This is a genomic window from Kribbella sindirgiensis (assembly GCF_004331435.1).
Lineage (GTDB): Bacteria > Actinomycetota > Actinomycetes > Propionibacteriales > Kribbellaceae > Kribbella > Kribbella sindirgiensis.
Genome location: NZ_SJKA01000011.1, coordinates 168007 through 223954, shown reverse-complemented (window position 1 = coordinate 223954; position 55948 = coordinate 168007). Strand labels below are relative to the sequence as shown.

Below are 55948 nucleotides of genomic sequence, written 5' to 3'. Positions count from 1 at the left end.
AAGTGATCAATTTGCCCTTGCCGTGAGGCCTCTGCAGGCGGTGAGATAGTCGTGTGACGGAAACGCGACCCGCCGACGCGGCGGAGGGGCGGGGCTCCTCGAGCTTCTCGTACCGCCCGTTCATCTGGCTTGCGGTCGCGACGTTCTCGATGGGCATCGACGGCTACGTGCTGGCCGGGCTGCTGCCGCAGATCGCCGGCGACCTGAAGGTCACCCCGGCGGCCGCCGGTCAGCTGATGTCCGTGTTCGCGTTCACCGCCGCGCTCGCCGGTCCCGTGCTCGGCACGTTGACGTCACGGTGGGAACGCCGTACGACGATCGTGCTGTCACTGGGTGTGTTCGTCCTCGGCAACGTGGTCGTCGCGGTCGCGACCAACTACCCGGTCGCGCTCAGCGGCCGGGTGCTCGCGGCGCTCGGCGGCAGTCTGCTGAACGCCGCCGTCACCGGGTACGTACTCGCCCTGACCCCGTCCGAGCACCACGGCAAGGCGTTGTCGTTCGTGCTCGGCGGCTGGATGACCGCGACCGCGCTCGGCGTACCCGTCGGCCTGCTGCTCGGGCAGTCCTCGTGGCGATTCCCGATGATCCTGGTCGCGGTGGTCGGCACGATCGCCCTGATCGGCATCCTGCTCCGGCTTCCGCAGTTGCATCTACCCGGCGGCACCCTCGTCGAACGCCTCCGCCCGCTCGGCCGGCCGCGGCTGGTCGCCGGGCTGCTCGTGACCACGGGAATCCTGTGCAGCAGCTATGCCTGCTTCACGTACGCGACCCTGATCCTCGGACCGCACTTCCACGCCGAGTGGGCCATGATCCTGATCATGTTCGGGTACGGCGTCTCGAGCATGGCCGGCAATGCGGTGACAGGACGCCTGGTCGACAAGTTCACCGCACTCAAGGTGCTGACCGTTGTGCTGGTCGGGCTGCTGCTGAACGCCGTCCTCGGCATGATCGCGCTGATGTTCGCCCCGGCTGTGGTGGCGGCGGTGTGGGGTCTGGTCTGGTTCTTCTCGGCCGGCGTCGGCAACGGCGGCGGCGCCGTTCCACAGCAGGCGCGGCTGGCGTCGATGGCACCCGAGTCGGCCGCGATCGTGATGGCGCTGAACGGCAGCGCGATCTCGCTCGGCTCGGCTCTCGGCAGCGGCCTGGGCGGTGTCGCCCTGACCGCGGGCTCCTCACCGAACGGCCTGCTCGGCGTCTCGGCCGTCGTCCTCACGATCACCGTCGGTCTGCACCTGCTGGTCGCCCGTGCTTCAAAAGCCGCCGTCGGGTGACGGATACCTGCGCCGCTGACAGGGTTGAGGAGCAGCAGTTCTCGTACCGGCCGCTGGTCTGGCTCGCCGTGGCGACGTTCTCCATGGGCATCGACGGGTACGTCCTGACCGGGTTGCTGCCCACCATCGCCGCGGACCTGCACGTCAGCGTGGCGGCCGCGGGCCAGTTGATGTCCGCGTTCGCGCTGACCGCGGTGTTCGCCGGGCCGGTCCTCGGCACAGTGACGTCGCGCTGGGAGCGCCGTACGACGATCGCCGCGGCGCTGGCCGTCTTCGTGCTCGGCAACCTGGTCGTCGGGCTCGCGACGACATACCCGATCGCGTTCGCCGGGCGGGTAGTGGCGGCGCTCGGCGCCTGCCTGCTGAACGCGGCCGTCAGCGGCTACGTGATCGCCGTGACGCCGGTCCGGCACCGCGGGAAGGCGTTGTCGTTCGTGCTCGGCGGGTTGCTGACCGCGACGGCCCTCGGCGTACCGGTCGGCCTGGTGGTCGGGCAGTCTTCGTGGCGCTACCCGATGATCCTGGTCGCCGTGATGGGAACGATCGCCCTGGCCGGCATCCTGCGCGGCCTCCCCCGCCGGCAGCTTCCCCACGGCCGGCTCACCGACCAGCTTCGCCCACTCGGTCGGCAGCGGCTGCTCGGTTCCCTGCTTGTCACGACCGGCATCCTGGCCGGCAGCTTCACCTGCTTCACGTACGCCGTCCTGATCCTCGGTCCGTCCTTTCCGGCCGGCTGGATGATCATCGCGATCATGTTCGGGTACGGCGTCACCAGTGCGCTGGGCAACGCGATCACGGGCCGGCTGGCCGACCGGTTCCCGGCACCGCGCGTACTGACCGTCGTCCTGATCGTCCTGCTGCTGAACTCGATCCTCGGCATGGGCGGCCTGCTGCTCACCTCGGCCACCGCGCTCGCGGTCGTCGGCGTGAGCTGGTTCTTCCTCCAGGGCGCCGGCAACGGCGGCGCGGCTGTACCGCAGCAGGTCCGGCTCGGCGGCCTCGCCCCGGAGTCCGCCGCGATCGTGATGGCCCTCAACGGCAGCGCGATCTCGCTCGGTTCCGCGCTCGGCAGCGCCGTCGGCGGGATCGCCCTGACCGCCGGGACCGCGCCGTCCGGCCTCCTCGGCCTCGCCGCGGGCATCCTCGCGGCGACGCTCGTGCTGCATCTGATCGTTTCCAGACCCTAGAATTCGGTCATGGCCGAAAAGCTGCGGATGGTGCTGGCGGCGACGCCGGCGTACCGGGAGATGGTGTTCGCGCCGGAGAGTACGGCGCGGCTGGAGGCGCTCGGGGACGTCGTCGTACTGGACGATCCGGGCGATGCCGGGGCCTTGACGGCGGCGTTGCCCGGGACCGACGTACTGATCACGTCGTGGGGTGCGACGCCGTTGACCGCGGCCGTCCTGGACCACGCGGACCGGTTGCGGTTGATCGCGCACAGTGCGTCGTCGGTGAAGCACTTCGTCACCGAGGAGGTGTTCCGGCGCGGGCTGCGGATCACGCAGGCGGGGCAGGCGATGGCGGAGCCGGTGGCCGAGGTGTCGCTCGCGTTCACGTTGAGCCTGCTGCATCGCATTCAGCGGTTCGATCATGCGATGCGCGACGGCGCGTGGCGGGACGCCGTACCTCCGCAGCACGGGCTGACGGCGTCGCGGATCGGTGTCGTGGGCGCTTCGCGGACCGGCGTCGAGTACATCCGGATGCTCGTCGCGCTCCGAGCCGCGGAGGTCGTCGTCTACGACCCGTACCTCACGGATGAACGCGCGGTCGAGCTCGGCGTACGTCGTACCTCGCTCGACGAACTGCTCCGCACCAGCCGGGTCGTCGCCCTGCATGCGCCGACGCTCCCCGAGACCCACCACCTGATCGGCGCCCGCGAACTCGCGCTGATGCCCGACGGCGCCTCCCTCGTCAACACGGCCCGCTCGTGGCTTGTGGACACCGCCGCGTTGCTCGATGAAGTCCGCAGCGGGCGGATCGACGCCGCGCTGGACGTGTTCGACGAGGAGCCGCTCCCGCCCGACGACCCGTTCCGCGCCCTCCCGAACGTCCTCCTGACACCCCACCAGGCCGCCGCCACCGTCGAGTGCTACCTCGACATGGGCAAGATCACCGTCAACGAGATCGAACGCCACGCGACGGGCCGCCCCCTCCAGTACGAACTGACCGAGGCAGCTCTGCACCAGATGGCCTAGCGATGTGCATTTGGTCGACGCCTGGTCACGTTCGAACATCTCGAACCATCCGCGGGCGTGTCGGCGCCGAATGCCTGGCATGCACAAGACAGTCGGGGCATTGGGCGGTGTGGTTGCAGCCGGTACGGCGCTCGCGGTCGGATATCTCGTCGCGGATCTGACCGGAGGACCGTGGCCGGTCGACGCCGTCGGCGTTCAGGTCATCGATTGGTCCCCCGGGCCGGTGAAGGACTGGGCGGTCCGGACTCTCGGCACCGCCGACCGTCCGCTGCTCCGGGTCGGCATCTGCGCGACGCTCGCGATCGTCGCCGCCGTTGCCGGATGGATCGGCGCGCGCGGGCGCCGACGGACGGCGGCCGCGATCGCGGGTGGGCTCGGGCTGGTGGGCTTGGTGTTCGCGATCGTGAGCCGTTCGGCCGCCGGCAGCACGGTCGACCGGTTGCTACCGGCAACAGTCACGCTGGTGGTCGCCGTACTGGCGATGGCCCTGGTCACGCGAAGTCCGGTTCAGGAGACAGATGAGGCTGAGCAGCCGGTGGGGTTTGATCGGCGGAGGTTCTTGGTTGCCGTGTCGGCGGTGGCTGTGGTGGGGGCCGGTGCTGCTGGTGCTGCTCGGTTTGCGGGTGGGTCGGGGCAGGAGCTGCGGGCGCGCGTTCGGGTACCTCGGCCGACCGACGCCGCAGGCCCTTTGCAGGCGAGCCTCGACGTCCCCGGGATCAGCCCGTTCACGACGCCGAACGCCAAGTTCTACCGCGTGGACACGCTGCTCCAGGTCCCGCGGATCGACCCGCGGGACTGGGAGCTACGAATCCACGGACTTGTCGACAAAGAGCTCCGGCTCTCGTTCGACCAGTTGCTCGAACGGCGGCTGATCGAACGCGACATCACCCTCACGTGCGTGTCCAACGAGGTCGGCGGCCCGTACGCCGGCAACGCCCGCTGGATCGGCGTACCGATCGCGGACCTGCTCCGCGAGGCCGGCGTCCGGCAAGGCGCCGACGCGGTGAAGTCGACCAGCGTCGACGGGCTCACCATCGGTACGCCGCTCGCCGCGCTCACCGACGGCCGGGACGCGATCCTCGCGCTCGCGATGAACGGCGAACCGCTGCCGTTCGAGCACGGCTTCCCGGTGCGGATGGTCGTTCCCGGCCTGTACGGGTACGTGTCCGCGACCAAGTGGATCGTTGACTTCGAGGTCACCAGGTTCCGGGACTTCAGCGCGTACTGGACCGACCGCGGCTGGTCCGTCGAGGCGCCGATCAAGACGTCGTCGCGGATCGACGTACCGAAGGGCTTCGCGACCGTCAAGGCCGGACCCGCGGTCGCCGCCGGAGTCGCCTGGGCGCAGCGCCGCGGCATCAGCAAGGTCGAGGTCAAGGTCGACAACGGCCCGTGGCAACCCGCCCGGCTGGCGCCCGTCGACGGGCCGGACACCTGGCGGCAGTGGACCTTCCGCTGGAACGCCACGCCCGGCACCCACAAACTCACCGTCCGCGCGACCGACGCGACCGGCGAACTGCAGACCGACCGCCAGGCGCCGCCGCGGCCGAACGGCTCGAGCGGTCTGCACAACACAGTCGTGATGGTCGAGTGACCCATCCGGCCCGCGACCGGCTCCGAAGTACTCCCGTCAGCAACCTCCCCAGGAAAGAGATTGAGTCATGTACAAGCACCTCACCCGCGCCGGAATCGCTCTCAGCGCGCTGGCCCTCGCAATGACCGCATCCGCTTGTGGTGGTGACGACAACAGCAGCGCCTCCAGCGGTTCGACCACCAGCACGAGCAGCAGCGCACCGGCCACCAGCGCCACGCCGTCGATGAGCGACGCAGCCGGCGGTCTGGTCGGACCAGGCTGCGCCGACTACGCGAAGGCCAACCCGTCGGGCGCCGGCTCGATCGACGGTATGGCGGCCGCACCGCTGGCCACCGCCGCCTCGGGCAACCCGCTGCTGAAGACCCTGGTCGCAGCCGTGTCCGGCAAGCTGAACCCGAAGGTCGACCTGGTCTCGACGCTGAACGGCGGCGAGTTCACCGTCTTCGCACCGGTCGACACCGCGTTCGCGAAGATCCCCGCCGCGACCGTGAACACGCTGAAGACGAACGACGCGCTGCTCACCAAGATCCTCACCTACCACGTCGTACCGGGCCAGCTCGACCCGTCGTCGGTCGTCGGCAAGCAAACGACCGTTGAGAAGCAGGCCGTCACCGTCACCGGCTCCGGCGACAGCCTGAAGGTGAACAACGCCAACGTGATCTGCGGCGGCGTGAAGACCGCGAACGCTACGGTGTACCTCATCGACTCCGTTCTGATGCCCCCGGCAAGCTGACCGTGAACGAACCAACCGCGCTGCCCTGGCCCACCGGATCGCACTCGCGATCCGGTGCGGTCGCGGACGGGGATCTCCTGATGCTGACCGCGACCGGTGACACGGCCGCGTTCAGCGCGCTCTACGACCGGGTCGCGCCGTGGGTCTTCGGGCTCGTCCGCCGGATCCTCCGCAACCCGGCCCAGTCCGAAGAGGTAACCCAGGAAGTCATGCTCGACGTCTGGCGCACCGCGACCCGGTACGACGCCGACCGCGGCTCCGCGCACTCCTGGATCCTGACGATCGCGCACCGCCGCGCGGTCGACCGGGTGCGCTCCGAACAGGCCGCCGCCGACCGCACCGAGCAGGTCGGCGCGCGGTCCGCCGACGTCGCCTTCGACCAGGTGGCCGATACCGTCACCACGCGGCTCGAGGCAGAGCAGGTACGGCGGTGCCTCGGCTCGCTGACGGACCTGCAACGAGAATCGATCGAGCTCGCGTACTACAACGGCTACACGTACCCGGAGGTCGCCCAGCAACTCGGGGCCAAGCTTCCGACCATCAAGGCGCGCATGCGCGACGGCCTGATCCGCCTCCGCGACTGCCTGGGAACCACGAGGGGGCAGCGGCCATGACGGAACCCGACGTGCACACTCTCACCGGCCCGTACGTTCTGGACGCCCTTCCGGACGACGAACGGATTCGCTTCGAGGCCCACCTCGCCGAATGCACCTTCTGCTCGACCGAGGTCGACGAACTGCGCGCCGCCGCGGTGAAGCTGGCGACCCAGGTCTCCACCCCGCCGCCGCCCGCGCTCAAGGCGAACGTGATGTCCGCGATCGAGCACGTACGCCAACTCCCCCCGGTCGTCCACGGCCAACCCGCCGTACGCCGGCGCTTCATCCGCCGATCCGTCCTGGCACTCGCCGCCGCGGCCGCCGCGGTCGCCGTCAGCGGCGGGATCGCGATCGACCAGTACCGCGACCGGACCGCCGCGGAGCAGGCCAATCGGCAGATGGCCGCCGTTCTCTCCCAGCCCGACGCACGGACCGTTCACGGGGCGGTCCAGGGCGGCGGGCAGGCCACGATCGTCGTGTCCGCGAAGGCCGACAAGTCGGTCGTCGTACTGCGGGATCTGCCCGAGCTCCCCACGGACCGGACATGGCAGCTGTGGATGATCGACTCCGGAAAGACCGCCCACTCGGTCGGCCTCGCCGCCGGCGACCTCACCCGGGTCATCGACGGTTCGACCACCGGCATGACGGCGTTCGGCCTGACCCTCGAGCCCAGCGGAGGATCCGCCAAGCCGACGCTCCCACCAGCGGCACTGATTCCGCTCACCTAGTAGCCTCCCGGGAATGAAGGAGGCTACTGCCGACGTACGCGAGCGGGTTCTGGCGAGTTTCGAGCGTCAGGGGTTGATGGCGCATCTCGGGGCGCGGATCGCGCACGTCGGGGCGGGCGAGGTGCATGTTGTGCTGCCTCGGCGGCCTGAGGTTACGCAGCAGCATGGGTACTTTCATGCGGGCGCGACCAGTTCGATCGCGGACAGCGCGGGCGGGTACGCCGCGTTCACGCTGTTCCCGGAAGGTTCGTCGGTGCTCACGGTGGAGTTCAAGATCAACCTCCTGGCACCTGGTGAGGGCGAGCACCTCGAGGCGGTCGGCACCGTGCTCAAACCCGGCCGAACCCTGACGATCTGCCGCCTCGAGGTCTATGGCGTCACCGCCACCCAGCGCACCCTGGTAGCCGCAGGCCAACAAACCCTCATCCAAATCCAGTCCCGCCCCGAACCCTGACCCCAGCGACCAACGAACTGCGGGGCCGAGCGCGACGAGTGCCCCCGCAACGAGAGGATCTCCCCTCCTGTTGCGCCTTCTCCGTTGGTATACGAGGGGAGAACCCACAACACCAGGGGAGATCCCCTCGTGTTGTGGACGTGTGGGGGCTGCCGCGCGGGGCGGGCGGTTGGGCGATCCGGGGTTGGTGGCGGCGCGGCCGCTCGTGGTGGGTGGTGCAGGCTCGACAGGTAGTGCACCGGTGGGACGGTGTACGCGCGGGCACGTTCACGCTCAGGTGCACTACCCGGCCACCCGACACCTCCTGTCGAGCTTGCCGATCACACCCAGAACTCGTGCTCACCGGACCGATGAGTTCGGGATGTCTCGCTGGTCTGTACAGATGTGACCAGTGAACAACGATGGGTTTTGGGGTTGGCCTCGCTCGGGTCGGTGATGGTGGCGTTGGACACCCTTGTGGTGGCCGCCGCGCTGACCACGATCCGCAGCGACCTCGGCGCGACCGCCGAGGAGCTGGAGTGGACGGTCAACGCCTATGGACTGAGTTTTGCGATGCTTCTGATGACGGCCGCCGCGATCGGCGACCGTCTGGGCCGGCGCCGTACGTATGCGGCCGGTCTGGCACTCTTCACCGCCGCCTCGGTCGCGTGCGCCGTGGCGACCACACTGCCGTTCCTGATCGCGGCCCGGGCCGTGCAGGGTGTCGGGGCGGCGATGGTGATGCCGCTGGCGATGAGTCTGCTCGGGGCGGCGTTCCCGCCGGAGCGACGCGGGCGGGCGATCGGCGTGTTCAGCGGGGTGACCGGGATCGCCGTACTCGGTGGGCCGCTGATCGGCGGCGCGGTCACCGAGGGACTGTCGTGGCAGTGGATCTTCTGGATCAACGTGCCGATCGGCGCGGTCGCGATCGCCTTGGTGCTGACGAAGATCAGTGAGAGCACCGGCCCGGCGCGACGGCTCGACCTGGTCGGCGCGGTGCTGATCAGCCTCGCCGTACTGGGCCTGGTCTGGGGCACGGTGCGCGGCGAGTCGGCCGGCTGGACCAGTGCCGAAGTACTGGGCGCCTTCGGCATCGGGATCGTGATGCTGGTGGCGTTCGCGGCGTGGGAGCGGCGGACCGACCACGCGATGGTGCCGCTGGAGTTCTTCCGGAACCGGACGTTCACCGCGGCGAACTCGGCCGGCTTCTTCCTCAGCGCGGCGTTGTTCGCCGCAGTCTTCTTCCTCTCGCAGTACATGCAGGCCGTGCTTGGGTCGGCGCCGTTCAAGGCCGGTCTGCAACTGCTGCCGTGGACCGCGACGCTGTTCGTCGTCGGCCCGATCGCCGGCCGGCTGGTCGACCGTGTCGGCGAACGTCCACTGGTCGTGATCGGTATGGCGCTGCAGACCGCGGGCATGTTCTGGGTCAGCGGCGGCGCGGACCACTACTGGGAACTGATCGTGCCGCTGGTCGTCACCGGGTGCGGGATCTCGCTCGCGATGCCCGCGGCGCAGACCGCGGCGATGGCGGCACTGCCTCGCGAAGCCGTCGGGATCGCGTCCGGGATCTACAGCATGAACCGACAGATCGGCGGCGCGGCCGGGGTCGCGGTCCTCGGCTCGGTCTTCACGGCAGCCGGCGGCTACACCGGCCACGGCTTCGCCCGGGCGCTCGCGGGATGCGGCGTACTGTCGTTGATCGGCGCGCTCTCGGGGCTGGCGATCGCGGGACGTCGTGCGCAGAAGCTGGTGCCGGTGATGGAGGGAGCCCAATGAACCTCGAGGAGGAGTTCGCGCAGCATCGGGGTGAGCTGGTGGCGCATTGCTACCGGATGCTCGGCTCGCTGCACGACGCCGAGGACGCGGTTCAGGAGACGTACCTGCGCGCCTGGCGTGGTCACGCGGATTTCGAGCACCGTTCGTCGGTCCGGACCTGGTTGTACCGGATCGCCACGAACGTGTGCCTGAACCTCCTGCAGCACAGCAGCCGGCGGGTCGTCCCGTCGGCGCTGGGTGCCCCGGGCAACGATCCGGACGAGCTGCACGCCCAGGCCCTGGAGGTGCCGTGGCTGGAGCCGTTCCCGGATCAGTTGCTCGGTGCCGATCCGGCCACCGTGGTCGGCGATCGCGCGAGTTTGCGGCTGGCGATGGTCGCCGCGATGCAGCACCTTCCGCCCCGGCAACGCGCCGTACTGATCCTGCGCGAGGTGCTCACGTGGCCCGCCGCGGACGTCGCCTCGTTGCTCGACACAACAACCGCCGCGGTGAACAGTTCGCTGCAGCGTGCGCGGGCCGAGCTGGCGCGGCTGCGGCCGCGGGAGGACGAGTTGAGCGAGCCGCACGAACCGCTGCGGCGGGCGTTGCTCGACCAGTTCCAGGCCGCGATGGAGAGCAAGGATCTCGTCGTACTGGAAGGGCTGTTCAGCGCAGATGCTCGGTGGGAGATGCCGCCGATCCCGACCTGGTTCAGCGGGCGTTCCGACGTACTGCGGTTGCTCGACGCGAAGCTCCGCCCGGGCCCGGGCCGGCGGGTCCTGGTCGAGACGTCGGCGAACGGCCAACCGGCGTTCGCGCTCTACATCCGGGGCACGGACGAGCTGTTCCACGCGCACTCGATCAAGGTGCTGACGTACACCGAAGACGCGATCTCGGCTGTTCTCGCGTTCCACCAACCTGCTTTGTTCCCAGCCTTCGGGCTGCCCCTGATCCACGGGAGATCTTGATGTCATTGGCAACCACTCTGCGGGAACTGCACGTCCCCGGCACACCACTCGTCGTACCGAACGCATGGGACGCCGCCTCGGCGCGCATGGTCGAGGCGGCCGGCTTCGCCGCGGTCGCCACCAGCAGCAACGCCACGGCCGCCGTCCTCGGGTACGACGACGGCGAGCACGCGCCCGTCGACGACGTACTGACTGCCGCGGCGCGGATCGCGCAGTCGGTGTCCGTTCCGGTGACGGTCGACTTCGAACGCGGGTACCGGCTGGCTCCGGCCGAACTGGTCGAGCGCTTCGTCGCGACCGGCGCGGTCGGGCTCAACCTGGAGGACTCCGACCCGGCGATCGGGTCGATGATCGACCCCGGCGAGCAGGCGGACTTCCTGGCCGCGGTCCGCGCCGCGGCCGGTGACGCGCTGGTGATCAACGCCCGCATCGACGCGTTCATCCGCCAGGCCGGTACGGCGGACGAACAGCTGGCGACCGCCCTCGACCGCGGAAACCGCTACCTGGCCGCCGGCGCCGACTGCGTGTACCCGATCGGCGTCGGCGACCTCGACCTGCTGGCCACGCTCAGCACGCAGATCGACGGCCCGGTGAACGCGGGTTACGGGCAGGGCGCGAACACGATCGCGGACTATGCGGCACGCGGAGTCGCCCGGGTCACCTTCGGCCCGATGTTCCAGCGCCACCTGTACGCGAAGTTCGCCGACACGCTCCTGCCCGCTGTCGCCGCGGACCGCAATCCGTTCACTGCATGAGGTCGGGGACTTCCTCGGCGTGGATTCGGCCGCGGTCCTGCGTCTCAGCCTTCCGCAGAGCCGCCGGGGCTGCGGCCGGATCCGCGGGTCGGCGGTGATGCCAGTCGGTGACGGCCTGATAGGCAGCCGCGACGGAGAGCAGGCGGTCCTCGCCGAACGGTTTGCCGCCGAGGATTGTCCCGATCGGTACGCCGTTCGCGGTGAACCCGATCGGGAGTGCCAGCTCCGGAAGACCGAGCGCGTCGAACGGTGTCGGGGACGTCTGCACTACGACGTCGCACTGCTCGAACAGATCCTCGAGCACCCGCTCCAGCAGGACCACCTTGGCGCGCTGACCGATCAAGAACTCGTTGGCTCCGAGCAGCGCGCCCTGCAGCCACCCGACCACCGACACCCCGAATCCGCGGAGGTCCGACCGCAGCATCGGGAGGAACGGCTCGCTCCGCTCCGGCAGCCGGACGTTGTTGAAGGCCGCGTTCGTGAGCAGGTCCCACTCGTCCGGCATGGTCACGTCGACGACTGACAGGCCCTCGATCCCCGCGAGGACGTCGAGAGCCGTCGCACGGGCCGTCGCGGTCTCCGACGTACCGCTGGTGAATCCGGGGATCACGCCGATCCGGGTCCGCCAGCGGGCCCGTCCCGGCCGCAGCGGCGTCGCCGCCTTCATGAGGTCCGGTACCGGCGGAAGTCCTTGTGTTCTTGGGTCTTCCGGGTCCTCGCCCGCCATCGCGGTCAGCATGATCGCGGCGTCCATCGCGTCGCGCGCCAGCGGGCCCGGGTGGTCGCGGGTGTAGCTCAGCGGCACGATGCCGTACAGGGACACGCGACCCATGGTGGGCTTCAGGCCGGTCAGGTTCTGGGCGTTCGACGGCGCGGTGATCGATCCGCCGGTCTGGGTCCCGACCGCCGAGGTCGCGAGCCGGGCCGCGACCGCGGTCGCCGATCCGGACGACGATCCGCCGGGGTCCGTGCGGGGATCGTTCGGCGTCCACGCGTTCACGGTGGTGATCCGGCCGTCCGGCGTGGTCGCGCGGGTAGTTGCCAACGGCCCCATCTGGGTCTTGCCGATCACGATTCCGCCGGCCGCGGTCAGCCGGCGTACGGCGGTGGCGTCGAAGGGCGGCACGAAGTCGGCGAACAGGTACGAGTTCGCGGTCGTGGTCACACCGCGCGTGTAGTAGTTGTCCTTGATCGCCAGCGGGATGCCGTGCAGCGCACCGCCGCGGGTCCGGCCGAGCGCCCGCGCCCGGGCCAGCGCCTCGTCGGCGAGTACCAGATTGAACGCCTGGTACACCGAGTCGAACTCGCTGATCCGCGCGAGATGAGCCTCCAACAGCTGTTCCGGCTTCAGCTTGCCCTTGCGGATCAACGTGGCCGCCTCGGCGATGGTCAGCTCGCTGACGTCCACCGATCTCGCCGGTACGTCGACCAATGCCGCCGTACCGCTGGACCCAGCGGACGCGGGGGCGGCGTGCGCTACGGCCGGCAGCGCGACCGAGCCGACCGCGGTGGCGGCGGCCAGTGCGCTCGCGCGGTGAAGGAACGATCGCCGATCGACCTGGCTGTCCTGCGGGGCGCTCATCAGGCCTCCCGGGCGACGTCGATGGACGGGTACAGCTTCGGCGGCGCGGCCTGCTGGGCGAGCCGGGCGTCCGCGGCGAACGAGTACGAGCTCAACGGCAACACCGTCGTACGCATGAAGCCGCGCAGACTGGCGAGCACCGAGTCGCGACCCGGGCTCCCGGTGTCCGGATCCGGTGCGCTGCCGGCCGGCAACTGGTCGAGATCGATTCCGATGGAAGCCAGACGCGCCCTGATCATCACGTCCAGCTCGGCGTCGGTGGGCTGACTGAGACTCACGAGTCCCCTCCCGGTCGTGGCGGCAACCTGTCAGCCTTTTATGTCATCTTCAACTACTCCGCAGGTTTCGGCGGGATCACCACCAGGTTGCGGCGCCCGGGTGTGTGGGATCGAACCGATCGGGTACTGACGGCTCGTAGCGGAAGGCAACCATCGAGAGAACGGGGAAACCACGATGGGTATGTTCGACAGCATGAAGGACAAGGCCGGCGACCTGGTCGACGAGCACGGTGACAAGGTCAGCGAGGGCCTGGACAAGGCCGGCGAGTTCGCCGACGAGAAGACCGGCGGCAAGTACGGCGACAAGATCGACCAGGGCACGGACATGGCCAAGGACCAACTGGACAACCTGGACGGCCAGAACGACGACATCCCGGACAACCAGTCCTGACCCAGTCCTGACCCAGTCCTGACCCAGTCGCCCGCCCCACATTTGGTGGGTCAGCCAGCGAACTGCGGGGTTCCACACCCTGAGAACGGGTCAGGAACCCCCGATGCGACTGGCTGACCCATCAAATCCCCAGCCCACCTCTGAGGTGCCCCACCCGCAGAGCGAACGCTTGACCAACTGGTTGATGCTGCGGGCAACAAGGTTCCGGTGAGTCCGCTGAGTGCCTGCTCACAGCTCGTCTGCGTGCTGGCGGCGACCGCGTGGTTGCTGATGGTCAGAAACGCCCACGGGGGTTCGCCTTATGGGCTCCACGACGTAGTCTCAGCTCCTAGGGGTGGGTTGGGTCTGCAGGGGGGAACTGCATGATGCTGGATTTTTGCCTGCGCTCGGGGACGGGCAGGCGATGACGCCGCTGCGGCGGATTCTGGTCTGGATCTCTGGTGCGTCGGCGGGGCTGGGGGCTGCGCTGGCGGCGACGATCCCGTTCGAGAGGGCGGAACTGATCGACATCTCGCGTCGCGGCGGTACGCCGGGCGCGCACCACGTCGCGGTGGATCTCGCAGACCCTGAGTCGTGGCCGGTGGTGGAGAAGGACTTCCGGCAACGGATCGAGGCCGGCGACCCGGAGCTCGTGGTGTTCATCCACAACGCCGGAACGCTGACGCCGCTCGGTTCGGCGGATCACGTCGACACCGAGCAGTACACGCGCAACGTGCTGCTGAACTCGGCGGCAGCACAGGTGCTCGGGCAGTCGTTCCTCAGCGCGGTGTCCGGACGGGACTGCGAGCAACACCTGATCATGCTGTCGTCCGGCGCGGCGAGACGCCCGCACGAAGGCGAATCCAGTTACGGCGCAGGCAAGGCAGCGATCGACCAGTGGGTGCGCACGGTGGGCCTGGAGCAGCAGCGCCGAAGTCCCGGCTGCCGGGTGATCTCCGTGTCGCCGGGCTCGGTCGACACCGACATGCAGGCCGAACTACGAGCGGCCAGCCTCGAAGAGGTGCCGGTCTCGGGCCGCTTCCGTGACATGCAGGCCCTCGGCCACCTCGCGAAGCCGGAGACCGTGGCGCGGACCATCTGGTCGCTGCTCGACCGCGATCTTCCCAGCGGAACCGTGCTGCACGTCCGCGACGTGACCTAGAGAGCGGTCTGCGCCAGGCGGTGGATCTGATCCCGAGTCGCCGGGTACAGCTCCGTGAACGTCTGCAGCAAGCTCGCGTACGTCGACCGGGTTGCCGGATCGGGGACGACGACGTGGTCCGGTGTGGTCCAATCGGTGTCCGGCGGGACCGCCCCGATCCCGATCGCGGCCAGCAGCGCGTCGCCGTACGACGCTCCGATCGTCTGCTGGGGAACCGTTTGCCGCACGCCCGCGACGTCGCTGACGATCTGGGTCCACAACCCACCCTGCGTGCCACCACCGACGGCAACGATCCGTCCCGCGGCGCCCGCGGTACCGACGCTGTCGAAGAGGTCGAGGATCTGGCGGACGCCGCAGGCGATCCCTTCGTACGCCGCGCGCAGCAGGTGACCGCGGCCGTGCCGGAGGGTGAGGCCGGCGATCACGCCACGGGCCAGCGGGTCGTAGATCGGGGTTCGTTCACCGCTGAAGTACGGAAGCAGGACGAGTCCCTCGCTGCCCGCGGGAACGACAGCGGCCTCCGCGAGCAAGGTTTCGAACGGTGCACCGCCGGTGAGCTCCTGTAGCCAGGTGGTGACGGTTCCCGAGGTCGCCATACCGGCAGCGAGCGTGTGCGATCCGTGCTCGACACCGGACGTCGTCCACAGGCCGCGCACGCTCGTCGGCGCGGACAGGACCTGGACGAAGAACATCGTCGAGCCGTACATCAGCATCAGATCGCCAGGACGCCGTACGCCGACGCTGAAGGCCTCGGCCCACGCGTCGACGGTCCCCGCGACGACCGGCGTACCTTCGGCCAGACCGGTCAGTGCTGCGGCGTCCCGGCGTACGACGCCCACCTGTTCGGACGGCCAGACCAGGCGCGGCAGGGCGAGACCCGGCAGAACCGCCTCCACCCAGTCGGTCGCCCAGTCCTGCCGATGGATGTCGTAGAACGGGTCGCACTGGCTGGCGGTGTGGTGATCGAGAACCCATTCGCCGGTGAGCTGCGCGACGACGTACGTGTGCGCGCTGAACCAGCGGTCCTGCGGCCGCCACGCGTCGCCGGCCGCCCGCCGCAGCCAGGACAGCTTCGGCCCGATCGCCTGGCTGGACAGGTCCTTGCCGCAGCGTTCGAGGATCGCGTCCGCGCCGAGCTGGGCGGTGATCTCGGCGATCTCGCGGGTCGATCGGGTGTCGACTCCGTACAGGATCGCCGGGCGGCGGGGGCGCAGGTCGTCGTCGGTCTGGACGACGCACGGGCCGAGGCCGGAGACGCAGACGGCGACGACATCCGTGGAGTCCAGTTCGGCGAGGACCTCGACGACGTCGCCCCACCAGTCGCGTTCGGGATCCATCTCGGCCCACCCCGGCTGCGGCAGGCTCGGGGCGTGGTCGCGGCGCGCCACCGCCACGACCTCCCCGTCGAGCGTGCACAGGACAGCCTTCGTACTGCCGGTACCGATGTCGACGCCGATGACGAAGCTCATCCCTTGAGTGTGACGGTGTGTGGAACGCCCGCGGTGAGAGACACGTCCTCGCGCTGCTGCTGGTGCCGGAGTACGACGGTGGTGTCGCGGTCGGCCGTGAGTACGGCGTTCGCGGTGTCCGGGGACCAGGTGAGGTCGACGCGGACACCGCCGCGGGCCCGGAGACCGGTGATCGAGCCCTCCGGCCATGCGTCCGGGAGCGCGGGGAAGATCTCGAGTTCGCCGGTGTGGCTCTGCAGCAGCATCTCCGCGATTCCGGCGGTCGCACCGAAGTTGCCGTCGATCTGGAACGGCGGGTGCGCGCAGAACAGGTTCGGGTACAGACCGGAGCCGTCGCCCACGTAGTCGGTGCCGGAGTCTGCGGCCGGGGTGAGCAGTTCACGGACCAGGCGGTGGGCGGCGGCACCGTCGCGAAGCCTTGCCCACAACGAGATCCGCCAGGCCAGTGACCAGCCGGTGCTCTTGTCGCCGCGCAGCTCCAGAGTGCGCGCGGCGGCCGCGGCGAGTTCCGGCGTACCGTCCGGGGTGATCTGGTCTCCGGGGTGCAGGCCGATCAGGTGAGACGTGTGACGGTGCTGCGGCTCGGCCTCGGGCAGGTCGGCCAGCCACTCCTGTAGTTGCCCTTGGCTACCGATCTTCGGGTCGGGGATCCGCTTGCGGGCCGCGGTCAGGTCGTCGATCAGGGGGTCGGCGAGGTCGAGGTCCGCGGCGGCCTGTGTGCAGCGGTCGAAGAGGTCCGCGATGAGGGACAGGTCCATGGTCGACGAGGTCGTGACCGAGGCGGGCTGGCCGTCTGCGGCGACGTACTCGTTCTCCGGTGAGGTGGAAGGGGCGGTGCCGAGGGTGCCGTCCGGGAGTTCGATCAGCCAGTCGCGGGCGAACTCGGCGGCGCCTCGGAGCGTCGGCCAGACATCCTTCAGGTACTCGCGGTCGCCGGTGAACGCGTAGTGGTCCCAGAGATGACGGCACAGCCAGACGCCGGCCATCGGCCAGTTCGACCACTTCGGATTGCCGTCGACGGGCGCGGTCCAGCACCAGGCGTCGGCGTTGTGATGCGCGGTCCAACCCTTCGCGCCGTACAGGTGTTCCGCCGTACGACGACCTGCTACGGCTAGGTGTTTGACGTAGTCGAGGAGGGGTTGGTGGCACTCGGAGAGGGATGTCGTCTCGGCGGGCCAGTAGTTCATTTCGGTGTTGATGTTGACCGTGTAGTTACTGCTCCATGGGGGCTGCAGCTTGTCGTTCCAGATGCCTTGGAGGTTGGTCGGCAGTCCGCCTGGGCGTGAGCTGGAGATCATCAGGTACCGGCCGAAGTTGTAGATCAGCGCGGCCAGGCCTGGGTCGTCGCCCGCCTCTACCAGCCGACGGTCGGTCGTCAGGTCGCTCGCCGAAGGAAGCACGAGCACCGACCGCCGGAACAGGCCCTGGTAGTCGCGGACATGCTCCTGCAGAAGCGCCTCGGCACCGCGGGCGAGTGCCGTGCGGGCCGTGGTGTCTGCTGCTTGCTGGCAGTCGTTTTGTGTGCGGGTTGGGGCGGTGTGGGGGTCCTCGTAGCCGGTGGCGGTGGTGAGGACTACCAGGAGTTCCGTGGAGTTGCTGATGGTCAGTTGGTCGTCTGTGGGCGTGAGCGTGCCGTCGGTGTGCGCGCGTAGTGCGACGGCTGCGTTCATGCCGCGGTCGTCGCCGTCGGAGTACTGGATCGGCGCGGCGGCGTTCCCGTGGGGCGGGGCTACGGACGACGGGCAGGTGGCTAGCAGTGCTAGGCCGTTGTCGCCGAGGGATTGCGTCGTTGCGCGGAGCTGCGAGGTGAGGCTGAGCGTCACTGTGAGCGGCTGCGAGGCGCCTAGACGTAGGACCAATGCCTGTGCCGGCGCGCTGACGAAGACCTCCTGCCAGACCTCGACGTCGCCCACCTCGTACTCGACGCGGGCTACCGCGGTGTCCAGGTCGAGCCGACGGCGGTAGTTCGTACCTGTGGACGCGAAGTCCAGGAGCAGATCGCCCAGCGGGAGATACGCCTGCGAGTGACCGCTGTGAAACCCAGCCGCAAGGTCCTCGGCCGCACGCACGTCGCCCGCCGCCAGCGCGGCCCGTACCCGCTCAACGGCGGCCGCTCCAACCCCGCCGTCGCGCTCACCGGCTGGAGTTGCGAGGCGGCGGGTTGTTTCGGGGCTGCCCGACCAGCAGGTTTCGTCGTTCAGAGCGATGCGGTCCTGCGGGGTGCCGCCGAACCACATCGCGCCGATCCGGCCGTTGCCGAGCGGGAGCGCCGCGAGCCAGTCCGCCGCGGGGGCGTCGTACGTCAGCTCGGTGGGGGCCGCAGTCATCCGATCTCTCATAGCGCGATCCTCCCCCGACCGCCCACCACCGCGCGACCAGGGGTCCGGCTGGTGATCAGGCGGCTTCGGCGAACTGGGTGGCGTAGAGGTCGGCGTACAGGCCGCCCTGGGCCAGCAGTTCGTCGTGGGTGCCGCGTTGCTGGATGCGGCCTTCGTCGAGGACGAGGATGACGTCGGCGTTGCGGATCGTGGAGAGGCGGTGGGCGATGACGAGCGACGTACGGCCGACCAGCGCGTTCGCGAGCGCGGTCTGGACGGCGGCCTCGGACTCGGAGTCCAGGTGCGCGGTCGCCTCGTCGAGGATCACGATCGACGGGGACTTGAGCAGCAGCCGCGCGATCGCGAGCCGCTGACGTTCACCACCCGACAACCGGTAGCCGCGATCCCCGACCACGGTGTCGAGACCGTCCGGCAGGCTGTCGACCAGCGCCGCGATCTGCGCCGCCTCGAGGGCCTGGTGGAGTTCGGCGTCGGTCGCGTCCGGGCGGGCCAGCTGCAGGTTGGCGCGGATCGTGTCGTGGTACATGTGCGAGTCCTGCGTGACCACGCCGATCACCGCACGGAGCGAGGCCTGCGTGACTTCGCGTACGTCGTGACCGCCGACCCGGACCGCGCCGCCCGTGGCGTCGTACATCCGGGAGACGAGAGAGGAGAGCGTGGACTTGCCGGCGCCGGACGGGCCGACGACGGCGACCATCTGGCCGGGTTCGACGGTGAACGTGACGTCCTCGAGGACCTCTTCCCCGGTCTCGGCCGACAGCGTCGCGACCGACTCGAGCGAGGCGAGCGACACCTCCTTGGCCGACGGGTAGTGGAACGACACGTGGTCGAACTCGATCGACGGCTCCGCGTCCGGCGGCAGCGTCTTCGCGTCCTTGCGGTCGGCAACCATCGGCGGAAGGTCGAGCACCTCGAGCACCCGCTCGAAGCTGACCAGCGTGGTCATGATGTCGACCTGCATGTTCGAGAGCGCGGTCAACGGCCCGTAGAGACGGTTCAGGTACGCCGTCAGCGCCACGACGGTACCGATCCCGAGCATCCCTTCGACGGCGAAGACCCCGCCGACGCCGTACACGAGCGCGACCGCCAGTGCTGCAACGAGTGTGAGCGAGACGCGGAAGACACCGGCGTACATCGAGGTGGTGACGCCGATGTCGCGGACCCGGGCGGCCTTGCCGGCGAAGTCGCGGGACGCATCCTCGGTGCGGCCGAACACCTTCGCGAGCACCGCGCCGGCGACGTTGAAGCGCTCGGTCATGGTCTGCGCCATGGTGGCGTTCAGCTTGTACGTCTCCGCTGTTGCCGTACGCAACTTTCCGGCGAGCAGCCGCGCCGGAATCACGAACAGCGGGAGGACGACGAGCGCGAGCAGGGTGATCTGCCACGACATCACGAACATCGCGGCGAGGACGAGTGTGACGCTGAGCAGGTTGCTGACCACGTTCGAGAGCGTGGACGTGAACGCCTGCTGGGCGCCGAGTACGTCGCCGTTCAGGCGCTGGATGAGCGCGCCGGTCTGCGTCCGGCTGAAGAACGCGACCGGGAGCTGCTGCACATGGTCGAACACGGCGGTGCGGAGGTCGTAGACGAGACCTTCGCCGATCCGCGAGGAGAACCAGCGCTCGACGAGGGTGATCGCGCTGTTCGCGACCGCGAGCAGCGCCACGACGAAGGCGAGCCAGACGACCACTTGGGCGTGGCCCGGCACGATGCCGCGGTCGATGATCGCCTTGAACAGCAGCGGGGTGACCGCGCCGGTGCCGGCGTCGAGCGCGACGAAGACGAGGAAGGCGGCCAGGTGGCCGCGGTACGGACGGGCGAACCCGAGGATCCGGCGGAGCGTGCCCGCCGACAACTTGTGATGCCGGACGGAGGAGTCCTTCAACAGCGACCGCATCGCACGCCCGCCGCCCCCTCCCCCACCCGGAAGCCCAGAAATCTGCGACATGCAGCTCCTTCCAGCTCAGGGACCAGCTCAGGGGACCAGCTCATATTGAGGTTAGCTCACTATGAGCTAACCTCACAATGTGCCGGTTTGTTCCCCGCGAGCGCGAGAACTCCCATTAGGCTCTGGGCATGCCTGATCCCGAGGATGCTGCAGAGCAGATTGCCGGCCTGCTGGACGGGATCGTTCGGCGCCAGCGGCGGGCGTCGCGGGAGGGGTTCGGCGAGAGCGTCACGCACGGGCAGTTCCGGGTACTGCGGACGCTCCATCGCGCGGACCGGCTGCTTCGACTGAGCGAACTGGCGGCGCTACTGGACATCGTGCCGCGGTCGGCGACGTCGGTTGTGGACGATCTGGAGACGGCCGGACTGGTCGCGCGGCAGCCGGACCCATATGACCGCCGCGCCACCCTCGTCTATCTCACGCCCGACGGCCTGAAGATCCTCAGCACCCTCCGCGAGAAGCGCCGCGACGTGATGGCCGGCCAACTCGCCCGCCTGACAGCGGACGAGCAGCAGACGCTCGCCGCACTCCTCCAGCGCCTCGCCGAGGAGTGACTCAGGCGCCGCCCTCTCATGGGTTGACGTCCGAGATGCAGGGTTTGCGCACGGGATCTCGGACGCAAACCCTGCATCCGATGGGTCAACCCACCAACGGCGGGGATCCGGGTGGGGCTTGGTCAGGCTTTCTTCAGGTGGGCGATGATGCCGTTCAGGTCTTCGATCATGCGGTTGGGGCGGACCATGTGGCCGCCTTCGTCCTCGTAGGCGGTGAAGGGGATGTTGGCCCGGTGGAGGGCGGCCTTGAACTCGCGGTGGCCGGCCAGGACCTGGGTCTCGTTGGCGTAGTCGAACGGGTCGGGGCTCGGGCTGGTGCCGGCGACCAGGAAGATGCGCTTGCCGCGGTAGCGCTCGAGGTTCTCCATCGGGTTGTCGGCGGTGACGCGGGCCTCGTCCCACGCCGGGGCGCCGTAGATCGTGCCGCCGGCCAGGTCGACGGCCGCGGAGGACACGTTCGCCCAGTGCACGACCAGGCCCGCATCCCGGCGTACGCTCGCGGGGCCGGAGTGCGAACTGACGGAGGCGAAGTGGCCGTAGTACTTCGCCGTGTACTTGAGCGCGCCGAAGCCGCCCATCGAGAAGCCCGCGACGGCCCGGCCGGCGAACTCGGCGTGCGTCCGGAAGTTGGCGTCGACCCACGGAATCAGCTGGTTGATGTGGAAGCTCTCCCAGTTGCGCGGGCCGGAGTTGGAGCTGACCGGGTTGGAGTACCAGCCGGCCTTGCCGCCGTCGGGCATCACCACGATCATCGGCTTGTCCGCGGTCCAGTCGCGGATGCCGAGGCGGTCGAACGCGATGAAGTCCTGGTTGCCGCCGTGCAGCAGGTACAGCACCGGGTAGGTGCGCCCGCTGGTGTGATAGTCGCTCGGCAGCAGGACGTTGACGGCCGGGGCCCAGCCGATCGCGTCGGTCCGGAAGCGGTAGTACCACATCCGCGGATCGTCTTCGTTCCGCTCGGTGATGTGCAGGCCGAACCCGTCGTCCGCCGCGCTGGCGGCGAGGGAGGTGGCCAGAATGGTGCCGGCGCCGAGGCCGGCGGCGACGGTCAGCCCGCCGGCGGCCTTCAGCATCGTGCGCCGGGTGGGGCGTGGTGCGCTCACCATGATCTCCTGAGGAGTGAGGGACAAGAACTATCACCGTCGGTGACGGTGATGATCTAAGTTAGTAGCATAACTTTGGGGTCAGTCCCCAGAGAGGAGGGTTGTGACAGCGAATCCGCCCCGCCGGAAGACCGGCGGCCGCCAGGCGCAGATCACCGTCGCGGACATCGAGCGGGAGGGTCTGCGGCTCGGCCTGACCAACCTGACCGTGAACGGGGTCGCGACCGCGCTCGGCGTCACCCCGACCGCGCTGTACCGGCACGTCGACGGCAAGCTCGGGCTCGAGGCGTTGGTCGGTGAGGCGGTACTGCGGGAGCTGCACATCGTCGACGACCCGGACGAGGACGTCGAGGCGCACCTGTTGTCGTTCGCGCGGCAGTTGCACACGTTCGTGCTCGAGCACCCAGGCCTCGCGGCGTACCTGCAGGGGCTGTTTCCGCGCGGCGAAGCCGGCGTCCGGCTGCAGCGGGAGGCGGTCGAGGCGCTCGGCCGGCGCGGCTACAGTGCGGCCGGCGCGGTGCTGATGTCCGGCACCGTCGCGTCGCTCGCGATCAACCTGACCGCGGCCGAGGAACGGCATCGCCCGTACTTCGAAGGCCCGCACCAACGCGAACTCGAGAAGGTCTACGCGCTCCTCGCCGCGGACGAGGTGCTGAGCGCGGCGCACCAGGAACTGCCGATGATCACCTCCGAGCCGTACTTCCGGATGGTGATGACCGGCTGCATCCGCGGCCTCGTCGCCGCGGCCCCGCCGAACCGGCCGGTGATCGAGGTCCTTACAGACCTCGGTCTGGAATAAGCGCGCGAGCGCCGGCCAGTTCGAACAGGAAGGTGTTGACCGGGGTCGGGACGCCCGATTCGGCACCGAGCCGTACGACGGCGCCGGTCCAGGCGTCCAGTTCCGACGGGCGGCCGGCGATCAGGTCGCGCTGCAGCGAGGTCGTGCCGTCGGCCGGGAGCTGATCGATCCACGCGAGGGTCCGCGGTACGACGTCCTCGGCGAGCCGGATGCCTCGCGCCAGTGCGATATCGCGGATCTCCGTGATGGCCTCGGTCAGCAGCCGGCGGGTGGCGGGGTGGGTGCGGAGTACGCCGTACCCGGCGCCGGTCGCCGTACCGAGACCGCCGCCCGGGACGACCGACAGGAACTTCGTCCAGAGCGCCGCCCAGATGTCCTCCGGAACGGTCGCCTGGAGCCCCGCCGCCACGAACGCGTCCCGCAGCAGGCCGGTCCGCGGCGTGGTCGCGTTGTCCCATTCGCCGAAGTTGAGCTTCCCGTTGCCGAGATGCCGGATGACGCCGGGACTCTCGACGTACGCGATGACCTCGGCGGCGCCGGGCAGTACGGCGTCCCGCCCGTAGACCTCGGCGACCTGGCCGGGGGCCTCGACGCCGTTCTGCACGGTGACGATCGCGGTGTCCGGACCGACCAGCGGACGGATCGTGCCGATCGCCTCGGGGAGCTGCCACGTCTTCACGCAGATCAGCACGTAGTCCACCGGGCCGATCTCGGCCGGATCGCTGGTCGCCCGCACCGGCAACCGCAGGTCACCTGCCGGGCTGTGCACCACGAGCCCGTCGGCCTGCAGCGCCTCCAGGTGCTTGCCCCGCGCCACGAACGCCACGTCCTGCCCGGCAGCGGCAAGCCGCGCGCCGAAGTACCCGCCCACACCGCCCGCGCCGACGATCCCGATCCTCACAAGCCGCTCCTTTGGTTACCGGTTGAAGTGGTAACAGCGAGGATAGACTACCTCTCATGGAGACGCGCTTCACCTGGGTCGGCGGGCGGCCGTCGGTCGATTTCACCGCGACCCTCGGCAAGCGGCAGCAGACGCCGTTCGAGCGCATCCCGGAGCCGGCTGATCTCGGCCGCTGGTTCCGTGAAGCCGGGCTGGCGCAGGACGAGCCGGTCGTTTCAGGGCGTGCGTACCGGCAGGCAGTCGAGCTGCGGGAGGCGTTGTACCGGCTGTTCACCGGGGCCACGGACGCCGCTGACCTCGAGGTGGTCAATCGTTGGAGCAGCCGGCCGTCAGCTGGTCCAAGACTGACGTCCGAGCTTCGCGCGGAGTACGTGGCGGTCGACGTGCTCGGTCTGCTCAGCAGCCTGGCCAGGGACGCGGTCGACCTGCTCACCGGTCCGCTCGCCGACCGGATCCGGACGTGCGCCGCGGACGATTGTTCGCTGCTGTACGTCGACGCGAGTCGCGCCGGGCGGCGGCGCTGGTGTTCGATGAACACCTGTGGAGCGCGCGCGAAGATGGCGACGTACCGCGCCGTCGATTGAGAGGATCGCGCAATCGGCCAGGGCCACGGTCGCCGGGCTGGTTGATTGTCGGCATGCGTACACCGACTACAACACCGGCGCAGGCCGCCGGGATGATCCGCCGGGACCAGGACCTGTTGCTGAGCCGGATCGAGGGACTGAGCGAGGACGAACTGCGGGCGCCGTACGAGGTGACCGCCGGACCGCTCGGGGACTTCTGTGACTCGTTGCACGACCTGGTCGCGCACGTACTGATGTGGGACGAGATCACGCTCGCCGTACTGCGGGACGCCCGGGCGGGGCGCCTGCACTGGAGTCTCGATCCGCGCTGGGAGACCGCCGGTATCGGGCGCGCGCTCAACCTCGGCGGCGTCGAGGCGGGCCGGCGGATCCCGGCCGAACTGGTGCTGCACCGGTTCCGTTCCGTCGGCGACGCACTCGTCGACGAGATCGCGCGGTACGACGAGGAGACCTGGGCGGACCCGTCGACGGGCGCCGGGTTCGACGGCGGGATCGGGGCGCTCGCGGAGTACGTCGCGACGACGCCCGACGGGATCCTGTTCGCGCACGCGGCGCGCCACCTGCAGCCGGTGAGCGCATGACGCCCGAGCTCGTCGACAGCCCGGAGTACGGGCCGGAGACGGACGCGCTGCTGAAGGTGCTCGCCGATCAGCCCGGCTACCCCGACCTCGATCCGTACGAGGCGTTGCTGCTGGATCGGGAGGATCTGCCGGACCCGGCGCTGGCGGGCGAGCGTGATCCGCGGCCGGAGATCGAGGACATCGTGATCGACCTGCCGGGGCGGTCGCTCGAGGCGCGGATCTACCGCATGTCGCGGGAGCCTCGACCGGTGCTGCTCTGGCTGCACGGCGGCTCGTTCATCGGCGGGCACCTGCGGGACATCGAGTACGCGACCTCCGGGATCGCTGCCGGCGGCAACGTTACTGTCGTCTCGCTCAACTATCGGCTCGCGCCCGAGAACCCTTATCCAGCAGGGCTTCTGGACGTCCGCGACACATTGCGATGGATCCGCGAGCATCTCGGTGGGGAGATCGCGGTGGGTGGGCAGAGTGCGGGTGCCGCGCTGGCTGCCGGGGCGTGTCTGCTCGCTCGGGACGAAGGCCGCCCCCTCCCCGACCGTCAGATCCTTTGCTACCCGACGTTGGACCTGCACCCGGACGCCGAGTGGCGCGAGTGGTATTTCCCCGCGGACGACGTACCGGCGACCGCCGTACCGCTGCGGGCCGACTCGCTCGCGGGGCTTCCGCCGACGCTGATGCTGGCGGCGGGGCGGGACTCGTTGCGCGATGACGCGCTCGCGTACGCGGGCCGCCTGGAGCAGGACGGCGTACCGACCCGGCTGGTCGAGTACGAGGACACGATGCACGCGTTCCTGAACTTTCCGGGCGCACTGTCCGCCGGGCGGCATGCGGTCGAACTCATCGGAGCGGATCTGCGTACAGCGTTTTCCTAATGGTCGGCGCGGTGGATGAAGAAGCGGGCCGGGTTGCCGGCGGCGCGCGGGTTCGACGCCAGCCAGACCGCGAACGAGTCGGGGTGGCGGCGTTCGAGTTCGTCGAGGTAGGCCCGGCGTACGTCGGCCATCGCCTGTCTCCGATCGGGACCCGTCACGCGCTCGAGCTGGCTGAAGCTGCGTCGCCAGGCGAGGCACAGCTCCTCGTCGCTGAGTTCACTCAGGCTCCGCACCACGGCGACCAGGTACTTCGGCATCGGCCAGTCCGCTTCCGGGTCGTCGCCGGCCTGGACGGCGTTCAGTCGACGGTTCGATGCCTTGGGCAACCTGATCGGCCGTCGCGGCAGTGTCCGCGCCGGCCGGTCGGCTCGGCCGGCGCGCAACCAGCCGACGACCGGCGGGGACACGCCGACCACCAGCAGGAGCAGTGTCACGGTACGGGCTCCGATCGCGGCGGCGTACCCGCAGATCGCGAGCACGCACAGTCCACCGAGCACCGCGCCGCGGGGAACCATGCTGAGCAGGTCCGAGTTCGGCAGGTCGCGCCCGAGCCCCGCGCTGAGGCAGATGGCCCCGGCGGTGAAGGCGGCGACCAGGAAGACCGCCAGGTTCGACGCCGGTGACACGAACACCAGCGCAGTGACCACACCCAGAATGGCCAGCAGTCCCACGGCTGCTCGCCAGATCCGCAGATACCGCAGCTCGACGTCCACCATGCTCACCTAGTGCCCATCGCCCGGTCCCACAACCGGGGTCGACCGGCGCCCCTGACATCAGTGTCACTCTCTCCGCCGCCACAAAGAAGACAGTGTGACGACCTGGACATCGCCCGCCACGGCTGTGCAACCGGTTGCATGAGCCTTATGGTGGGCGCATGGCATCACGTGCCGGCCGGGCGCCGGGGGTCACCATCGGCGACGTCGCGGCCGCCGCACAGGTTTCGCGGGCGACGGTGTCGCGCGCCTTCACCCGGCCGCAGCTGCTCAGCCAGGAGACCGTCGAGCGCGTGCGCACGGTCGCGGCCCGGCTCGGGTACGTCGGCAACCAGGCGGCGCGGGCGCTGTCGACGGGGCGGTTCGGGAACATCGCGGTCGTCGTACCGGATATCGCGAACCCGTTCTTCCCGCCGCTGGTGCGGAGCCTGCAGCTCGCCGCGGAGACCGCCGACCTCGCGGTGTTCCTCGGGGACTCCGACGAGTCCGCGGAGCGGGAGGCCAAGCTGATCGCCCGGCTGGCGGCGCAGGTCGAGGGGTTCGTGCTCGCCTCGCCGCGACTGTCCGAGGCGCTGATCCGCGAGCTGGCCGCGACCCGTCCCGTCGTCCTGGTCAACCGTGACCTGGACGGGATTCCGCGGGTGCTGATCGACTCGTCGGGCGGGATGACCGAGGCCGTGCTGCTGCTGAAGAAGCTCGGTCACCAGCGGCTCGTGTACCTGGCCGGGCCGCGCGACTCGTGGTCGGACCAGCAGCGGCGGGAGACCCTGACGCAGACCTCCGCCAAGGCGCGACTGACGGTGGAGATCGTCGAGGTCGGGCGGCCGACGTACGCGGCCGGACGGGATTCGGTGTCGGCCGTGGTCCGATCGGGAGCGACCGCGGCGATCGCGTTCGACGACGTGGTGTCTCAGGGCGTGCTGGCCGGGCTCGAGGTGCGCGGCATCTCGGTGCCGACGGACTTCAGCCTGGTCGGCTGCGACGACACCCTCGCCGCGCTCACCACGCCCGCCCTGACCAGCGTCTCGGCGGGTGCCGCGACCGCTGGCACGGCGGCCGCGAAACTGCTGGTCAACCTGCTGGAGGCGACCGAACCTCACACCGAGCCGAGCGCCGAGTGCGTCACGATCGCGACCCACCTGGTGACCCGCGCGACGACCGCGGCGGCACCGAAGTCGACGCCCTGATGCGTTGACGTGCAACCGGTTGCATGCTGGAATCACGATCATGACGCGCATCGCCATCGCCGGCGCCGCCCATCCGCACGTGGCCTATGCGACCGCGGAGGTCGATCAGGTCGCCGAGTACGAGCTGGTCGCGGTCGCGGATCCGTCCCGCGACACCGCCGAGCGCTGGGCCGCGCCGTACGACGCCAAGGTGTTCACCGATCACCAGCAGATGCTGCGCGAGGTCGAGCCTGATGTCGTCATGGTCGCCGGGATCTACGGCGACCGCGGTCAGGTGGTGGTCGACGCGCTGAACGCCGGCTGTCACGTGATCGCCGACAAACCGCTGTGCACGACGCTCGAGGACCTCGACGCGATCGCCGAGGCCGCGGACCGCACCGGCCGCCACGTGACCCTTCTGCTGGAGAAGCGGTACTACCCCGTCACGCTCGCCGCCCTGGGCATCGCGGAGCAACTCGGCACGATCCACGGCGTGACGTCGTGCGGCCCGCACAAACTCAACCGCCCGACGCGTCCCGACTGGTTCTTCGAGCGCGCGCGGTACGGCGGGCTCCTGAACGACCTCGCTGTGCACGACATCGACGCCGCGCTGCTCTTCACCGGACTGACCAGTGGGACCGTCAGCGGGGCCGTGGTCGAGGGGTCGTACGGCGTGGCGACGCTGAGCGGACCCGGTGCCGTCATCACCGCGGGCGTGGACTGGATGAACCCGGCCGGCTCACCCGTCCACGGCGACTACCGAATGAAGCTCGTCGGCACCGATGGCACCGCCGAACTGCTCTGGGCGCGCAACCGCCTCGTTCTCACCACAACCGACCTGGCGCCGCACGACGTACCGCTGCCTGCCGGTCATCGCCCGGCCGAGCTCGTCCTGCAGGCGCTTGCTGCGGGCAACGAACCGGACATCAGCACCGCGCGCGGCCTGCTGGCCACGCGGCTCGCACTCCTCGCGCAACGGTCCGCCGAGAACGGCGGCGTACCCATCTCCTGGACGACCGACTGAAGAGAGGTCCTATGCGTTTCGCCCTCATCGGTGCCGGCGTGATCGGCGCCGTGCACGCTCGCCTCATCGAAGCTCTCGGCGACGAAGCCGTGCTGACGTGTGTTGTCGACCAGAACCTCGAACGCGCCGGCGAACTCGTCACGCAGTACGGCGGTCAGGCCTTCGCGACACCAGCGGAGGCGTACGCCGCGGCGGAGGTCGACGCCGTCGGGATCTGTCTGCCGAGCGCACTGCACGCCGACGTCGCCATCGAGGCACTGCGGGCCGGTAAGCACGTCATCGTCGAGAAGCCGGTCGACATCACGCTGGCCGCCGCCGACCGGTTGATCGCGGCGCAGCGCGAGACCGGGCTGACCGTTTCGGTGATCAGCCAGCGCCGCTTCCAGCCGCCGGTCGCGCAGATCCGGGCCGCGATCGACACCGGCGCCCTCGGGCGCGTGACGTCCGGGATCGCCGAGTCGGCGTTCTTCCGCCCGCAGTCGTACTACGACGGCGACGACTGGCGCGGCACCCTCGCGATCGACGGCGGCGGCGCGCTGATGAACCAGGGCATCCACGCGCTCGACCTGCTGGTCTGGATGCTCGGTCGGCCGGTCCAGGTGAGCGCGCAGACCGGTCGGCTCGCGCACGAAGGTATCGAGGTCGAGGACCTCGCCGGGGCCTCGATCGTGTTCGAGAGCGGGGCGATCGGACTGATGCTCGCCAGTACGGCGGCGTACCCGGGCCGACCGGTGCGGCTGACGATCCACGGCGATCAAGGGACGGCGGTCCTCGACGACGATCAGCTCGCGTACTTCGCCTCGGCGGACGCTTCGGCACCCGAGGCGCCTGCGCTGGCAGGGCCGGACGGGTGGGGACCGGTCGAGCTCGCGCATCTCGCGCAGTACCGCGACTTCATCGCCGCTGTCCGCGAGGGCCGCCCGCCGGCCGTGACGCTGGAGGCCGGGCGGCGGTCGTTGGCCACGGTGCTCGCTGTGTATGAGTCTGCCCGTTCGGGGCAACCGGTCGAATTGAAAGAGGACTGACCCATGCCATTGCGCGTCGCCCTCGTCGGCACCGAGAACAGCCACGCCGACCATATCGTCGAGCACCTGAACGTCGACCCCGTCGCTGATACCGCGCGCATCGTCGCGCTGGTCGGAGCGGATGACGATCGCAATCGGAAGCTCGCCGCGGCGGGTGGGATCACCCAGATCGTGCCGACGTCGGGCGAGTTGCTCGGCAGCGTCGACGCGCTGATCGCGACCAACCGGGACGGCGCGTTGCATCGCGAGCACGCCGTACCGTTTCTGGAAGCCGGGCTCCCGGTGTGGGTTGACAAGCCGCTGGCCGCGAGTACAGCGGATGCGCGGGCGATCCTGGACGCGTCACGGCGCGGGGGTGCGCCGGTGACGTCGTACTCCGCTGTGCGGTGGGTCGCGGACGCGGATGTACTCGCCGCGGCGTCGGTCGGTGAGCTGCAGGCGGTCACGGTGACAGGGCCTGCTGATCCGGACAGTGAGTACAGCGGGATCTTCTTCTACGGGATCCATGCGGCCGATCTCGCGCAGCGGTTGGCGCCTGGCGAGCCCGGGCCGGTGACAGTCGAGCGCGTCGGGTCGACTGTCGTCGTGCGGTACCTGTGCGGCGGGGTGTTGGTGACGTTGCAGTTGGTGAAGCCGACAGATGACGGGCGGGTGCCGTTTCACGCCGAGCTCGTCGGGCGCACGGGGCTCGTGAGTCGCGACGTACAGCTCGATTCGGAGTACGTCGTACCTGGGCTGAAGGTGTTCCTCGACATGCTCGAGACCGGTGAGCGGCCCCTTGACGACGCGACGATGCTCGCCCCGATCACGGTGCTGGAACAGGTGAGGCGCCAGCCGACCGCGCGGGTTCGGTGACTGACCGCGGGCAGCCGAGACCTCTGCTGCTCACGCCGGCTGAGGCGGCGCGGATCGCCGGCCTGTACGACGACGTACAGCGGTTCCGGGCGACGATCGACATGGCGCGGCATCGGTTCGGCGAGGGACAGTACCGGTACTTCGATCGGCCGTTCCCGGAGGCTGTGGAGGCGTTGCGGCAGGCGCTGTATCCGCGGCTGCTGCCGATCGCGCGGGAGTGGTACTCGAAGCTTGGGCGAGAGGCGGAGTGGCCGGACACGCTCGACGAATGGCTGGACATGTGCCACCGGGCCGGGCAGACGCGACCTACGCCGATCCTGCTGCGGTACGGCGCGGGCGACTGGAACGTCTTGCACCGCGATCTCTACGGCGACCAGGTGTTCCCGCTTCAGGTCGTGATCAACCTGAACGACCCTGGCGTCGATCACACCGGCGGCGAGTTCCTACTGGTCGAGCAGCGCCCGCGGGCGCAATCGCGGGGTACGTCGACGCTGATCCCGTACGGGCACGGGTTGGTCTTCACGACCCGCGACCGCCCGGTGAAGTCATCGCGCGGCTGGTCGGCGGCGCCGGTGCGACACGGCGTGTCCGCGATCCGCTCGGGGCAGCGGCATACCCTCGGGCTGGTTTTCCACGACGCGAAATGAGATTTGGATTCTCGGTGTATTCGAACGTATGATCGATCGCATGAGCGAGTGTGCGGTCGGTGAGCCTTCTGGTGAAGGGGATGCTGGGCGTGCGCGGTTGTCTGTCGTTCCAGAGCCGCCGTTCCGATCTGCTGAGGAGAGCCTGGCGCATCTGACGTTTCTGCGGGATCGGCTGCGGCGGGACGCGGAGGTCGCTGCGCGGTTCGGATTGCTCGGGCGGTACGACGTACCGGACGACCCTGAGCGTGGTGTCGGATTGTTCGAGGCGGTGGCGTTCCAGGACACATCGGGGCTGAACGACTCCGGGTGGCTGGATCGGCAGGAGGCGATCAGCCGGCTGGAGGCTCGGCTGGCGGCGATGAAGGCAGAGGCGACCGCCGGGTACGAGGCCTCGTTGCATGGTGCATCAGCCGACCTTGGTCACCGCCACCCTGAGCCTGGAGACAGAGCAGCTGCTCCTGGGGAGCGACGTTGGGTGGCCGGGGATCTTCGCTCGCCGGCCGATGAGCTCGCGTTGGTGTGGCAGATGCACAAGGGCGCTGCAATGGCGCGGATCCACACGTCGTGCGAATTGGTGCACAACTTTCCGGCCACGTTGCGGGCGCTGGAGGAGGGCCAGCTGACCGAGAGGGCCGCGTTCACGATCGTGCGGGAGCTGTCGGTCCTGGAAGATCCGGAAGAGATGCGTGCGGCCGAGACTGCAGTGCTGGAGTGGGCTGGAAAGCATCCGTTGCAGAAGATCAAGCAGGAAGCCCAGCACGAGGCTGCCCGGCGTTCACCGGACGCCCGCAGCAAGTCGCATGCGCGGGCGATGGATGAGCGGTCCGTGCGGATCTTTCCGAACAGTGACGGCACGGCTGAGCTGATCCATACCCAGGACGCGTTGGACGCGGGCGCGGTGATGAACAGCCTCACTCGCGCGGCGGCGAACCGGCGTCGGCACGGCGACCCTCGGTCGATGGACCAGTTGCGCGCCGACATTGCCCTGGCTCGGCTTCTGCGGCGGACTGACACGCGTGCGCCGGGGGAATCGGTCGACAACGCGGACACCTCGCTGTCCGACGACTCGGTTGTTGGCGCAGACGCCACCGTCGTCATTCACGCGACTGGAGCCGAGATCCGCGCGCTGATCGACGGCGTGAACGGCACCGGCGGGACGGCCGAACATTATGGGCCGATTCCTCAAGAATCCTTGCGTAAGCACCTCACGCGGACGCTGGCTCAGGCTCTTCTTGGCGGCGCCCGGCGGTCTCGGCTCGGGCTTCGGCTCAGCGACGAGCCGCCGGCTGGGAAGCCGGACAGGTACACGCCGGATGCGGCGACTGATCGCTTCGTCCGCCAGCGTGATCGAACCTGCCAGTTCCCTGGGTGCAACCAGCCTGCCGAGTTCGCGGATGTCGACCATCGGATTGCCTTCGCGGAAGGCGGCCGGACCACGACGGACAATCTCCATTGTCTGTGCCGGCACCATCACCGGCTCAAGCATGAAGGCGGATGGGTCGTCACATCCAATCCTGACGGCAGTACGACCTGGGCCAGTCCCACTGGGCGGCGCTACCACACGCCTCCGCCTGATCGCGGCGGTTCTGATCCACCCGACACTGGTCAGGCTGAGTCGGGCTGAGGGTCGTGCTCGTGTGACCCGCCACGGAGGTCGTGGCGGGTTACTCGGCTGTGGCCAGGTCGGTGCAGATGTCCCAGGCTGCCTGGCGGAGCTGGGCGGCGGTGTCCGCACTCAGGCCCTTCACCGGCACGTTGGTTCCGACCGGATCCTCGTTTAGCAGGGCGATGAGGAACACGCACGCCGCGAGGTAACTGCCCGCGAGCGCCGGGTGACTGTTGTCGGTGTCGTGCAGCGCGGGTTCGTCGTGCTGGTTGAGGAAGCGTTCCCAGACCATCCCGACCGGTACGAGCGTCGCGCCGAGCTCTACCGCGGCACCGCCGTACGCCTGGGTCAGCGCCTGCTGGGTCTCGGGCGCGTTCCGGCGCGCCCACGTCAGGTAGAACGCGGTCCTCGCACCGGCCGCGGTGATCGCCTCGTCGAAGTCACGGGCGCTCTCCCGAAACCGGTCCGGACTCTTGATCGGCAAAGTGCTCTGCTCCTGCAGCACGACGATGTCGAATCCACCGCCCGCGATCTCGTCGAGCGCCTTGCCTGCGTTGAGATGCTGCCGCAGCGACGCACCACCGGCCGAGATCAGCTTGTGCTCGACCTCGATCCCACGCGCCCCTGCCAACCCCTTGATCAGCCCAGGCAGGTTGTTCCGCGAGGTGAAGCTGTTACCCACGAAGAGAATCCGCACGACACGGACGCTACTACTCCCCTGGGATCGAATCCGTTTGACCGCTGGCCGCGCCCCACTGTTGGCTGGCGGGATGAGTGAGCTGCGGATCGTGCCGGTCGGGGACGACCAGACGCTGCTGGACTGGCAGCTGGTGCACAACGAGATCATCCCGACGGCGGCGCTGTCGGTCGAGGAGATTCGGGAGCGGGTCAAGCGGAACGTACTCGAGGTCGCCTACGACGGCGACGTGCTCGTCGGGTGCTCCACGGTCCGGCCTCCATCGCAGGAGACTCCGGCCGCGGTGGTGATCGCTCGCGTGCTCCCGGCGTATCGCCGTCGTGGGTTCGGTACGGCGATCTACGAGCACTGCTTGCGCCGCGGGCGGGAGCTGGGCGACCGCATCGAGACGCATATTCTCGCCAGCAACCAGGACGGCGTACGGTTCGCGAAGGCACACGGGTTCGTCGAGGTGGAAACCTACCTACTGCCGGGCGACACGATTCCGTTCATCGAACTACGGCTGGGTGAGTGACGATGCGTTTCTCGATCAATATCCCGAACTTCGGCGACTTCGCCGACGCCCACACGGTCGTGCGGGTGGCGAAGGCCGCCGAGGACGCCGGCTGGGACGGCCTGTTCTTCTGGGACCACGTGGTGCACAGCAAGGAGCGGCGCCGCGGCCAGCCGTTCGGCGACCCGTGGATGCTGATGACGGCCGCCGCGCTGGCGACGTCGCGGATCAAGCTCGGTCCGCTGGTCACGCCGGTCGCCCGGCGGCGGCCCGAGCAGCTCGCGCGGCAGGTCGCCACGCTCGACGGCCTGAGCGGCGGCCGGGTGATCTTCGGCGCCGGGCTCGGTGGGCCGATCGACGACGAGTTCGGGAGCTTCGGTGACGAGACCGACCCGAAGGTGCTGGCCTCGAAGCTGGACGAGGGCCTCGACCTGCTGACGGCGTACTGGTCCGGTGAGCGGGTGGACCACGCGGGCGAGCACTACCGCGCCGACGACGTCGAGTTGCTGCCGGCAACGGTCCAGCGCCCGCGGCCGCCGGTCTGGATCGCCGGCTACTGGCCCCGGAAGGCCCCGATGCGCCGTGCCGCGCGCTGGGACGGCGCCGTACCGCTGTTCAAGACCGCCAACCACGGCGAAGCGCCGCCGGTGGACGAGCTCCGCGACCTGGTCACGTTCATCAACGACCAGCGCAAGGACGAAAGCACGCCGTACGACGTGATTATGGGCGGCATCAGCCCGGCCGACCCCGCCCGCTCCCGTGCCCTCGTCGAACCACTTGCCGAGGCGGGCGCCACCTGGTGGGACGAACGCCAGCTCATCACCGGCACCGACTTCTACCGCCTGGACCCCGTTCTGCGCCGCATCGAGCAAGGACCGCCCCGCCTCGGATAGGGCGGCGTTGAGCCGCGAGCGGCCAATTAAGCTGGCGGGCATGAGCGACGAGCATCAGTCCTGCTGTGCGCCTGCCAGGACCGGGGTCCCGCTGGACCTGACGGTCCGGTCCGCCGTGCCTGCCGGGCTCGGGGACCACCGGATCGAGCAGATCATGCTCAGTGGCGGCTCGTTCGCGATGGGTAACAGCAACGGGGACGAGAACGCCGCCGACGGCGAGACGCCGGTGCATCAGGTCGAGCTCGCGCCGTTCAGTATCGACGCGACCAGCGTGACGAACGCCGACTTCGCCCGCTTCGCCGACGCGACCGGTTACCGGACCGAGGCCGAGACCTTCGGGTACTCCGCGGTGTTCCATCTCGCCCTGGCCGCGGAACCGGACGAGGTGATGGGACCCGCGTCCGGTACCCCGTGGTGGGTCGGTGTGCGCCATGCGGACTGGCGGCACCCCGGCGGCTCGCGGTCGGATCTCGACGGGCTCGACGACCATCCCGTCGTCCATGTGAGCTGGCACGACGCGGTCGCTTACAGCAAGTGGGCAGGGCGACGACTGCCGACCGAGGCCGAGTGGGAGTTTGCCGCCCGCGGCGGTCTCGAAGACGCCCGGTACCCGTGGGGTGACGATCTGATCGACGACCCGACCGATGGCCGGTGGCGGTGCAACATCTGGCAGGGCGAGTTCCCGCGGACGAACACCGAGGAGGACGGCTACCTCACCACTGCCCCGGTCCGCACCTTCCAGCCGAACGGCTACGGACTGTGGCAGATGGTCGGCAACGTCTGGGAGTGGTGCGCGGACTGGTTCGGCCCGCGCTACTACAAGTTCTCCCCCGCCGAGAACCCGCCCGGCCCGTCGCTCGGCGCGGCCCGGGTGATGCGCGGCGGTTCGTACCTCTGCCACGACTCGTACTGCAACCGCTACCGCAACGCCGCCCGCTCGTCGAACACGCCGGAGTCGTCGATGGGCAACGCCGGCTTCCGCACCGTCAGTTTGTAACCGCCGGGACCTTGTCGGCCGCCCGCAACCCAGGCGTTGTGCCGGCGACCGCAGCGACGGCGACGACGCACAGCAGCGCGCCCGAGGCGAGCGACGCGACCGGCGACGTCAACTGTGCGACGACGCCACCGCGGAGGTTGCCGAGATCGGGACCAGCCTGACCGACGATCTGCTCGGCAGCACTGACTCGGCCGAGCAGTTCGGGCGGCGTGTGCAGCTGGACGATCGTGCTGCGGGAGACAACCGCGACGGTATCCGCGGCACCGGCGAACGCGAGGCACATCAGCGCCAGCCAGGCGGCCGGCGAGAACGCGAACAGCAGCAGCGCGATCCCCCACCCGGCCGAACCGCACAGCATCACCAGCCCGTGCCGCGGCAACCGGGTGAACGATCCGGAGAACAGCGACGCGGCGACTCCGCCGACAGCGATCGCGGTCAGGAACAGCCCGAGTGTCCGCGGATTGTTCCCGAACCGCTCGGCATTGATCACCGGGAACAAGCTGATCGGCATCGAGAGCACGGTCGCGGCCAGGTCGGTGATCAACGCGCCCCGGATCACCGGTGTCGCGACGACGAACGTCAACCCGTCCCAGACCCCGCGCAACCCCGGTTTCGCAAAACCCTCGATCGTCATCCGCGGCAGCCCGAGTACGCCGTACAGCGCCGCGAGGAAGCTGAGCGCGTCGACGAGGTAACAGACGCCAACGCCCCAGGTCCCGACGATCACGCCACCGAGCGCCGGCCCGAGCAGCATCGCGCCCTGGAAGCCGATCCGGTTGAGCGCGATCCCCGCGGCCAGCTGATCACGCGACAGCAACTGCGGCAGCACGGTCCGCGCCACCGGGCCGGCCGTCGCGCCGAAGGCCGACTGTACGGCGACCAGCGCCAGGAGCACCCCCACCGGGACTCGACCGGTCACGAGCTGGCTGGCCATCACGGTTGCGGTCAGCAACTGACCGATCGTGGTGATCAGGTAGATCTTGCGCCGTTCGAGCCGGTCGACGAGCGTGCCCGCGAACAGGCCGAGCACGATCAGCGGCAACGCCTGCGCCAGGCCGACCGCGCCCGTCCAGGCCGGGCTCGCGGTCTGGTCCCAGACCTGGAACATCACCGCGACGAAGGTCAGCTGACCGCCGAACCCCGACAGCACCTGCCCGATCCACAACCGCCGGTACGTCGGGACCTTCAACGGCCCGAGGTCGATGAAGGCGCGCTTCACTGCAGCTTCTCCGCGATCCGGTCGTGGAAGCTCTTGCGAGCGAGTGCTTCCTCGACGTCGCGGACGACCTGAGACATCGGGTACGGCAGTTCGGCCTCGAGTTCGGCGATCGCGGCCTCGGTCGCCCGCCATTCGGCGGCGAGCAGTTCGACGAGCTTCTTGGACTTGGCGGTGAGCGTGACCTGCTTGCTGCGCGCGTCCGCACCCGGCACGGTCCGGACCAGGCCGGCGGCGCGCATCGCGGCCACCTTCTGGCTGAGCGCCGAGTGCGTCCGCCCGATCGCGTCGGCCAGCTCGGTGATCGTCATCGGCCCTTTGAGGTGCAGCTGGAGCAGCTCCCGCACCCACGTCGGCTTCAGCCCTTTGACGTCCCGATCGGTGTAGATCTGCCCGATCTCGGCGTCCAGCCGTGCCAGCAAATCGTGCAACGGCCGCCACAAACTCTGCTCGGTGGGATCCTCCATGCGCCGATCATAACAGCACTTATATAAGTGCTGTTATATCTGGTCGGTGCCAGATCACGGCGCACTGGCTCCCCACCCGCACGAAGCGGCCCTCCGGGAACACCGCGCCGTACGCCTTCTCGAAGCCGGCGCGGCTCAGGTACCGGTCGGAGACGCGATGGTCGAGCCAGTCTCCGGTCGACAGGCCGAAGATCTCCCAGGCGTGCGGGTTGCGATGGATCAGGTTGCGGGCGAGCTTGCGGACCTCGCCGCCGTACAGCCACCAGCGCGGGTTCGCGGGACGTGGCGACACCGTGTCGGCGAGGGCCGCGCAGCCGCCGACCGCGACGAGCGAGCGGATATGCCGCAGTACGGCGGGGAGGTCGGCGACGTGATGCAGAGTGGCCGAGGTGGTGACGAAGTCGTACTGGCCCGACAGTTCGAGGATGCCGGACTCGAGATAGGTGATGTTCGAGCGCGGCCGCTTGCGACGGGCGAGGCGGATCATCGGACCGGACAGATCGATCGCGTCGACCTGGTCGAAGTAGTCCGCGAGGACGACGGCGTGCCGGCCGGCACCGCAACCGAGATCGACGGCTCGGCGGCGACGGTCGGGGAGGACGGTCGGGAGCCAGTCGGCGACGTGGTCGGCGGTCAGTTCGCCGAGCCGGTCATATCGCTCCGCCAGGTGATCGAAGGACTGGTCGCGCTCCATGGTGGTTGGATGCGGTACGGCGCGAAATGGTTGAGATCCAGGCCGCGGCGAGACCGGCGGCGAGGAGGCTGATCGCGGCGACGGTCGCGAAGCCGTAGCGGGTGTCGGAGTGGCCGGTGACGACCGAGGCGATCAGCATCACGACGATCGTCGCGGCGAGGCCGTACCCGTTGGCCAGCCCGAACGCGTGCCCGACCCGCGACTCGTCCACCGAGGTCATCAGCAACGAACGTGTCGCGATCCGCGCCTGCCCGAACAGGAAGGCGCCCAGCGGTACGAGCATCATCAGCACCGGGAGGCCGAACAGCGGCTGCAGCGCGAACAACGCCGTACAGACGACGAATCCGCCGACCGCGAGCTTCAGGTCGCCGAGACGTGCCGCGGATCGGCGGTAGACGGCCGCGGCGAGCAGGAAACCGGCTCCGCCCAGCGCATCGACGACACCGAGGACAGCCGGACCGCGATGCCACTCTCCGATCAACAGCACCGGAAGCAACGCGTTGAAAACCGTCACAACCACGAGCCCCTGCCCGAAGAGCAAGGCCAGCGGGATCACTCTCGCGGCGGTGGGCCGCGCGGCGCGGGTCGTTTCCTGCGGCAACTCGACGGTGCGGCTCCTCGTTCCGACCGCGAACACCAGTACGGCGGAGAGCGCGAACGTGAGCGCGTTGAAGGTGAAGAGTGGCTTCGGACCGAAGTACTGGAGCGCGATGCCACCGACGGCGGCGGACAGGAGCATGCCGCCCTGGAGAGCGATCTCGTAGTGCGCGTTGAAGCGGCGGAGTTGCGTGGTGGGGACTCGTTCGCGGGTCAGTGCGGCACTGGCCGGCGTGAACTGGGCGGCGATGACCGCGAGAGCGAAGTTGGTCGCGTACACGAGCGGCTGGTGGGACACGCCGAGCGCCAGGCCGACCGGAAGCGCGAGGGCGGCCGCCGCGCTCATCAGGTCGCAGATGATCCACAGGCGGCGCCGGTCGAAGCGGTCCGCGAGGCGACCGAAGTACGGCGAAAGGACGGCCTGCGGTACGGCGACGGCGATGAAGAGCCAGCCGACGTCGAGCATCGAGCCCTGCGCGCGAACCAGCAGCAGCGCGGCACCGAGGAGCTGGATGTTGTTGCCGAGGGACGTGATGAAGGCTGCGGGCAGCAGCAGTCGGGGTCGTGAGGTCACTCGGTCAACAGTGACACCGAACCCTGACAATCCATGGCAGCGTTTATTTCCGCTACTCCAGTTGCGGAAATAGTGCTACGGCTCTGTACTACCGGCTCCTGATCACCGGTGAGCCGATCGATCCCGCCTACGTGAGGGCGCTGGTGCACAGCATCCTCGGACCGGAGCAGTCATGAAGAAGTTCCTCATTGCCCTCGGCACCGTTCTCGTCGTCGTGGCCGGCTGGACGATCTACACGGTCGCCCGCGCGCTAGCCAAATGACGGGCTGGTGGCCTGCGGGACAAGGAGTTTCGCAGGCGTAGTCAGGCCGACGGACCAGAGATCGAGGGTGTTACTGGAGTTCCTGAGCGGGTAGAGCAGAGTGTTGTTGCCCTGCCAGACGGGTTGGTCGTCCACCGGACGGGAGTCGGGCGGATGGTTGACTTGCCGGGTGTCCAGGTCCAGGACGGCGAGACGCCAGACTCCGGTGGAAACCTTTTGTTTGTAGGCGATGCGGCGGCCGTCGGGTGAGAGCGACGGGCATTCGACGTTCTCGGCGATCGCGGTCCCGCGGTACGCGCGGTAGTCGGCCTCGATCAGGTACGTCGTCCCCTTGCTCGCCATCGTCACGTAGAAACGGTTGCCGTCGGCAGCGAACGTGATCCCCCAGTAGTTCACGTCCGAGGCGAAGTACCGCTTCCCGTCGACGAACACCGCGAGCTCCTCGATCGTCTTCACGAGCCGTCCGGTGGCGACCTCGTACAGCCCGGTGCGGGTCGAGAAGCCCGTGGCGGCGTACGAGTCGCCGGTGACGAACAGCGTCCAGTTCACGAACCGCCCGTCCGGCGACACCCGGGCCCTGCTCGGCGTACCGGGGAGCGTCTCGCGGTGGCGTTCGCGGAGGTTCGCGTCCAGGACGATCAGGTCCGTCATCGCGGGGAGCGAGCCGGCCTTCAACCGCAGGCAGATCGCCGTACCGCGGGCCGCAGCGAAGCGGTCGCAGTGCAGCTCCCCCACGCGCCGGGCAGCGCCTGGATCGGCCACTGGTACGGCGGCCAGCTTGCCGGAATCCGGTCCGTCGGCGAGGTTGCGGAAGAACAGCGTCTGACCGTCGAACCGCATCGGCTGCCCCGTGACAACCGGTACGGCGTTCTCGGTCGCGACGGTCGCGTCGGTCGCGCGCGCGTGCGCGACGTAGGTGATCGCGCCGCCGAGGAGTGCGAGGACCCCGAGCGCGGAACAGAAGAGCTTGGGCGTCATCGGCGTACCTCCAAGGGTTTGAAGACGGCGGCGGCGATCGTGACCGCGAGAAGAGCGAGGGTGAAGGCGAGGAGTGCCGGTTTGAGGTCCCAAAGGGTCCACAGCAGACCGACCGTGACGGCCGCGGCCATGCGGGCGAGCGCCTGGCCGGTCTGCAGTACGGCGAGACCGGTCGCGCGGAGGTCCTCGGGCAGGAGCGGGCCGACGGCGGCTGGGAGTACGCCGTCGGTGGCCGCGTAGAAGGCACCGTGGAGAGCAAGGACCAGCCACCAGGCGCCAACCGGGCCACAGACGACCAGGAGCGCGACAACGAGCGCGAGATGCCCGCCGACGAAGACCTTCCAACGCCCGACCCGATCACCGAGCCGACCGAGCGGGATGGCAAGCAGCAGAAACGTTCCCGCAGTCCCCAACGGCAGCAGCGGAAACAGACTGGTCGCGATGTCCCACCGCCGCTGCACGGCCAGGTAGACGAACGAGTCCGTGATGGTGAACAACCCCAAGCCTGCCGCCCAAACACAACACCTCCGAAACCCCGAATCCTTCAACAACCCCACCGCTGAAGCTCGTACGACGAAGGCCGAGGACGGGGTGTGGTTCTGGACGACGGTGGCGAGCAGGATTACTGCACAGGTGGCGAGGGCGAAGCTGGTGACGAAGACTGAGTTGTAGTCGTTGAGGCTGGCCCACAACACGAGCGTCGCCACCAGCGGGCCGAGGAAGGCGCCGATCGTGTCGAGCGCTCGATGGACACCGAACGAGCGCCCCATCGTGGCCGGATCACTGCTCAACGAGATGAGAGCGTCACGCGGTGCGGTCCGGATCCCCTTGCCGGCGCGGTCGATCGCGAGGACCGCGCCGATCGCCGGCACCGTAGATCCAGCAGCCAGGAAACCCAGCTTCGAGATCGCCGAGAGCGCGTAGCCGACCCCGGCGACGGTCTTCAACCGTCGCCAGCGGTCGGCCACGTGTCCGCCGACCAGCCGCAGTACGGCGGTCGCTCCGGCGTACAGGCCGTCGAGCAGACCGAACTGCAGCGGGTTCAGCCCGAGCCCGAACACGAGGTACAGCGGCAACACAGCGGTCACCATCTCGGCCGAAACGTCGGTCACCAGGCTGACGATGCCGAGAGCAACAACGTTCCCGGGTACCCGCCGCAGCAAGGTCCGCGGCGGGCCGACGGATGCGAGGTACATCAGTGGCAGCTGTACGTCGGGCTGCTGTCCAGGACCTTGCCGTCCAGCCCGATCAGCTGCGTGGCAAAGGTGTTGTCGGTCATCGACAGCTTCAGCACACCGAAGTCCGAAATGATCTTCGCGGTCGCCGGATGCGCGGCGTGCACCGGGTACAGCGGCGCCCCGCCCATCCCGCCGATGATCTGAACCGGGCCGTTCGCGTCCTCGTCGCCGTCGGCGTTCTGCGGCACGAAGCGCTCGTAGTGGTGGTCGTGCCCGTTCAGCACCAGGTCGGTCTTCGCCGACACCAGCGTCTGCCAGAGCGAGTCGGCATCCGGGTTGTCGCCGTGGTCGCCGGAGCTGAACCGCGGGTGGTGGTAGTACGCCGCGATACAGCCCTTGGTGTTGTTCGCGAGATCCTGCTTCAGCCAGGTGAGCTGCGCCGGCTCCTGGAGTCCTTCTTCCTGGACGAAGTCGTTCGAGTCGAGCGCGACGAAATGCCAGTTCCCCTGATTCCAGCTGTAGTAGTTCTCACCCTGCGGCGTCGCGATCGCACCGAAGTAGTCGTGGTACCCCTGGTACGGCGTGTCGTCGTACGTCTCGTGGTTGCCCGGGATCGGGTGGGTGATGCTCTTGAACTTCCCCCACGTCTTCGCGTAGTAGTTCTGGAAGTCCGACAGGTGCGCGTCGTCGTACTGGTTGTCGCCCATCGTGATCACCGCGGTGGGGTTCATCGCCTGAACCAGCTGAGCGGTCTTCGGATGGATGCAGTCCGGGTCGGACGCCGTACAACGGTCCGCGATGTCACCGGCCGCCGCGAGGACGAACCCGCCGGTCCCGCCGGTCGGCGTCGTCACTGCGATCGGCTGACTCGCGGCGGACACGTTCCCGGCCAGGTCGCGGGCGCGCACCGAGTACTGGTACGCCGTGTTCGCGGTCAACCCGGTGTCGTTGTACGCCGTGCCCGCCGTCGTAGCAACCGCGGTGCCGTTACGCAGTACGTCGTACCCGCTCACGCCGATGTTGTCGGTCGAGGCGGTCCAGCTGAGCGCGACCGAGGTGGCGGTGGCGCCGGTGCTCTTCAGACCGGCCGGAACCGTCGGCGCCTGGGTGTCGCCGCTCGAGTCGGTCGTGCCGTAGACCTGCAACTCCCACAGCGAGTAGCCGTACGACGTGCCGCGCTGCGTGCCGACGACGCGGACATACCGCCCATGACCTTGCAGGCCGGTCAGATCGTCGGTCGCACCGTTGCCGTCCGCCACCGTTTTGACCGTACTGAAGGTGGTGCCGTCGTCGGAGACCTCGATCCGGTACGCCTTCGCGTACGCGGCCTCCCAGTTCAGTTTGACCCGGCCGACGGCGGCCGGCTGGCCGAGGTCGACGCGGATCCACTGCGGATCGGACCCCTCGGCGCTGGCCCAGCGGGTCGACGTACTGCCGTCGACCGCCTTTGCCGCGGTCAGGGTGTCGTCCTCGATGCTCGAGGCAATCACCGGTTTGCCCTGCGACAGCAGGGTGTCGGCGTTCATCCGGGCGTTGGCGGCGGAACCGCCGAGCGCGGCGAGCAGGCCGGCGGGGAGCACCAGCGCGAGCAGGCGCAGTTTCATGAGATACCTCCGGGGGCGCGGAGCCAGAATTGTTAGGAAGGTTACCTAACGGTTAATGGTAGGTAAAGGCCTCAATTTCGTTACATGCACTGTATGCATCAACTCTGCGCAGAAGATTCATTGGACGGATCACTCGCGGACTGGTTGGCTCGGCGGCATGGAGATGCGCACGTTGGGACGAGCAGGTATCGAGGTCAGCCCGGTCGGATTCGGGTGCTGGGCGATCGGAGGCCCGTTCAGCAACCCGGCCGGCGAACCGCTGGGCTGGGGTGTGGTCGACGACGAGGAATCGGTGCGGGCGATCCGTCGGGCGGTCGAGCTCGGCGTGACCTTCTTCGACACCGCGGACGTGTACGGCGCCGGCCACAGCGAACGCGTGCTGGGCAAGGCGCTCAGCGGGATCCGCGACCAGGTGGTCATCGCCACCAAGTGGGGCAACACCTTCGACGAGTCGACCCGGGTCATGCACCACCAGGACACGACGCCGGAGTACGTCCACAAGGCCGTACGGGCGTCGCTCGAGCGGCTCGGCACCGACTACCTGGATCTCTATCAACTGCACTTCGACACCACCGACGAGATCGCGCTGCCGTTGCGCGAGGCCTGCGAGGAACTGGTCCGCGAGGGGCTGATCCGCAGCTACGCGTGGAGCACCGACACGGTGCACAGCGCCGAGCTCTTCGCGCAGGGCGAGCACTGCGCCGCCGTCCAGCACGAAGCGAGCGTTCTGCACGACGCGCCGGAGTTCTTCGCGCTGTGCGAGCGCGAGGACCTGGCCAGCATCAACCGGACCCCGCTCGGCATGGGTATCCTCGGTCGCCGCGACGCGACCAAGCCGGCGACCGGCGCGGACATCCGCACCCTGCCGCCGTCCTGGCTGCGGTACTTCGACGAGGGCGGCGTACCGGCACCGGAATGGTGGGAGAAGGTGTCGGCGATCCGCGACGTCCTGCAGAGCGACGGGCGGACGCTCGCCCAGGGCGCCCTGGGCTGGCTGTGGGCGCGGAGCCCGCGGACGGTGCCGATCCCCGGCTTCCGGACCGTCACGCAGGCCGAGGAGAACGCCCGCGCAATGGAGTTCGGCCCGCTGTCGAACGACCAACTGCAACAGATCGCGGCACTGTTGGCCGCATAACTCCCTACTGCCGCTGCGCGCCCACTGCCACTGCTCTTGTCTCATGCCGTGTTTATCGATATACCTACTGCTGTGCGACGACGGCGAACCTCAGGCGAGTGGTTTCGTCGTGCCGCGGAGGACCAGCCGCGCGGGGACGACGAGTTCCTTCGGGTCGCCGCCGGGGCTGCCGAGCTGGGCGGTCAGGAACGCGGTCATCGCGTCGGCCATCTCGTCGTGCCCCGGGTTGACCGTGGACAGCGCCGGCACCAGGTACGCCGCCTCGTCGATATCGTCGAACCCGATCACCTGGACGTCGTCCGGCACCCGCAGTCCGGCGTCGGCGAGCGCCCTCAGCACGCCCATCGCCAGTACGTCGGTCAGCGCGAACACGGCGTCGAAGGCGATCCCGCGATCGCGCAGCGCCCGGATCCCGTCGTACCCGTCCCGCAGGCCGAACGAGCAGCGCACGTTCAGCTCCGGGTCGACCGGTATGCCGGCCTCGGTGTGGGCGAGCGCGTAGCCCTCCGCCCGGAGCGCCGGCATGGTCGCGGAGCCGGCCGGATCGCCGCCGATCATCGCGATCCGGCGCGCGCCGGTGCCGAGCAGGTGCGCGGTGGCCTGGCGGGCGCCGTCGACGTTGTCCATCATCACGTGGTCGAAGCGCGACGGCAGCGCCCGCTCCCCGATCATCACCACCGGCGCGTCGGTACGCAGCTGGTTCAGCTCGGACGGGTCGAGGTCGACCACGCTGAGGATCAGTCCGTCGTACATCCGCAGCCGCGAGAACGCGACCGCGTCCAGTTCACCTTCCCGGCTGGCGCCGGTGCGTTCGGTGACGATCCGCAGCCCGTGCGCCTCGAACCGGTCGGCCAGGCGCCCGGCCAGCTGGGCGAAGTACGGGCGCTCCAACTCCGGTACGGCGAGACCGACCACGCCGGTGCGCCCGGCGCGCAGATGCCGGGCGGCCAGGTTCACCTGGTACCCGAGCTCACCGATCGCCGCGAGCACCCGGTCACGGGTCTCCGGACCGACCCGCGGCCGGCCGTTGATCACGTTCGACACCGTCATCGTCGACACCCCGGCGAACCGGGCGACATCGGCCATCGTCACGACACTCGACGGCTTCCCCATGCGGACCACTGTAGGACCTAAAGACCCAGGAGGGCTCAATGCCTGAAGCACGCGTCGCGATCGATCTCGACGTTCCGGGACCGACCATCAGCCGGCACCTGTACGGTCACTTCGCCGAGCACCTCGGGCGGTGCATCTACGGCGGGTTCTACGTCGGCGAGGACTCGCCGATCCCGAACGAAGGCGGGATCCGGCTGGACGTCGTCGAGGCGTTGCGGGCGCTGGACATCCCGAACCTGCGCTGGCCGGGCGGCTGTTTCGCGGACGAGTACCACTGGAAGGACGGTATCGGCCCGAAGGCGGACCGGCCGTCGATGGTGAACACCCACTGGGGCAACGTCGAGGAGAACAACCACTTCGGCACCCACGAGTTCATGGCGTTGTGCGAGCTCCTGGGCGCCGCGCCGTACGTGAACGGGAATGTCGGCAGCGGGACCGTGCGGGAGATGAGCGAGTGGGTCGAGTACCTGACCCGCGACGGCGACAGCCCGATGGTGCGGCAACGCAAGGCCAACGGGCGCGACGAACCGTGGAAGGTCCCCTTCTGGGGGATCGGCAACGAGGCCTGGGGCTGCGGCGGGAACCTGCGGGCCGAGGCGTACGCCGACCTCGCGCGGCAGTACGCCACGTTCCTCAAGGACCACGGCGACAACAAGCTGTACCGGATCGCGGCCGGCGCATCGGACGACGACCTGAACTGGACCGAGGCGTTGCTGAAGTCGATCAGCTGCCTGGGCTGCGGGCGCGACCCGAAGAACATCTACCAGGCGATCTCGTTCCACTACTACACCGTCGCGGGGACGTGGGAGAACAAGGGCAGTGCGACCGAGTTCAGCCTGGAGGACTACTACCGGACGTTGTCGAAGGCGCAGGACATCGAGCGGGTCATCCGCGCGCACTCGGCGCTGATGGACGCGTACGACCCGGAGCGCAAGATCGGTCTCGTGCTGGACGAGTGGGGTACCTGGTGGGATGTGGAGCCGGGGACGAATCCCGGGTTCCTGTACCAGCAGAACGCGATGCGCGACGCGCTCGTCGCGAGCCTGCACTTCGACGTGTTCCACCGGCATGCGGAGCGGCTGGTGATGGCGAACATCGCGCAGACCGTCAACGTGCTCCAGGCGATGCTGCTCACCGACGACGACGGCGGGCTCGTGCGGACGCCGACGTACCACGTCTTCGAGATGAACAAGGGGCATCAGGACGCGACGTCGGTGCCGACGCACGTGATCGAGGGTACGACCTACGATCTCGACGGCAAGGCGATGGACCTGGTGTCGGCGTCGGCCTCGGTGAAGGACGGGCGGGCGCTGGTGTCGCTCAGCAACCTCGATCCGGACGCGGCGCTGTCCGTCGTCCTGGATCTGCGGGGTGCGTCGTCGCGGGAGTCGTCGGGACGGTTGCTGACGGCATCGAAACCGCAGGCGTACAACACGGTGGCGGATCCGGACGCGGTGGCTCCGGTCCCGCTCGAAGTGGAACCGGAGCCGCGCGGCCTCCGCGTGACGCTGCCGCCGCACTCGTTTGCGACGGTCAGCTTGGTTTTGTGACCGCGATCTGGAACTCGTGCACCCAGTTCGCCGGGTTGTCCGGGTCGAACTGCACGGTGACCTCCCGCGCGTACCCCTGGCTGCGGTAGCCGTTGTCCTCGATCCACCGGGCCAGCGTCTGCATGCTGCGGTCGGCCTCCATCATGTCGCCCTGGTGGACGATGGTGGCGGCGTTCAATGCCGGGAGTTCGGTGATGTCGACGTCGGCCGCCGTACCTGTTTCGACGGGTACGGCGGCGTGGACGCGGATCGTCTCGTTCTCGGCGTCCTCGTAGTACGCGACCGGTGAACCGCACGGGTGCAGACCGGCCGCGCCGAGGCGTTCGAAGAGCTGCCCGAACAGCGGCTGCAGCACCGGGCCGATGTCCGCACCGTCGTAACTCGGTGAGATCGCGGACAGTTCGGCGACCCGGGCCGGGGCGATGTTTTTCAGGACGACGTCGTCGGTGGGCATGTGACCTTCCCTCTCGATGAGTCGGAGCCTCGCTTCGACGCTCGTCAGCCGCGCCGCGCTGCGGGCCAGTTCGTCCTCGAGCTGGGCCTGCCGCAGCCGCAGCATGCCGCGCAGCTCTTCGGCCGACAGCTTGGCGTCGACGATCTGGCCGACCTGCTGAAGGCTGAACCCAAGGTCCTTGAGCGCGACGATCCGGTTCAGCCGGCTGAACTGGTCCGCCGAGTAGAACCGGTAGCCGGTCGCTGCGTCGACCACGGCCGGGCGGAGCAGCCCGAGCGCGTCGTAGTGGCGCAGCATCCGCGCCGACACCTGTCCGAACGCCGCGAAGTCTCCGATGGTGAACATGCAGCCACCTTCCGGCTTGACACAGTGTCAAGGTCAAGCCCTACTTTGAGCACCCACCGACCATTGTCCGGCGTGAAGAACGGTTGGTAGGAACCCAAAGTCGGGTGTCAGGAGGTGACGCGGGTACGGCGGTCGCGAACCGCGGCGACCGAGAGCGCGCTGACCACGAGGGCGACCCCGCCGGCGCCGAAACCGGTGACCAGCGTGCCGCGGGTACTCAGCCGGGCGTCGCACTGCATCGGCGTGATGCCCTTGTCGGGCTGGAAGATCGAGCCGCAGCTGTCCCCGCCGGCGTGGACCGGCCGGACGGCGAGCACCACCCCGACGATCAGCAGGACCGCTCCTACCGCGCCGAGGATCCTGCTCAGCACCGGCCGTCCTCTCGGGTCTGCGTGTGCACGTCAGCCCGGACCGACCACGATTGGCGGGTCACATCCGACATACGCACTCTCAGCTCCCTGGCAGCTCGGTAAGATTTGATCAAATCTAACGCAGCTAGCGGTCCGGCTCGAAGTCGGCAGGGCCAACCGGTGGAATCTTCACCCAGTTCTAACGCTGCTCAGACCCCACCGGTTCAGCTGCCGAGGACAGCGACCAGGGACCCGCTGGCGCGGTCGTGCGCGACATCGGAGAGGGCACGGTCGACCGCGCCGAACGGCACGACCGTCGTGTGCGCGGCCACTGGCAGCCGGGCGACCAGGCCGAACAACTCCTCGCCGTCGCGCCGGGTGTTCGAGGTGACGCTGCGGAGATCACGCTCGTGAAAGAGGTGCCGCTCGTAGTTGAGTACCGGTACGTCGGACAGGTAGATACCGGCGACCGCCACAGTTCCACCGGGCTTGAGCGCTTCCAGCGCAGACGGGACCACCTCGCCGGCCGGGGCGAACACGATCGCCGAATCCAGCGGCACCGGCGGCCGATCCCCTACGAACGCAGCGCCCAGCTCACGGGCGAGGGCCTGGTTCCGCTCGCCACGGGTCACCACGAACAACTCGGCGCCCTGCGCCAGGGCGAGCTGCGCGGTGAGGTGGGCGCTCGACCCGAAACCGTAGATGCCGAGCCGGCCGCCGGGCGGCAGTTTCGCGCGGAGCAGGGAGCGGTAGCCGATGATCCCGGCGCACAACCAGGGCGCGAGCTCCGCCGCGGGACGATCCGCCGGCATCACGTAGGCATAGTCCTCCGGCACCACGGCGTACTCCGCGAAACCGCCGTCGGCGTCCCATCCGGTGTACGTCGAACGCGGGCAGAGGTTCTCGGATCCCTGCCGGCAGAACTCGCAGACGCCGCAGGTACCGCGCAGCCAGGCGATCCCGACGCGGTCCCCGATCGCGAACCGCGCGGCCGCCGTACCGCGATCGACCACCTGCCCGACGGCCTGGTGCCCCGGGACGACCCCCGGGCGCTTCGGCGGCAGATCGCCCTCGGTCAGATGCAGGTCGGTCCGGCAGATCCCGCACGCCTCGACCTTGACGAGTACTTCGCCGGCGCCGGGCTCCGGAACAGTACGGCGTACGCGCTGCAGCGGACCGTCGTCGACGGGTCCCGGATGATCCACTGCCCACGCGTGCATCTGTTCCATGGGTCCATCATGCAACGCGTCGGAGGGCCCGTTCCCGACGCTCGGCGACCTTGGAGCCGGACTCTCGCCGTGCCATGCGCCGCAGGACGACGGGCGCGAGGAGCAAACCGGCGACAGCCCAAAGCCCGAGGACGGCTGCAGTCTCCAGATGGCGCCAGGACTGGCCGACCTCGACCACGACCGCCTCCCCGGGAAGCAGCGCGGACCGCATCCCGAGGCCCATCCAGTAGACCGGCGTGAGCTGGCCGATCCCTTCGAGCCAGCCGGGCAGCGCGGTGATCGGGTAGAAGATGCCGGAGACCGCGATCAAGGCGAGCATCGGCAGCTGGATCAGGCCTTGGGACCGCGCGGTGGTGAAGACCGAGCCGAGAACCGCCCCGATCGGCAACGTCGCGACCAGGCCGAGCACCAGGACCCAGACCAGGGTGAACCAGTGCGCCGATCCGAGCGCGAGCCCGTCGACGAGGAGCAGCCCTGGGATCAGGAGGATCGCGAGATCGACCAGCAACCCGCCCGCGACCGACACGACCTTGCCGATCAGATAGCTGACCATGCCGTTCGGAACGGCCTTGGCGCGCAACAACGTGCCGTCCTCGCGGTCGGCGGTGAGTTGCTGGCTCATGCTGACCATGCCCATCGCGGCGTTCATCCCGAGAATGCCCGGCAGGGCGAGCGCGCCGAGCAGGAAACCGGTGGAGCCGAAGTCGCGATGCCGGAGGAAGAAGAGCGCGGCCAACATCAGCACCGGCCACAGGAAGTGGCTGAACAGCTCAGGACCGTTGGTGAAGGACTGCCGCAACTCGATCAGCCCACGCTGCCATCCCGTCTTCATGCCTGCTCCCTGACCAGCGTGAGGTAGGTGTCTTCGAGCGAAGCCCGGCGTACTTCGAGTTCGCGGACCGCGTCGCCGTACGTCGCGAAGAGCTCGCGGACGAACCCGGTCGAGTCGGCGGTCGACCTCCGGAACGCCTGCCCGTCGACGGACCAGCGGACCTCGTCCTCCCCCGCGATCAGCTCGGTGAGCTGCGCCGTACTGCCGGCGGCGATGATGCGGCCCGCCGCGAGAACGAGGATGCGATGCGCGAGTTTGCTCGCCTCGTCGAGGTCGTGGGTGGTCAGCAGGATCGTCGTCCCCTGCTCGGCCGCCAACCCACGCACCAGCTCGTGGAACTCCGAGCGCGCCTCGGGATCGAACCCGGTGGTGGGCTCGTCCAGGAACAGTACGTCGGGACGGCCAACGATCCCGATCGCGACGTCGAGCCGCCGGCGCTGGCCGCCGGAGAGAGTCTTGATCTTCTGCCCCGCGGACGGGGTGAGGCCGACGGCGTCGAGCAGTTCGCCGGCCGGCCAGGCGGGTTTGTACGGCGTGTAGTACGAACCGAGGTGGTGCAGGAGCTCGCCGACGCGCCAGTTGCCGTGGTCGCGCCACGACTGCAGCACTATGCCGACCCGCGACCGCCACCGCTCGTCGCCCGCGGCCGGGTCGACGCCCAGCACCTCGACACGCCCCGCCGAGCGGAGCCGGAAACCTTCGAGGATCTCGATCGTCGTACTCTTCCCGGCGCCGTTCGGGCCTAGCAGTGCTAGCACCTCGCCGGGGCGCGCGTCGAACGTCACGTCATGCAGGACCTCGCGGTCGCCGTACCGCATCCGCAGGCCGTCCACTGTCAGAACCATGCCGTGGAAACTACGTTGCGTTCACTGGATCGGCAATCGTCAGCCTGGGTCGCGATCTCGTGAAACCTCGTAAAACATGGCATTCTGTGCAATGGGATTGCGAGAGAACGCAACTCGTTGCAATGAGCTGACAGTGAATGCGCGGAGGTTGCCGATGCCCGGAGGCAGGCTGAGTCACCAGGACCGGCTCGAGATCGCGGCCGGGTTGGCGGACGGGCTCGGGTACGCCGAGATCGCGCGGCAACTGGAGCGCCCGACGTCGACGGTGAGCCGGGAGGTCGCCCGCAACGGCGGCCCGACCGGGTACCGGGCCGACCACGCCCACTACGCCACCGCCTCCCGCGCCCGCCGCCGACGCTCCACCCCCACACCCGCGGACGGGTGGGGCGACGAGTGGGCGGGGGCGGCGCGGCGGGCGTATGTCGAGCGGTTCGCGACGATGATGGTCGACGGCGGACTGCCGCGCATGGCTTCGCGGGTGCTGGCACTGCTCTACACATCCGACACCCGCACGCTGACGGCAGCCGACCTCGTCCGCACCTTACGAGTCAGCCCGGCGTCGATCTCGAAGGCGATCGGCTATCTCGAGCGCGTCGGCATGGTCTACCGCGAGCCCGATCCGGTACGCCGGATGCAGCACTACGTGATCGCCGAGGACGTGTGGCTGAAGGCGTGGGAGATCAGCGCCCGCACCAACCACAACTGGGCGGAAACCGCGGCCGAGGGCGTCGAACTCGTCGGACGCGACACCCCCGCAGGCGAACGGCTCACACAGATGGCGGAGTTCTTCGAACGACTCAGCGAGGACATGTCCGGCGGCGCCGGCTTCCAGGATTGCCTAGCAGTGCTAGCCGTCGCATGGGAACCAGATCGCGCCGCAGAGCTTGCCGCCCAGCTCGGCTGGCCGGTCGAGCGTGTCACCGGCGCCGTCGGCTACGCGATCAAGGCGTCAGCGCAAGAGAGTGCGGAGCAGACGACGCGTCAGCCCGCCGTCCGCGAGGCCTAGTTCGACGAGGTCGTCGAACACGCGCTGATCGGCGGCCGCCGCTCGGATTCCGCCATCGAGGATCCGGTCCGATCGGCTCAGCTGCGCGACGAGCGCGGTGTCGCGAAGATGCCTGGCGAGGAGACGAGTCGTCCGGCGACGGTACGGCGTACCGGCGTCCGAGGTGCCCGCACGCAGCGCGTCGGCGATCGCGCGACCGGCGAGGAGCCCGGTCGCGACCGCGTAGTAGATGCCTTCGCCGGTCATCGGATTGATCAGACCGGCCGCGTCACCGGCGAGCAGCACCGGCCCGCCGCGCGGCCGCCACGACCAGCCGGCGAGCGGCAGATGGTGGCCCCACCACGACTCCCCGCCGTCGGTCGCCCCCGGAAGCAGCACCTCGAGGTGGTTCAGCAACTCGGTCCGCGTGGGGCGGGTGCCGGCGAGCAGTTCGCCGTACCCGACGTTCGACCACCCGTCGCCGCGGTCGAACGACCACGCGTACGACGGTTGCCGGCCGGGCCCGTACGCGATCACCTGACTCGCCGCGCGTGCGGCCGGGGTCGGCGCGTACCCACGGATCGCCAGCGCGACCGGACCGGGCTTCAGGCCGAGTTCCCGCCGTACGACGGAATGCGCACCGTCGGCGCCGACCACGAAGCGCGCGTCCAGCTCCTCGTCCACGGTGACGGACCGGCTCTGGATCGCGAGTCCGCGGATCCGGCGGCGGACGAACTGCGCGCCCGCCGTTCGCGCGGCCTCGACCAGGCGCTCGTCGAGGACGGTTCGCGGGACCACCCAGGTCGGCCGGGCCATCTGCCGATCCACGCCGACGTCACCACGGTTGAGCACGAACCGCCGTACCGGGGTCCAGTCGTCGAGGATCCCGGTGACGCCGACGCCGGCGAGCAGGTCCAGTACATGCGGAGCGATCCCGTCGCCACAGGCCTTGTCGCGCGGGAACTCGTGCCGGTCGAGCAGCAGCACCGACAGGCTCGGGTCCGCCGCCAACGCACCGATCGCGGCCGACGCTCCCGCCGGTCCGGCTCCGACAACAATCACATCCCACACAGGCGCCTCCCCGGGCCACAGTCTTGCAGCTCCAGGTAGCGCCCGCGCGACCCTCGGCCGGTCCCCGAGTGCACTGCGCGGCGGCGCCGCGATCCCTAGCGTCAGGAATGACTTCGAGGAGGATCGATGAAACTGCTTCTGGTACTGGCGCTCCTGGGCGCGCCCGTTCCCACGCCGCCGGAGGACCCGCGGATCGAGTGGCACCGCTGTCAGCTGAACGCCGCCGACGCCGAAGGGGCCGCGCTCGACGAGGCCGGTGCCGAATGCGGTGAGCTGAAGGTGCCGCTCGACTACGGGCGGCCGAACGGCCCGCAGATCACCATCGCGCTGTCGCGGTTGCCGGCGACCGGCGAGCGGATCGGCACGATGGTGCTGAACGACGGCGGCCCGGGCGGTCCCGGCCTGAGCATGCCGCTGCGGCTTCGGACAGCGATGAAGGCGGCCGGGACACGGTACGACCTGATCGGGATGGATCCGCGGTTCGTGGGTCGCAGTACGCCGATCGACTGCAAGCTCCCGTTCGCGGGCTGGCCGTGGGCGGGCGGCGCCGACCGGTCGTCCTTCAGGCGGGTCGATCGGCAGGTCGCGGACGTCGCGGCACGGTGCGGCGCTCACGCGGGCGGTTATCTGCCGTACGTCAACACGCGGAACACGGCGCGGGACATCGACCGGGTGCGGATCGCGGTGGGTGAGCAGAAGATCTCGTACCTGGGGTACTCGTACGGGACCTATCTCGGATCGGTGTACGTGCAGATGTTCCCGGGACGGACCGACCGGGTGGTCCTCGACGGTCCGTTGGACCCCGAGCGGTACAGCGCGCAGCTGCTGCGGACAGTCGGGCCGGCGAACGAGGCCGCGTTGCGCGCATGGGCGTCGTGGGCAGCGGCGCGCGATGCGACGTACCGCCTGGGGTCGACACCGGCGCGGGTGATGGCGTCGGTGGATCGATTCCTGCGCGTCGCGGCGACGAAGGGGCTGCGGGTCGGGACGTACGAGCTCGACGACGGGTCCGTGCCGCTGGTGTTGTTCGGGCCGCTCGCCGATGATCGGGACGCGGCGCGGGCGACGTACGCCGGTATCGTGCGGACACTGCTCGACGCGACGTACGGGCCGGTGGAACCGGGACCTGAGCTTGGTGGGTTTCTGGAGGGTTTGCTGACGCCGGCGTCGTCACAACTAGCCAGTGCGCAGATCGCGATCATCTGCGGCGACCGTGCTGTGCCGCGCGATCGGCAGGCGTACTGGCGGGACATCCAGACGCATCGGCGGGCCGAACCGCACTTCGCGTCACTCACGCGGATGATCTCGCCGTGCGCGTACTGGCCGGTGCAGCCGCAGGAGCCGCCGACACGGATCGCCAGTGCGGAGCCGGCATTGATCGTGGCGGCCGACGGCGACCCGCGGACGATCTACGCGTACGCGACTGCACTCCAGAAGCACCTGCCCAACGCCCGGATGGTGACGTTGAAGGGCGCCCGCAAACACGGCATCTTCGGCGAGTACGGCAACACCTGCGTCGACGACAAGGTGATCGCCTACCTACTAACTGACCAACTCCCCACCACCCAGACCTGCTGACACTCCGCTAATACGAACGGCCTAAGTGCCGGGGCGGCGGCCGGGCTTGTTGGGACGGCGGGCGGTGGTACGGCGAGGGCGGGGGGTGTGGGGGGTGACCGGGCCGGAGGGGGTGACCGGGCGGGCCTCGTCCAGGTCCACGACCTTGGGAGGTGGTGGGACGAAGACCGGGATGGTGTCCTCCTGGTCGACGGCCGGCCGGGCAGATGGCGGCGGTGCGGCGGGTGGGGCCGGCTTGGCTCGCGCGGCCGACTCCTTACTCACTCGGGGCTGGACCTTCGCGACCGCGGGCGCGGCGAGCGGGTTGCGCGAAGGACGACGGTGCGGGAGGCGGGTGCTCAACTCGATGCCGAGCGCATCGATCAGTTTGCGGCAGGCAACGATCGAGACGGCGACCGCGAGCACTGTCCAGCCGGCGAACAGGACCGACTGGCCGCCGGACGCCCAGTTCGACGGATCGGTGCGGATCATCGCGGCGATCATCGCGACGACGATCGCGTTCGTGATGCCGAGGGCAACGGCCAGACCGACCGTCCGGAGCAGGACGCCCCGCTCGAGCCCGACGTCGTCGGCCGCCGCGACCAGCCCGGCGATCAATCCGGCGAGCACGGGCACTGTATATACCAGCGCAAGTGTGAGCCCCGGGCTCGCAACAAGATAGAAGACGTCGAACACCAGCGCCGTGCCGGTCAGCGCGGCGGCGAAGCACACCACCATCGGCGGATACGCGCGCAGCACCGCGACCGCGTCCGCGGGCACGGTCTTGAACATCCGCAAGGCCAACAGCAACGACTCATCCCCTCGTCCTCCCCCCCATTGTGCAGCCCCACCACCACCCTCGGTGAGCTACCCCAACAGCGAGTCGCAGATCGCCGGCCCTCTCCGCATTTGCCTGGCCCACCCAGCAATTTGCCTGGCCCACCCAGCAAGTTGGGGGTTCCTGACCCTGAATGCGGGTCAGGAACCCCTGACTTGGTGGGTCAGCCAGTCAAATGCGGGAGAGGGCGGGGGCTAGGGTCCAGTCGTGGATGAAGAGGTACGGGCGGCGGTTGAGGCGGAGTTGCGGTTGTTGTCGCCGGACGTGCGGGGGTCGGCCGAGGTCGACGTACTGCTGGATCCGGAGTTCGTCGAGGTCGGCGCGTCGGGACGTCGGTGGGACCGGGCGGCGATCGTGGCCGCGTTGGCGTCCGGGGAGATCACCGACG

The 55948-nt window shown here is 69.3% G+C and carries 57 protein-coding genes (1 of these 57 cut by a window edge); 33 read left to right on the top strand and 24 right to left on the bottom strand.

The annotated features are described in order from the left end of the window. Positions 1–53 precede the first annotated feature (53 nt). From E0H50_RS28725 to E0H50_RS28675, 11 genes are all read left to right on the top strand, one after another. A complete protein-coding gene (locus tag E0H50_RS28725) occupies positions 54–1271 on the top strand; it encodes an MFS transporter (protein WP_131293643.1) in 1218 nt (405 codons plus the stop codon). Continuing rightward, positions 1268–2458, top strand: coding sequence for an MFS transporter (locus tag E0H50_RS28720; RefSeq protein ID WP_131293642.1), 1191 nt, complete (start codon positions 1268–1270; stop codon positions 2456–2458). The genes E0H50_RS28725 and E0H50_RS28720 overlap by 4 nt, the downstream gene beginning before the upstream one ends. Before the next feature lie 9 nt (positions 2459–2467). Next, positions 2468–3466 carry a hydroxyacid dehydrogenase gene (locus E0H50_RS28715; RefSeq protein ID WP_131293641.1) on the top strand — a complete coding sequence of 333 codons (999 nt, stop codon included), beginning with the start codon at positions 2468–2470 and terminating at the stop codon, positions 3464–3466. Positions 3467–3545: 79 nt separating this feature from the next. Beyond that, positions 3546–5060 carry a molybdopterin-dependent oxidoreductase gene (locus E0H50_RS28710; RefSeq protein WP_131293640.1) on the top strand — a complete coding sequence of 505 codons (1515 nt, stop codon included), beginning with the start codon at positions 3546–3548 and terminating at the stop codon, positions 5058–5060. Between the two features lie 67 nt (positions 5061–5127). Next, a complete protein-coding gene (locus E0H50_RS28705; RefSeq protein WP_131293639.1) occupies positions 5128–5793 on the top strand; it encodes a fasciclin domain-containing protein in 666 nt (221 codons plus the stop codon). Positions 5794–5795: 2 nt separating this feature from the next. Further along, entirely contained in the window at positions 5796–6407 is a 612-nt protein-coding gene (gene sigK, locus E0H50_RS28700) for an ECF RNA polymerase sigma factor SigK (protein ID WP_238151302.1), read from the top strand. Next, positions 6404–7117, top strand: coding sequence for an anti-sigma factor (locus tag E0H50_RS28695; protein ID WP_131293638.1), 714 nt, complete (start codon positions 6404–6406; stop codon positions 7115–7117). The genes sigK and E0H50_RS28695 overlap by 4 nt, the downstream gene beginning before the upstream one ends. Before the next feature lie 13 nt (positions 7118–7130). Next, on the top strand, positions 7131–7571 hold the full coding sequence (locus E0H50_RS28690) for a PaaI family thioesterase (RefSeq protein ID WP_238151301.1): 441 nt from the start codon (positions 7131–7133) through the stop codon (positions 7569–7571). 414 nt (positions 7572–7985) lie between these two features. Further along, positions 7986–9326: a DHA2 family efflux MFS transporter permease subunit gene (locus E0H50_RS28685; RefSeq protein WP_238151299.1), complete on the top strand. Its 1341-nt coding sequence runs from the start codon at positions 7986–7988 to the stop codon at positions 9324–9326. Further along, positions 9323–10273 carry a sigma-70 family RNA polymerase sigma factor gene (locus tag E0H50_RS28680; RefSeq protein WP_131293636.1) on the top strand — a complete coding sequence of 317 codons (951 nt, stop codon included), beginning with the start codon at positions 9323–9325 and terminating at the stop codon, positions 10271–10273. Before E0H50_RS28685 ends, E0H50_RS28680 begins: the two co-directional genes overlap by 4 nt. Beyond that, positions 10273–11028, top strand: a complete 756-nt coding sequence (locus tag E0H50_RS28675; protein ID WP_131293635.1) for an isocitrate lyase/PEP mutase family protein — start codon at positions 10273–10275, stop codon at positions 11026–11028. Before E0H50_RS28680 ends, E0H50_RS28675 begins: the two co-directional genes overlap by 1 nt. On the opposite strand, the gene E0H50_RS28670 is transcribed toward E0H50_RS28675, so the two are convergent. Both E0H50_RS28670 and E0H50_RS28665 read right to left on the bottom strand, forming a co-directional pair. Beyond that, a complete protein-coding gene (locus E0H50_RS28670; RefSeq protein WP_131293634.1) occupies positions 11018–12610 on the bottom strand; it encodes an amidase in 1593 nt (530 codons plus the stop codon). The genes E0H50_RS28675 and E0H50_RS28670 overlap by 11 nt on opposite strands. Continuing rightward, on the bottom strand, positions 12610–12888 hold the full coding sequence (locus E0H50_RS28665; protein WP_131293633.1) for a hypothetical protein: 279 nt from the start codon (positions 12886–12888) through the stop codon (positions 12610–12612). The genes E0H50_RS28670 and E0H50_RS28665 overlap by 1 nt, the downstream gene beginning before the upstream one ends. Before the next feature lie 175 nt (positions 12889–13063). Between E0H50_RS28665 and E0H50_RS28660 the strand changes: the two genes are divergently transcribed. Together E0H50_RS28660 and E0H50_RS28655 are read left to right on the top strand one after the other, a co-directional pair. Then, positions 13064–13279, top strand: coding sequence for an antitoxin (locus tag E0H50_RS28660; RefSeq protein ID WP_131293632.1), 216 nt, complete (start codon positions 13064–13066; stop codon positions 13277–13279). 376 nt (positions 13280–13655) lie between these two features. Continuing rightward, on the top strand, positions 13656–14420 hold the full coding sequence (locus E0H50_RS28655) for an SDR family NAD(P)-dependent oxidoreductase (RefSeq protein WP_131293631.1): 765 nt from the start codon (positions 13656–13658) through the stop codon (positions 14418–14420). Here E0H50_RS28655 and E0H50_RS28650 read toward each other — a convergent pair. The 3 genes from E0H50_RS28650 to E0H50_RS28640 are packed head-to-tail and all read right to left on the bottom strand — an operon-like array spanning position 14417 to position 20176. Beyond that, positions 14417–15889 (bottom strand): FGGY-family carbohydrate kinase, encoded by a 1473-nt coding sequence (locus E0H50_RS28650; protein ID WP_131293630.1) that lies wholly within the window; start codon positions 15887–15889, stop codon positions 14417–14419. The genes E0H50_RS28655 and E0H50_RS28650 overlap by 4 nt on opposite strands. Then, positions 15886–18228, bottom strand: coding sequence for a glycoside hydrolase family 95 protein (locus E0H50_RS28645; protein WP_131293629.1), 2343 nt, complete (start codon positions 18226–18228; stop codon positions 15886–15888). Before E0H50_RS28645 ends, E0H50_RS28650 begins: the two co-directional genes overlap by 4 nt. Before the next feature lie 55 nt (positions 18229–18283). Beyond that, entirely contained in the window at positions 18284–20176 is a 1893-nt protein-coding gene (locus tag E0H50_RS28640; RefSeq protein WP_131293628.1) for an ABC transporter ATP-binding protein, read from the bottom strand. 128 nt (positions 20177–20304) lie between these two features. Between E0H50_RS28640 and E0H50_RS28635 the strand changes: the two genes are divergently transcribed. Further along, on the top strand, positions 20305–20730 hold the full coding sequence (locus tag E0H50_RS28635; RefSeq protein ID WP_131293627.1) for a MarR family winged helix-turn-helix transcriptional regulator: 426 nt from the start codon (positions 20305–20307) through the stop codon (positions 20728–20730). 122 nt (positions 20731–20852) lie between these two features. On the opposite strand, the gene E0H50_RS28630 is transcribed toward E0H50_RS28635, so the two are convergent. Next, the gene (locus E0H50_RS28630) at positions 20853–21833 is read right to left on the bottom strand and encodes an alpha/beta hydrolase (protein ID WP_420323261.1); all 981 of its coding nucleotides are present in this window, start codon (positions 21831–21833) and stop codon (positions 20853–20855) included. A 103-nt stretch (positions 21834–21936) separates the two neighbouring features. Here E0H50_RS28630 and E0H50_RS28625 point away from each other — a divergent pair, with 103 nt between their 5' ends. Continuing rightward, entirely contained in the window at positions 21937–22632 is a 696-nt protein-coding gene (locus E0H50_RS28625; protein WP_131293626.1) for a TetR/AcrR family transcriptional regulator, read from the top strand. On the opposite strand, the gene E0H50_RS28620 is transcribed toward E0H50_RS28625, so the two are convergent. Continuing rightward, on the bottom strand, positions 22610–23533 hold the full coding sequence (locus E0H50_RS28620) for a 2-dehydropantoate 2-reductase (RefSeq protein ID WP_131293625.1): 924 nt from the start codon (positions 23531–23533) through the stop codon (positions 22610–22612). The genes E0H50_RS28625 and E0H50_RS28620 overlap by 23 nt on opposite strands. 56 nt (positions 23534–23589) lie before the next feature. On the opposite strand from E0H50_RS28620, the gene E0H50_RS28615 reads away from it, so the two are divergent. From E0H50_RS28615 to E0H50_RS28605, 3 genes are read left to right on the top strand one after another with little or no spacing between them, the layout of a single operon-like run. After that, positions 23590–24117 (top strand): CGNR zinc finger domain-containing protein, encoded by a 528-nt coding sequence (locus tag E0H50_RS28615; RefSeq protein ID WP_131293624.1) that lies wholly within the window; start codon positions 23590–23592, stop codon positions 24115–24117. A gap of 53 nt (positions 24118–24170) precedes the next feature. Beyond that, a complete protein-coding gene (locus E0H50_RS28610; protein WP_165547327.1) occupies positions 24171–24698 on the top strand; it encodes a DinB family protein in 528 nt (175 codons plus the stop codon). Then, positions 24695–25570: an alpha/beta hydrolase gene (locus E0H50_RS28605; RefSeq protein ID WP_131293623.1), complete on the top strand. Its 876-nt coding sequence runs from the start codon at positions 24695–24697 to the stop codon at positions 25568–25570. The genes E0H50_RS28610 and E0H50_RS28605 overlap by 4 nt, the downstream gene beginning before the upstream one ends. Here the strand turns inward: E0H50_RS28605 and E0H50_RS28600 are convergent. Next, a complete protein-coding gene (locus tag E0H50_RS28600; protein WP_131293622.1) occupies positions 25567–26292 on the bottom strand; it encodes a hypothetical protein in 726 nt (241 codons plus the stop codon). The two genes, E0H50_RS28605 and E0H50_RS28600, sit on opposite strands and share 4 nt — an antisense overlap. A 152-nt stretch (positions 26293–26444) precedes the next feature. Between E0H50_RS28600 and E0H50_RS28595 the strand changes: the two genes are divergently transcribed. From E0H50_RS28595 to E0H50_RS28570, 6 genes are all read left to right on the top strand, one after another. After that, complete coding sequence (locus tag E0H50_RS28595) at positions 26445–27470, top strand: LacI family DNA-binding transcriptional regulator (RefSeq protein WP_131293621.1); 1026 nt, start codon at positions 26445–26447, stop codon at positions 27468–27470. A gap of 40 nt (positions 27471–27510) precedes the next feature. Further along, complete coding sequence (locus E0H50_RS28590) at positions 27511–28473, top strand: Gfo/Idh/MocA family protein (RefSeq protein ID WP_131293620.1); 963 nt, start codon at positions 27511–27513, stop codon at positions 28471–28473. A gap of 11 nt (positions 28474–28484) precedes the next feature. After that, positions 28485–29498, top strand: a complete 1014-nt coding sequence (locus E0H50_RS28585; RefSeq protein ID WP_131293619.1) for a Gfo/Idh/MocA family protein — start codon at positions 28485–28487, stop codon at positions 29496–29498. Positions 29499–29501: 3 nt separating this feature from the next. Continuing rightward, on the top strand, positions 29502–30353 hold the full coding sequence (locus E0H50_RS28580) for a Gfo/Idh/MocA family protein (RefSeq protein ID WP_131293618.1): 852 nt from the start codon (positions 29502–29504) through the stop codon (positions 30351–30353). After that, positions 30350–31000, top strand: coding sequence for a 2OG-Fe(II) oxygenase (locus tag E0H50_RS28575; protein WP_238151297.1), 651 nt, complete (start codon positions 30350–30352; stop codon positions 30998–31000). The genes E0H50_RS28580 and E0H50_RS28575 overlap by 4 nt, the downstream gene beginning before the upstream one ends. 475 nt (positions 31001–31475) lie before the next feature. Beyond that, positions 31476–32624, top strand: coding sequence for a DUF222 domain-containing protein (locus tag E0H50_RS28570; protein WP_165547326.1), 1149 nt, complete (start codon positions 31476–31478; stop codon positions 32622–32624). A gap of 40 nt (positions 32625–32664) precedes the next feature. On the opposite strand, the gene E0H50_RS28565 is transcribed toward E0H50_RS28570, so the two are convergent. Next, positions 32665–33303, bottom strand: a complete 639-nt coding sequence (locus tag E0H50_RS28565) for an SGNH/GDSL hydrolase family protein (protein WP_131293616.1) — start codon at positions 33301–33303, stop codon at positions 32665–32667. A 73-nt stretch (positions 33304–33376) separates the two neighbouring features. Here E0H50_RS28565 and E0H50_RS28560 point away from each other — a divergent pair, with 73 nt between their 5' ends. Genes E0H50_RS28560 through E0H50_RS28550 form a run of 3 tightly spaced genes read left to right on the top strand, consistent with a single transcriptional unit; the run spans position 33377 to position 35686 of the window. Next, entirely contained in the window at positions 33377–33817 is a 441-nt protein-coding gene (locus tag E0H50_RS28560) for a GNAT family N-acetyltransferase (RefSeq protein ID WP_131293615.1), read from the top strand. A 2-nt stretch (positions 33818–33819) separates the two neighbouring features. Further along, on the top strand, positions 33820–34689 hold the full coding sequence (locus E0H50_RS28555; RefSeq protein WP_131293614.1) for an LLM class flavin-dependent oxidoreductase: 870 nt from the start codon (positions 33820–33822) through the stop codon (positions 34687–34689). A 40-nt stretch (positions 34690–34729) separates the two neighbouring features. Next, a complete protein-coding gene (locus tag E0H50_RS28550) occupies positions 34730–35686 on the top strand; it encodes a formylglycine-generating enzyme family protein (protein ID WP_131293613.1) in 957 nt (318 codons plus the stop codon). On the opposite strand, the gene E0H50_RS28545 is transcribed toward E0H50_RS28550, so the two are convergent. From E0H50_RS28545 to E0H50_RS28530, 4 genes are read right to left on the bottom strand one after another with little or no spacing between them, the layout of a single operon-like run. Beyond that, complete coding sequence (locus E0H50_RS28545) at positions 35676–36905, bottom strand: MFS transporter (protein WP_131293612.1); 1230 nt, start codon at positions 36903–36905, stop codon at positions 35676–35678. The genes E0H50_RS28550 and E0H50_RS28545 overlap by 11 nt on opposite strands. After that, the gene (locus tag E0H50_RS43535; protein ID WP_131293611.1) at positions 36902–37369 is read right to left on the bottom strand and encodes a MarR family winged helix-turn-helix transcriptional regulator; all 468 of its coding nucleotides are present in this window, start codon (positions 37367–37369) and stop codon (positions 36902–36904) included. The genes E0H50_RS28545 and E0H50_RS43535 overlap by 4 nt, the downstream gene beginning before the upstream one ends. A 19-nt stretch (positions 37370–37388) precedes the next feature. Next, entirely contained in the window at positions 37389–38063 is a 675-nt protein-coding gene (locus E0H50_RS28535; protein ID WP_131293610.1) for a class I SAM-dependent methyltransferase, read from the bottom strand. Further along, positions 38020–39234: an MFS transporter gene (locus E0H50_RS28530; RefSeq protein ID WP_131293609.1), complete on the bottom strand. Its 1215-nt coding sequence runs from the start codon at positions 39232–39234 to the stop codon at positions 38020–38022. Before E0H50_RS28530 ends, E0H50_RS28535 begins: the two co-directional genes overlap by 44 nt. Positions 39235–39406: 172 nt before the next feature. Here E0H50_RS28530 and E0H50_RS43960 point away from each other — a divergent pair, with 172 nt between their 5' ends. Next, on the top strand, positions 39407–39496 hold the full coding sequence (locus tag E0H50_RS43960) for a YdgA family protein (RefSeq protein WP_165547324.1): 90 nt from the start codon (positions 39407–39409) through the stop codon (positions 39494–39496). On the opposite strand, the gene E0H50_RS28520 is transcribed toward E0H50_RS43960, so the two are convergent. From E0H50_RS28520 to E0H50_RS28510, 3 genes are read right to left on the bottom strand one after another with little or no spacing between them, the layout of a single operon-like run. Then, complete coding sequence (locus tag E0H50_RS28520) at positions 39485–40474, bottom strand: TolB-like translocation protein (protein WP_131293608.1); 990 nt, start codon at positions 40472–40474, stop codon at positions 39485–39487. The two genes, E0H50_RS43960 and E0H50_RS28520, sit on opposite strands and share 12 nt — an antisense overlap. Continuing rightward, the gene (locus E0H50_RS28515; protein ID WP_131293607.1) at positions 40471–41670 is read right to left on the bottom strand and encodes an MFS transporter; all 1200 of its coding nucleotides are present in this window, start codon (positions 41668–41670) and stop codon (positions 40471–40473) included. The genes E0H50_RS28520 and E0H50_RS28515 overlap by 4 nt, the downstream gene beginning before the upstream one ends. Next, complete coding sequence (locus E0H50_RS28510; protein ID WP_131293606.1) at positions 41670–43256, bottom strand: discoidin domain-containing protein; 1587 nt, start codon at positions 43254–43256, stop codon at positions 41670–41672. The genes E0H50_RS28515 and E0H50_RS28510 overlap by 1 nt, the downstream gene beginning before the upstream one ends. 157 nt (positions 43257–43413) lie before the next feature. On the opposite strand from E0H50_RS28510, the gene E0H50_RS28505 reads away from it, so the two are divergent. Continuing rightward, entirely contained in the window at positions 43414–44391 is a 978-nt protein-coding gene (locus E0H50_RS28505) for an aldo/keto reductase (RefSeq protein ID WP_131293605.1), read from the top strand. A gap of 90 nt (positions 44392–44481) precedes the next feature. Here E0H50_RS28505 and E0H50_RS28500 read toward each other — a convergent pair whose 3' ends face one another. Then, a complete protein-coding gene (locus E0H50_RS28500) occupies positions 44482–45504 on the bottom strand; it encodes a LacI family DNA-binding transcriptional regulator (RefSeq protein ID WP_202868368.1) in 1023 nt (340 codons plus the stop codon). A 38-nt stretch (positions 45505–45542) separates the two neighbouring features. Between E0H50_RS28500 and E0H50_RS28495 the strand changes: the two genes are divergently transcribed. Next, a complete protein-coding gene (locus E0H50_RS28495) occupies positions 45543–47054 on the top strand; it encodes an alpha-N-arabinofuranosidase (RefSeq protein ID WP_131293604.1) in 1512 nt (503 codons plus the stop codon). On the opposite strand, the gene E0H50_RS28490 is transcribed toward E0H50_RS28495, so the two are convergent. The 5 genes from E0H50_RS28490 to E0H50_RS28470 form a co-directional block, all read right to left on the bottom strand. Next, complete coding sequence (locus E0H50_RS28490; RefSeq protein ID WP_131293603.1) at positions 47038–47853, bottom strand: MerR family transcriptional regulator; 816 nt, start codon at positions 47851–47853, stop codon at positions 47038–47040. The genes E0H50_RS28495 and E0H50_RS28490 overlap by 17 nt on opposite strands. 107 nt (positions 47854–47960) lie before the next feature. Next, complete coding sequence (locus E0H50_RS28485; protein ID WP_131293602.1) at positions 47961–48224, bottom strand: hypothetical protein; 264 nt, start codon at positions 48222–48224, stop codon at positions 47961–47963. Between the two features lie 203 nt (positions 48225–48427). Continuing rightward, positions 48428–49432: a zinc-dependent alcohol dehydrogenase family protein gene (locus tag E0H50_RS28480; protein WP_238151296.1), complete on the bottom strand. Its 1005-nt coding sequence runs from the start codon at positions 49430–49432 to the stop codon at positions 48428–48430. A 7-nt stretch (positions 49433–49439) separates the two neighbouring features. Next, positions 49440–50264, bottom strand: a complete 825-nt coding sequence (locus E0H50_RS28475; protein WP_131293601.1) for an ABC transporter permease — start codon at positions 50262–50264, stop codon at positions 49440–49442. Then, on the bottom strand, positions 50261–51109 hold the full coding sequence (locus E0H50_RS28470; protein WP_131293600.1) for an ABC transporter ATP-binding protein: 849 nt from the start codon (positions 51107–51109) through the stop codon (positions 50261–50263). The genes E0H50_RS28475 and E0H50_RS28470 overlap by 4 nt, the downstream gene beginning before the upstream one ends. A gap of 154 nt (positions 51110–51263) precedes the next feature. Between E0H50_RS28470 and E0H50_RS44265 the strand changes: the two genes are divergently transcribed. After that, a complete protein-coding gene (locus tag E0H50_RS44265; RefSeq protein ID WP_272948527.1) occupies positions 51264–52115 on the top strand; it encodes a GbsR/MarR family transcriptional regulator in 852 nt (283 codons plus the stop codon). Here E0H50_RS44265 and E0H50_RS28460 read toward each other — a convergent pair. Then, the gene (locus E0H50_RS28460) at positions 52059–53165 is read right to left on the bottom strand and encodes an NAD(P)/FAD-dependent oxidoreductase (RefSeq protein WP_238151295.1); all 1107 of its coding nucleotides are present in this window, start codon (positions 53163–53165) and stop codon (positions 52059–52061) included. The genes E0H50_RS44265 and E0H50_RS28460 overlap by 57 nt on opposite strands. 126 nt (positions 53166–53291) lie before the next feature. Between E0H50_RS28460 and E0H50_RS28455 the strand changes: the two genes are divergently transcribed. Beyond that, complete coding sequence (locus E0H50_RS28455) at positions 53292–54743, top strand: alpha/beta hydrolase (protein WP_131293599.1); 1452 nt, start codon at positions 53292–53294, stop codon at positions 54741–54743. A gap of 21 nt (positions 54744–54764) precedes the next feature. On the opposite strand, the gene E0H50_RS28450 is transcribed toward E0H50_RS28455, so the two are convergent. After that, the gene (locus E0H50_RS28450; protein WP_238151294.1) at positions 54765–55532 is read right to left on the bottom strand and encodes a hypothetical protein; all 768 of its coding nucleotides are present in this window, start codon (positions 55530–55532) and stop codon (positions 54765–54767) included. Between the two features lie 235 nt (positions 55533–55767). Between E0H50_RS28450 and E0H50_RS28445 the strand changes: the two genes are divergently transcribed. After that, positions 55768–55948: the 5' portion of a nuclear transport factor 2 family protein gene (locus tag E0H50_RS28445; protein WP_131293598.1), read on the top strand. Its footprint extends 179 nt past the window's final position; 181 of the gene's 360 nt are visible here — the first part of the coding sequence; its start codon is at positions 55768–55770; its stop codon lies off the right edge, out of view.

Coding starts and splice junctions, on each gene's coding strand:
- E0H50_RS28635 (WP_131293627.1), top strand. CDS start 20,305: ATGCCTGATCCCGAGGATGCTGCAGAGCAGATTGCCGGCCTGCTGGAC.
- E0H50_RS28480 (WP_238151296.1), bottom strand. CDS start 49,432: ATGGAACAGATGCACGCGTGGGCAGTGGATCATCCGGGACCCGTCGAC.
- E0H50_RS28495 (WP_131293604.1), top strand. CDS start 45,543: ATGCCTGAAGCACGCGTCGCGATCGATCTCGACGTTCCGGGACCGACC.
- E0H50_RS28510 (WP_131293606.1), bottom strand. CDS start 43,256: ATGAAACTGCGCCTGCTCGCGCTGGTGCTCCCCGCCGGCCTGCTCGCC.
- E0H50_RS28520 (WP_131293608.1), bottom strand. CDS start 40,474: ATGACGCCCAAGCTCTTCTGTTCCGCGCTCGGGGTCCTCGCACTCCTC.
- E0H50_RS28515 (WP_131293607.1), bottom strand. CDS start 41,670: ATGTACCTCGCATCCGTCGGCCCGCCGCGGACCTTGCTGCGGCGGGTA.
- E0H50_RS28580 (WP_131293618.1), top strand. CDS start 29,502: ATGCCATTGCGCGTCGCCCTCGTCGGCACCGAGAACAGCCACGCCGAC.
- E0H50_RS28535 (WP_131293610.1), bottom strand. CDS start 38,063: ATGGAGCGCGACCAGTCCTTCGATCACCTGGCGGAGCGATATGACCGG.
- E0H50_RS28555 (WP_131293614.1), top strand. CDS start 33,820: ATGCGTTTCTCGATCAATATCCCGAACTTCGGCGACTTCGCCGACGCC.
- E0H50_RS28660 (WP_131293632.1), top strand. CDS start 13,064: ATGGGTATGTTCGACAGCATGAAGGACAAGGCCGGCGACCTGGTCGAC.
- E0H50_RS43535 (WP_131293611.1), bottom strand. CDS start 37,369: ATGGAGGATCCCACCGAGCAGAGTTTGTGGCGGCCGTTGCACGATTTG.
- E0H50_RS28675 (WP_131293635.1), top strand. CDS start 10,273: ATGTCATTGGCAACCACTCTGCGGGAACTGCACGTCCCCGGCACACCA.
- E0H50_RS28605 (WP_131293623.1), top strand. CDS start 24,695: ATGACGCCCGAGCTCGTCGACAGCCCGGAGTACGGGCCGGAGACGGAC.
- E0H50_RS28670 (WP_131293634.1), bottom strand. CDS start 12,610: ATGAGCGCCCCGCAGGACAGCCAGGTCGATCGGCGATCGTTCCTTCAC.
- E0H50_RS28560 (WP_131293615.1), top strand. CDS start 33,377: ATGAGTGAGCTGCGGATCGTGCCGGTCGGGGACGACCAGACGCTGCTG.
- E0H50_RS43960 (WP_165547324.1), top strand. CDS start 39,407: ATGAAGAAGTTCCTCATTGCCCTCGGCACCGTTCTCGTCGTCGTGGCC.
- E0H50_RS28705 (WP_131293639.1), top strand. CDS start 5,128: ATGTACAAGCACCTCACCCGCGCCGGAATCGCTCTCAGCGCGCTGGCC.
- E0H50_RS28715 (WP_131293641.1), top strand. CDS start 2,468: ATGGCCGAAAAGCTGCGGATGGTGCTGGCGGCGACGCCGGCGTACCGG.
- E0H50_RS28500 (WP_202868368.1), bottom strand. CDS start 45,504: ATGGGGAAGCCGTCGAGTGTCGTGACGATGGCCGATGTCGCCCGGTTC.
- E0H50_RS28640 (WP_131293628.1), bottom strand. CDS start 20,176: ATGTCGCAGATTTCTGGGCTTCCGGGTGGGGGAGGGGGCGGCGGGCGT.
- E0H50_RS28585 (WP_131293619.1), top strand. CDS start 28,485: ATGCGTTTCGCCCTCATCGGTGCCGGCGTGATCGGCGCCGTGCACGCT.
- E0H50_RS28690 (WP_238151301.1), top strand. CDS start 7,131: ATGAAGGAGGCTACTGCCGACGTACGCGAGCGGGTTCTGGCGAGTTTC.
- E0H50_RS28610 (WP_165547327.1), top strand. CDS start 24,171: ATGCGTACACCGACTACAACACCGGCGCAGGCCGCCGGGATGATCCGC.
- E0H50_RS28710 (WP_131293640.1), top strand. CDS start 3,546: ATGCACAAGACAGTCGGGGCATTGGGCGGTGTGGTTGCAGCCGGTACG.
- E0H50_RS28455 (WP_131293599.1), top strand. CDS start 53,292: ATGAAACTGCTTCTGGTACTGGCGCTCCTGGGCGCGCCCGTTCCCACG.
- E0H50_RS28680 (WP_131293636.1), top strand. CDS start 9,323: ATGAACCTCGAGGAGGAGTTCGCGCAGCATCGGGGTGAGCTGGTGGCG.
- E0H50_RS28695 (WP_131293638.1), top strand. CDS start 6,404: ATGACGGAACCCGACGTGCACACTCTCACCGGCCCGTACGTTCTGGAC.
- E0H50_RS28470 (WP_131293600.1), bottom strand. CDS start 51,109: ATGGTTCTGACAGTGGACGGCCTGCGGATGCGGTACGGCGACCGCGAG.
- E0H50_RS28595 (WP_131293621.1), top strand. CDS start 26,445: ATGGCATCACGTGCCGGCCGGGCGCCGGGGGTCACCATCGGCGACGTC.
- E0H50_RS28550 (WP_131293613.1), top strand. CDS start 34,730: ATGAGCGACGAGCATCAGTCCTGCTGTGCGCCTGCCAGGACCGGGGTC.
- E0H50_RS28505 (WP_131293605.1), top strand. CDS start 43,414: ATGGAGATGCGCACGTTGGGACGAGCAGGTATCGAGGTCAGCCCGGTC.
- E0H50_RS28590 (WP_131293620.1), top strand. CDS start 27,511: ATGACGCGCATCGCCATCGCCGGCGCCGCCCATCCGCACGTGGCCTAT.
- E0H50_RS44265 (WP_272948527.1), top strand. CDS start 51,264: ATGCCCGGAGGCAGGCTGAGTCACCAGGACCGGCTCGAGATCGCGGCC.
- E0H50_RS28645 (WP_131293629.1), bottom strand. CDS start 18,228: ATGAGAGATCGGATGACTGCGGCCCCCACCGAGCTGACGTACGACGCC.
- E0H50_RS28650 (WP_131293630.1), bottom strand. CDS start 15,889: ATGAGCTTCGTCATCGGCGTCGACATCGGTACCGGCAGTACGAAGGCT.
- E0H50_RS28475 (WP_131293601.1), bottom strand. CDS start 50,264: ATGAAGACGGGATGGCAGCGTGGGCTGATCGAGTTGCGGCAGTCCTTC.
- E0H50_RS28490 (WP_131293603.1), bottom strand. CDS start 47,853: ATGTTCACCATCGGAGACTTCGCGGCGTTCGGACAGGTGTCGGCGCGG.
- E0H50_RS28615 (WP_131293624.1), top strand. CDS start 23,590: ATGGAGACGCGCTTCACCTGGGTCGGCGGGCGGCCGTCGGTCGATTTC.